General features: G+C 47.8%; 45 protein-coding genes and 2 pseudogenes (2 of these 47 running past the window's edge). 14 read left to right on the top strand and 33 right to left on the bottom strand.

Features of this window, described 5'->3' with window-relative positions:
* From MHB80_RS01960 to MHB80_RS01935, 6 genes are all read right to left on the bottom strand, one after another.
* Nucleotides 1-732, bottom strand: partial view of a phosphotransferase gene (locus tag MHB80_RS01960; protein WP_341280589.1) — the 5' portion only. 342 nt of this gene lie to the left of the window's left edge; the window shows 732 of its 1,074 coding nt (coding positions 1-732); its start codon is at nucleotides 730-732; the stop codon falls past the left edge of the window.
* Between the two features lie 92 nt (nucleotides 733-824).
* On the bottom strand, nucleotides 825-1,712 hold the full coding sequence (locus MHB80_RS01955) for a helix-turn-helix domain-containing protein (protein WP_341280588.1): 888 nt from the start codon (nucleotides 1,710-1,712) through the stop codon (nucleotides 825-827).
* Between the two features lie 67 nt (nucleotides 1,713-1,779).
* Nucleotides 1,780-2,535, bottom strand: a complete 756-nt coding sequence (locus MHB80_RS01950; protein ID WP_341280587.1) for a class I SAM-dependent methyltransferase — start codon at nucleotides 2,533-2,535, stop codon at nucleotides 1,780-1,782.
* Between the two features lie 883 nt (nucleotides 2,536-3,418).
* Nucleotides 3,419-4,843, bottom strand: coding sequence for an L-arabinose isomerase (araA, locus tag MHB80_RS01945; protein ID WP_341280586.1), 1,425 nt, complete (start codon nucleotides 4,841-4,843; stop codon nucleotides 3,419-3,421).
* Nucleotides 4,844-4,885: 42 nt separating this feature from the next.
* Nucleotides 4,886-5,581 (bottom strand): L-ribulose-5-phosphate 4-epimerase, encoded by a 696-nt coding sequence (locus MHB80_RS01940; protein ID WP_341280585.1) that lies wholly within the window; start codon nucleotides 5,579-5,581, stop codon nucleotides 4,886-4,888.
* A 2-nt stretch (nucleotides 5,582-5,583) separates the two neighbouring features.
* Nucleotides 5,584-7,200 (bottom strand): FGGY-family carbohydrate kinase, encoded by a 1,617-nt coding sequence (locus MHB80_RS01935; RefSeq protein ID WP_341280584.1) that lies wholly within the window; start codon nucleotides 7,198-7,200, stop codon nucleotides 5,584-5,586.
* Nucleotides 7,201-7,603: 403 nt separating this feature from the next.
* Here MHB80_RS01935 and MHB80_RS01930 point away from each other — a divergent pair, with 403 nt between their 5' ends.
* From MHB80_RS01930 to MHB80_RS01915, 4 genes are all read left to right on the top strand, one after another.
* Nucleotides 7,604-8,695 (top strand): GntR family transcriptional regulator, encoded by a 1,092-nt coding sequence (locus MHB80_RS01930; RefSeq protein WP_341280583.1) that lies wholly within the window; start codon nucleotides 7,604-7,606, stop codon nucleotides 8,693-8,695.
* A 170-nt stretch (nucleotides 8,696-8,865) separates the two neighbouring features.
* Complete coding sequence (locus MHB80_RS01925; RefSeq protein ID WP_341280582.1) at nucleotides 8,866-9,804, top strand: alpha/beta hydrolase; 939 nt, start codon at nucleotides 8,866-8,868, stop codon at nucleotides 9,802-9,804.
* Nucleotides 9,805-10,009: 205 nt separating this feature from the next.
* The gene (locus MHB80_RS01920) at nucleotides 10,010-12,091 is read left to right on the top strand and encodes a serine hydrolase domain-containing protein (RefSeq protein WP_341280581.1); all 2,082 of its coding nucleotides are present in this window, start codon (nucleotides 10,010-10,012) and stop codon (nucleotides 12,089-12,091) included.
* Nucleotides 12,092-12,307: 216 nt separating this feature from the next.
* Nucleotides 12,308-13,405, top strand: coding sequence for an endospore germination permease (locus MHB80_RS01915; protein WP_341280580.1), 1,098 nt, complete (start codon nucleotides 12,308-12,310; stop codon nucleotides 13,403-13,405).
* Nucleotides 13,406-13,424: 19 nt separating this feature from the next.
* Here MHB80_RS01915 and MHB80_RS01910 read toward each other — a convergent pair whose 3' ends face one another.
* A complete protein-coding gene (locus MHB80_RS01910) occupies nucleotides 13,425-14,609 on the bottom strand; it encodes a Ger(x)C family spore germination protein (RefSeq protein WP_341280579.1) in 1,185 nt (394 codons plus the stop codon).
* Nucleotides 14,610-14,624: 15 nt separating this feature from the next.
* Nucleotides 14,625-16,154 (bottom strand): annotated as a pseudogene (locus tag MHB80_RS01905) (spore germination protein).
* A gap of 308 nt (nucleotides 16,155-16,462) precedes the next feature.
* On the opposite strand from MHB80_RS01905, the gene MHB80_RS01900 reads away from it, so the two are divergent.
* Complete coding sequence (locus MHB80_RS01900) at nucleotides 16,463-16,636, top strand: hypothetical protein (protein WP_341280578.1); 174 nt, start codon at nucleotides 16,463-16,465, stop codon at nucleotides 16,634-16,636.
* 143 nt (nucleotides 16,637-16,779) lie between these two features.
* Here MHB80_RS01900 and MHB80_RS01895 read toward each other — a convergent pair.
* The 8 genes and pseudogenes from MHB80_RS01895 to MHB80_RS01860 form a co-directional block, all read right to left on the bottom strand.
* A pseudogene (locus tag MHB80_RS01895) lies at nucleotides 16,780-17,282 on the bottom strand (serine hydrolase domain-containing protein).
* Between the two features lie 75 nt (nucleotides 17,283-17,357).
* Nucleotides 17,358-20,300: a family 78 glycoside hydrolase catalytic domain gene (locus tag MHB80_RS01890; protein ID WP_341280577.1), complete on the bottom strand. Its 2,943-nt coding sequence runs from the start codon at nucleotides 20,298-20,300 to the stop codon at nucleotides 17,358-17,360.
* 40 nt (nucleotides 20,301-20,340) lie between these two features.
* Entirely contained in the window at nucleotides 20,341-21,168 is an 828-nt protein-coding gene (locus MHB80_RS01885; protein WP_341280576.1) for a carbohydrate ABC transporter permease, read from the bottom strand.
* The gene (locus MHB80_RS01880) at nucleotides 21,165-22,031 is read right to left on the bottom strand and encodes a sugar ABC transporter permease (RefSeq protein WP_341280575.1); all 867 of its coding nucleotides are present in this window, start codon (nucleotides 22,029-22,031) and stop codon (nucleotides 21,165-21,167) included. Before MHB80_RS01880 ends, MHB80_RS01885 begins: the two co-directional genes overlap by 4 nt.
* Before the next feature lie 103 nt (nucleotides 22,032-22,134).
* On the bottom strand, nucleotides 22,135-23,484 hold the full coding sequence (locus tag MHB80_RS01875; protein ID WP_341280574.1) for an extracellular solute-binding protein: 1,350 nt from the start codon (nucleotides 23,482-23,484) through the stop codon (nucleotides 22,135-22,137).
* Nucleotides 23,485-23,575: 91 nt separating this feature from the next.
* Entirely contained in the window at nucleotides 23,576-25,345 is a 1,770-nt protein-coding gene (locus tag MHB80_RS01870) for a sensor histidine kinase (RefSeq protein WP_341280573.1), read from the bottom strand.
* Nucleotides 25,338-26,843 (bottom strand): response regulator, encoded by a 1,506-nt coding sequence (locus MHB80_RS01865; RefSeq protein ID WP_341280572.1) that lies wholly within the window; start codon nucleotides 26,841-26,843, stop codon nucleotides 25,338-25,340. The genes MHB80_RS01870 and MHB80_RS01865 overlap by 8 nt, the downstream gene beginning before the upstream one ends.
* A gap of 257 nt (nucleotides 26,844-27,100) precedes the next feature.
* Nucleotides 27,101-27,418: a thioredoxin family protein gene (locus MHB80_RS01860; protein ID WP_056032253.1), complete on the bottom strand. Its 318-nt coding sequence runs from the start codon at nucleotides 27,416-27,418 to the stop codon at nucleotides 27,101-27,103.
* 153 nt (nucleotides 27,419-27,571) lie between these two features.
* Here MHB80_RS01860 and MHB80_RS01855 point away from each other — a divergent pair, with 153 nt between their 5' ends.
* Entirely contained in the window at nucleotides 27,572-28,210 is a 639-nt protein-coding gene (locus tag MHB80_RS01855) for a hypothetical protein (protein WP_341280571.1), read from the top strand.
* 15 nt (nucleotides 28,211-28,225) lie between these two features.
* Here MHB80_RS01855 and MHB80_RS01850 read toward each other — a convergent pair whose 3' ends face one another.
* Both MHB80_RS01850 and MHB80_RS01845 read right to left on the bottom strand, forming a co-directional pair.
* On the bottom strand, nucleotides 28,226-29,218 hold the full coding sequence (locus tag MHB80_RS01850) for an alpha/beta hydrolase (protein WP_341280570.1): 993 nt from the start codon (nucleotides 29,216-29,218) through the stop codon (nucleotides 28,226-28,228).
* Between the two features lie 239 nt (nucleotides 29,219-29,457).
* A complete protein-coding gene (locus MHB80_RS01845; RefSeq protein ID WP_341280569.1) occupies nucleotides 29,458-30,825 on the bottom strand; it encodes a HAMP domain-containing sensor histidine kinase in 1,368 nt (455 codons plus the stop codon).
* A 248-nt stretch (nucleotides 30,826-31,073) separates the two neighbouring features.
* On the opposite strand from MHB80_RS01845, the gene MHB80_RS01840 reads away from it, so the two are divergent.
* From MHB80_RS01840 to MHB80_RS01825, 4 genes are all read left to right on the top strand, one after another.
* Nucleotides 31,074-31,424: a type II toxin-antitoxin system PemK/MazF family toxin gene (locus MHB80_RS01840; protein WP_341282831.1), complete on the top strand. Its 351-nt coding sequence runs from the start codon at nucleotides 31,074-31,076 to the stop codon at nucleotides 31,422-31,424.
* Between the two features lie 495 nt (nucleotides 31,425-31,919).
* Nucleotides 31,920-33,152 carry a hypothetical protein gene (locus MHB80_RS01835; protein ID WP_341280568.1) on the top strand — a complete coding sequence of 411 codons (1,233 nt, stop codon included), beginning with the start codon at nucleotides 31,920-31,922 and terminating at the stop codon, nucleotides 33,150-33,152.
* Nucleotides 33,149-36,175, top strand: coding sequence for a DEAD/DEAH box helicase (locus MHB80_RS01830; protein ID WP_341280567.1), 3,027 nt, complete (start codon nucleotides 33,149-33,151; stop codon nucleotides 36,173-36,175). The genes MHB80_RS01835 and MHB80_RS01830 overlap by 4 nt, the downstream gene beginning before the upstream one ends.
* A 121-nt stretch (nucleotides 36,176-36,296) precedes the next feature.
* Nucleotides 36,297-37,184, top strand: coding sequence for a hypothetical protein (locus MHB80_RS01825; RefSeq protein WP_341282830.1), 888 nt, complete (start codon nucleotides 36,297-36,299; stop codon nucleotides 37,182-37,184).
* Nucleotides 37,185-37,280: 96 nt separating this feature from the next.
* Here MHB80_RS01825 and MHB80_RS01820 read toward each other — a convergent pair whose 3' ends face one another.
* Entirely contained in the window at nucleotides 37,281-37,493 is a 213-nt protein-coding gene (locus tag MHB80_RS01820; RefSeq protein ID WP_341280566.1) for a TM2 domain-containing protein, read from the bottom strand.
* 208 nt (nucleotides 37,494-37,701) lie between these two features.
* On the opposite strand from MHB80_RS01820, the gene MHB80_RS01815 reads away from it, so the two are divergent.
* Nucleotides 37,702-38,313, top strand: a complete 612-nt coding sequence (locus MHB80_RS01815) for a TetR/AcrR family transcriptional regulator (protein WP_341280565.1) — start codon at nucleotides 37,702-37,704, stop codon at nucleotides 38,311-38,313.
* 40 nt (nucleotides 38,314-38,353) lie between these two features.
* Nucleotides 38,354-39,571, top strand: coding sequence for an MFS transporter (locus tag MHB80_RS01810; RefSeq protein ID WP_341280564.1), 1,218 nt, complete (start codon nucleotides 38,354-38,356; stop codon nucleotides 39,569-39,571).
* A 228-nt stretch (nucleotides 39,572-39,799) separates the two neighbouring features.
* On the opposite strand, the gene MHB80_RS01805 is transcribed toward MHB80_RS01810, so the two are convergent.
* Nucleotides 39,800-40,654, bottom strand: a complete 855-nt coding sequence (locus MHB80_RS01805; protein ID WP_341280563.1) for an AraC family ligand binding domain-containing protein — start codon at nucleotides 40,652-40,654, stop codon at nucleotides 39,800-39,802.
* A gap of 165 nt (nucleotides 40,655-40,819) precedes the next feature.
* Here MHB80_RS01805 and MHB80_RS01800 point away from each other — a divergent pair, with 165 nt between their 5' ends.
* Entirely contained in the window at nucleotides 40,820-42,118 is a 1,299-nt protein-coding gene (locus MHB80_RS01800) for an alpha-glucosidase/alpha-galactosidase (protein ID WP_341280562.1), read from the top strand.
* Between the two features lie 84 nt (nucleotides 42,119-42,202).
* Here MHB80_RS01800 and MHB80_RS01795 read toward each other — a convergent pair whose 3' ends face one another.
* From MHB80_RS01795 to MHB80_RS01775, 5 genes are all read right to left on the bottom strand, one after another.
* Nucleotides 42,203-43,060, bottom strand: a complete 858-nt coding sequence (locus MHB80_RS01795; RefSeq protein ID WP_341280561.1) for a class II fructose-bisphosphate aldolase — start codon at nucleotides 43,058-43,060, stop codon at nucleotides 42,203-42,205.
* Between the two features lie 235 nt (nucleotides 43,061-43,295).
* A complete protein-coding gene (locus MHB80_RS01790) occupies nucleotides 43,296-43,772 on the bottom strand; it encodes an HPP family protein (RefSeq protein WP_341280560.1) in 477 nt (158 codons plus the stop codon).
* 191 nt (nucleotides 43,773-43,963) lie between these two features.
* On the bottom strand, nucleotides 43,964-45,103 hold the full coding sequence (locus MHB80_RS01785) for a toxic anion resistance protein (RefSeq protein ID WP_341280559.1): 1,140 nt from the start codon (nucleotides 45,101-45,103) through the stop codon (nucleotides 43,964-43,966).
* A 39-nt stretch (nucleotides 45,104-45,142) separates the two neighbouring features.
* Nucleotides 45,143-46,831 (bottom strand): VWA domain-containing protein, encoded by a 1,689-nt coding sequence (locus MHB80_RS01780; protein ID WP_341280558.1) that lies wholly within the window; start codon nucleotides 46,829-46,831, stop codon nucleotides 45,143-45,145.
* A 13-nt stretch (nucleotides 46,832-46,844) separates the two neighbouring features.
* Nucleotides 46,845-47,591, bottom strand: coding sequence for a hypothetical protein (locus tag MHB80_RS01775; protein WP_341280557.1), 747 nt, complete (start codon nucleotides 47,589-47,591; stop codon nucleotides 46,845-46,847).
* A 427-nt stretch (nucleotides 47,592-48,018) separates the two neighbouring features.
* Here MHB80_RS01775 and MHB80_RS01770 point away from each other — a divergent pair, with 427 nt between their 5' ends.
* Entirely contained in the window at nucleotides 48,019-48,921 is a 903-nt protein-coding gene (locus tag MHB80_RS01770) for a class I SAM-dependent methyltransferase (RefSeq protein ID WP_341280556.1), read from the top strand.
* 39 nt (nucleotides 48,922-48,960) lie between these two features.
* On the opposite strand, the gene MHB80_RS01765 is transcribed toward MHB80_RS01770, so the two are convergent.
* The 8 genes from MHB80_RS01765 to MHB80_RS01730 all read right to left on the bottom strand — a co-directional run.
* Nucleotides 48,961-50,112, bottom strand: a complete 1,152-nt coding sequence (locus tag MHB80_RS01765) for a response regulator (protein ID WP_341280555.1) — start codon at nucleotides 50,110-50,112, stop codon at nucleotides 48,961-48,963.
* Nucleotides 50,093-51,922 carry a histidine kinase N-terminal 7TM domain-containing protein gene (locus MHB80_RS01760; RefSeq protein ID WP_341280554.1) on the bottom strand — a complete coding sequence of 610 codons (1,830 nt, stop codon included), beginning with the start codon at nucleotides 51,920-51,922 and terminating at the stop codon, nucleotides 50,093-50,095. The genes MHB80_RS01765 and MHB80_RS01760 overlap by 20 nt, the downstream gene beginning before the upstream one ends.
* A gap of 264 nt (nucleotides 51,923-52,186) precedes the next feature.
* On the bottom strand, nucleotides 52,187-52,510 hold the full coding sequence (locus MHB80_RS01755; protein WP_341280553.1) for a helix-turn-helix transcriptional regulator: 324 nt from the start codon (nucleotides 52,508-52,510) through the stop codon (nucleotides 52,187-52,189).
* Nucleotides 52,511-52,649: 139 nt separating this feature from the next.
* The gene (locus MHB80_RS01750; RefSeq protein WP_341280552.1) at nucleotides 52,650-55,082 is read right to left on the bottom strand and encodes a DEAD/DEAH box helicase family protein; all 2,433 of its coding nucleotides are present in this window, start codon (nucleotides 55,080-55,082) and stop codon (nucleotides 52,650-52,652) included.
* Nucleotides 55,083-55,108: 26 nt separating this feature from the next.
* Entirely contained in the window at nucleotides 55,109-55,453 is a 345-nt protein-coding gene (locus tag MHB80_RS01745; RefSeq protein ID WP_341282829.1) for a helix-turn-helix transcriptional regulator, read from the bottom strand.
* A gap of 119 nt (nucleotides 55,454-55,572) precedes the next feature.
* Nucleotides 55,573-55,986 (bottom strand): hypothetical protein, encoded by a 414-nt coding sequence (locus MHB80_RS01740; RefSeq protein ID WP_341280551.1) that lies wholly within the window; start codon nucleotides 55,984-55,986, stop codon nucleotides 55,573-55,575.
* Between the two features lie 82 nt (nucleotides 55,987-56,068).
* Complete coding sequence (locus MHB80_RS01735) at nucleotides 56,069-56,869, bottom strand: phosphoadenosine phosphosulfate reductase family protein (protein WP_341280550.1); 801 nt, start codon at nucleotides 56,867-56,869, stop codon at nucleotides 56,069-56,071.
* Between the two features lie 35 nt (nucleotides 56,870-56,904).
* Nucleotides 56,905-57,671 carry the end of a hypothetical protein gene (locus MHB80_RS01730; RefSeq protein ID WP_341280549.1) on the bottom strand. It continues 2,572 nt past the right edge of the window, so only the last 767 of its 3,339 coding nucleotides appear in the window; its start codon lies off the right edge, out of view — the gene reads right to left on this strand; the stop codon is at nucleotides 56,905-56,907.

Genomic DNA, 57,671 nt, shown 5'->3' with positions numbered 1-57,671 from the left:
ATCTGCCAGGTCATACATATACCAACAATAGCAAGAATTATCGAAATCATATACGGTTATTTGCCCGTTATCAAAATCTATTGAATAATTCCCATCGTTGTAATCAAAATGGATCATACCGAAAGTATCCTGGTTCCTATCCAATTCTTTTAATGTCATAAGGAGCTCAACTAGTCTTTCCTTTAGCAGAGATAGGGAGCCGGGTATCCATTTTTCAATATATTCAACATTGTATTTGTCAAAAAAACTATACCGCTGATGGGTAGGCACATACCCTTTCGATATTTGGTGCAGTTTCCCCAAGACCTTACCGCAATTATAATAATATTCGGTAATTGGAGCCCCTTCTCGGTACCGATAATTATTTTCTACAAGCATTTTCCCCTTAGCCTTTTCAAACAGGCAAACAAAAAAGGTATGGTTATTGTGGCTGATCTCCTCCAGCAGATTCCCCTTCCGGGAGCTGATTACATTCGAGACACTGCCTCCATGCTCAAATAAATACCGAATATATTCCGTTTCCCCTAGGATATCTTCCCGGCTCCTATCGGGTAAGAAAGCGATTCTGAGTATTTTTGATGGGCTCCCTTCTTTCTCACAGTTATATACGACATTCCGCCCTCCGTCATGTGCTGGAATCAGCCTAATTTCATAGCCTTCTAATCCGAACAACTCTGTTACTGTTGGAATCAAATAGGTATTTCCGATTGAAACAGTCTCGTTATAATTCATTTTATCTCCTTTCACACAAACCTCTATTTTTTGTTGCTATATAATAAAATCTACCATAATAGTTGCAAGCTCAATGGACTTTTTTGATCATTTTAAGTGTTCCTCACTCTGATGGGCGTAAACCATTCCATTTGACAAAACTGCCCATCGTAAGCACCCGTGTCAATTTTCTCTAAGAAAAATTCGCTGTCCAGAAGCTCATATTTCCCATTGTGCTCCTGTGCAAGCCTATCGATGGCTTTATATAGCGCCTCTGCGCGTAGTTCATCAATCTCCTCATAATGATGGTTCCCGATATATCGAAAGCCGACGCACAAGGAGGCAGGTACGGTGTCGCCTGTAAAGCCGTCCGGAATATCGCTCAGATTCTTTACGCGCATAGACGGTATATAATATGTCCAACTAAGCGATGGGTCAGGTGTTCTCGTTAGACCGTAATAAATATCGGATTCAACAGGATTAGGCACTTTATGCCGCTTGCTCCACCAAAACTGCTTGGCAGCTTCGGGTGCCTTTGTCGGGGCTTCGGCGATTTCGATTCGATACTTTTGCCCGATTAAATGGAAGGCTGGAATCATGACCATTTCCGGCCCGTACACCAAATTTCCGCCAACATTGTTTTTTGGAAACAGATGAAGAGGAGGTGTTACGTGGATGTTCTTGCCGGAATGCCTGCATTCGCCGGGCGTAAGCCCATACTCTCGTTTAAACGCGCGTATGAAGGTTTGCTCATGTTCATAACCGCATTCAATTGCAATGTCGAGAACCCGTTTCTCGGTTAGCATCAAATTCTCCAAGCTGACGGCGAGCTTTCGAGAGCGGATATAGCTTTGTAGCGGCACGCCGAAAGCGAACTTGAAGAGCCGACGCAAATGAACAACGGAGATCGGGAGATCAGCCAAATAGTCTGTCTCCCTAGTACCAGAAACATCTTTTTCTATTCGTGCTAAAAGTTCAGATAGAACCTTGTATGGCTCCATAATTCATGCCACACTCCTAGAATATTTTTGTTCCTTACAATAAGCATGATAGCTCCCTAAGTGAATATTAAATCTCTCCCCAATATAACTCTGTCTCATATATAAAAGTTACTTTCCCGTTTTTCTCATATCGATTAAATAGCTTTTTTAATTCTTCCTTCATACGTCCGTAGTTAGGATGTTCAGGCATAGGAGTATAGGAGGAAGACATTATTCTTCCACTTAAACCCTCAAAATCAAATAATTGTTGCATTTTAAAAACGGACTTCTCCATCGTATTTTCTTTAAAAAATAATTGCAATTCATCTTCCGAAATGTTTTTGTGATTCACTTCAGAGTAATCAATCCCATAGTTAAGCAATAAATGTTCTATCCCTTCTAAAAAAGGGGTTCCTTTTGTTTGACGTGTATTCCAAACTAAAATAACCTTACCACGGTCTTTTAGAATTCGTGTAAATTCCATTTTTGCAACCGTACGATCGAACCAGTGGAACGCTTGTGCACAAACGATAAAGTCTACGGAATTTTCACATAAATATGTTGATTCTGCTGAACCTGCCACAGCACGAAAGTTGGATTCATGTCCAAGTATTTGTATACAAGCTTTTCGCATTTCCTGATTTGGTTCTACTGCGATAACATGAGTACCTCTTTCAACTAGTAATTCAGATAACTTTCCTGTCCCTGCCCCAATATCAGCCACGGTCGAATTCTCATCAAGTTTGACAATATTATATAAATAATCTATTGCGTCACTAGGATAGGTTGGACGATATTTAACATAATCTTTCACTCGATTCGAAAATGATTGCTTTATGTCCATCACTATGCTCCTCCTGTAGTTGGATAACATTAACTAAATCTGAGTCTATTCTTATAAGACGACAAAAGTTCACCTGTTGTTTCATACTCCTGCTTAAACAAAACTTCCAGTTCGTTTAATCCATATTGCACCAAAATCACAGCTGTCCTATTACCGAAAATGAACAGTTGGATACCCAGCCCCCAACTTCAGTTGCCCAAGCAGTAAATATAATGAACTAGAGCGTGTATGCAAACGCAAGCGAGCTGGATTCCGATAAAAACCAGCGTTAAAACGTCTTCCCTCTACTGCCGGGAATGGTACAACCTATAAATATAAAAAAGTGAACCTACGTACCAGAAGCCTGCTTCATGCTCTTCGTTTCTGAGGCTTGCTCCCTGCACAAAGACATATAGACAGACTTGGTGGACACAGAAGCCGCTATTTTAATCGAATCATGGGCTACGGCAGCGGCTGCGGACTCAGGGGCCGCTAATGCGCTCCTCATCGTCATTTTGAGAGGATTATGAAGGCAATAGCGAATCTCCTGTCTGCTTACGGCTCGAAAGGGAATCAAAAGCCAGAATAACGGAAACTCAGTCCGCCAAAAAAAGGAATCCGCTTCCAAATCCGCGTATTTTCAGCCACAGTATTCTCTACAACTGGAGTCTAAGCCACAGTGCTCACTGCCACAGTGCTCACTGCAACTGTGCTCTCAGCATCAATTATATGCTGCGGTTCCTTAAGCCTTAAATGGTCCGAGGAGATTTGCCTCGAATAATCACTAAACAAGGAGCAGCAGAAGGGCTCCCGTTTGCATACACATCCTAGAGCAAAAGAAAAAGGCCGGAGGATCACCCCCGGCCTTAAGGAAAAAGCTTATTTGCTTGAATGAATAGCGATGTTACTTGATAATAACGTACTCCAGGTTCACCAATTTAGCATAAGTCACGATTTGGTCTGTCGTCAGGTTCAAGGAAACGACCGTATGATGGCCGCCGCCATTCTCAATCCAAGCTTTGACGCCATCCTGGAAGTTCGGCTTCACCTTCCACAGCACACGAGCTACAGGGAGCTTAGGAGCTGGAACTGTTGGCTCGAATGCGGAAACCTCGTTAATCAACAGCTTGTAATGTGTGCCGAAATCAGCCATGGAAACAACGACACCTTCACCAGCTTTGCCATCGAAAATGAGACGCGCTGGATCTTCGCGATCGCCAATACCCAATGGGGAAACGATGATGGTTGGCTTGTTGCTGGCCAAAGTCGGGTCTACCTCAAGCATATGAGATTGCAGGATAGCTTCTTGGCCAGCTGCCATCTCGTATGTGTAATCCTCCATAAAGCCTGTATTTTGGTTGTGGCTCATCACTTTCAGCAAGCGATCAAGCGCGGCCGTCTTCCAGTCGCCCTCGCCGGCAAAGCCGTAGCCTTGTGCCATCAGTCGTTGGACAGCCAGACCCGGAAGCTGCTTCATGCCATGCAAATCCTCGAAGTTCGTAGTGAAGGCATTGTAGCCCTTCTCTTCAAAGAAGCGTTTCATGGCGATTTCATAGCTCGCTTGCACTCTTACGCTAGCTTCCCAAGACTCTTTGCTGCTCGTGCCATAATCAAATGTATATAGCTCCGCATACAGTCCCATCAGATCGTCGATTTCTTGCTCCGTAACGGCATTCACGTATTGTACGAGGTCGCCGATGCCGTAATAATCCACCGTCCAGCCGAACTGAATTTGGGCTTCTACTTTATCTCCATCCGTTACGGCTACGTTGCGCATATTGTCGCCAAAACGAGCCACCTTGATGTTAAAGCTTTCGTTATAGGCAACAGCTACATCCATCCAGTCGGCAATTTGCTGATGCACCTCAGGACGTTCCCAGTAGCCTACGACGATTTTATTTTGCTTCTTCAGACGGGCATTGATAAAGCCGTATTCGCGGTCTCCATGAGCAGCCTGATTGAGGTTCATGAAGTCCATATCGATTGTGGACCAAGGAATGCTTTCGTTGTATTGCGTTGCCAGGTGAAGCAGCGGCTTTTGCAGCAATTTCGTTCCGCGAATCCACATTTTTGCAGGCGAGAACGTATGCATCCACGTAATGACGCCCGCCACTTCATCGCGATAGTTAACTTCTTTCATCATGCTTGTGATTTTATCGGCGCTGATAGCCAGGTCCTGCAATACAAGCGGGTAAGGCAGCACACCACTTGCATTCAATGCATCCGTCATTCTCTGTGCGTCTGCTTTTACTTCGGCCAATGCTTCTTCCCCATACAGGTTTTGAGAACCTACGACAAACCAAAACTGTTTAGCTAATGTTACTGTCATTACAATCATCCTCTTTTCTAAATTTAATAGTGGATAAAATGATTACTTCTGCCCGTAGTAGGCGTCTTTCCCATGCTTACGCAAATAGTGCTTGTCCAAAATGCCTTGCGGCAGCTCTTTCGCGAAATGATTCAATTGCCGCGCATACAAATTCATTTTGCAAACTTCCTCCAGCACGACGCTGTTCACAACTGCCGATTTCGCATCCTTGCCCCAAGTAAACGGTGCATGACCATGGAGCAGGACGGCCGGAATGGCCATGACATCCAGCCCACGCTGCTCAAACGTTTCGATGATGACACGTCCCGTTTCAGCCTCGTAGCCCCGGTCAATCTCCCCTTGATTCAGGAAACGTGCACAAGGAACAGCTCCATAAAAGGTGTCCGCATGCGTCGTTCCCATTACCGGCACATCAAGTCCTGCTTGTGCCCAGATCGTTGCCCAAGTGGAGTGAGTGTGTACGATACCTCCGATCTCTGGGTAATGCTTATACAGGACGGCATGAGTTGCGGTATCGGAGGAAGGTCTTAGATTTCCCTCAACTACATTGCCATCGAGATCGACAACGACCATATCGCTCGCTTTCATCTTGTCATAACTGACTCCGCTCGGTTTGATGACGAACAGACCGCTTTCCCGATCCATTGCGCTCACATTGCCCCATGTAAATTTTACGAGTCCATGCTTCGGCAATTCTAGATTCGCCTCATATACCTCTTCTTTCAGCTGTTCTAACATCGTTAGTTCCTCCCGTTCTCCAGCAGATGGTCTACAGCAGCCTGCTCAATAGCCAGCCCACTGTTGTAGCGCTCCATAAATACTTCAAAACCCAACACATCAGATGGGTCCGGAGCAATCTCCTGCCCTTCAACATCTTTAAAGACCTTCTGCTCGAGGAAGTCGTCCAGGCTCTCCTGCTGATCCTTGTTGATCAAATAAGAAGCTAGAAGCGCCATTCCCCAAGCTCCGCCTTCACCGGCTGTAGACATGACCGAAATTGGAACGTTCAGCGCCGCTGCTACCATCTTTTGTCCGACGACAGGGGTTTTGAATAGACCGCCGTGAGCCAAAATGCTGTCAATGGCGACTTGCTCGTTTTCGGTCAAAATATCCATGCCCAGCCTAAGTGCTCCGAAAGCAGTGAACAGATGGGTACGCATGAAATTAGCCAAATTGAAGTTGCTCTCAGGCGAGCGAACGAATAGCGGACGACCTTTTTCAATTCCGGTAATATTTTCGCCTGAGTAATAACCGTAGCTGAGCAAACCGCCGCCATCCGGGTCGGCCTCCAAAGCCTTATTAAACATCACGCTGAACAATTTTTCGTTATCCGCTTCGTAGCCCATGGCCACAGAGAACTCACGGAACAATCCCATCCATGCGTTGATATCGCTGGAGCAGTTGTTGGCATGCACCATGCCGACCGGACTTCCGTCTGGCGTCGTAACCATATCGATTTCCGGATACACCTTGGACAATTCCTTCTCGAGTACAATCATCGCAAAAACGGAGGTTCCTACGGAGATGTTCCCCGTACGTTTTCTCACGCTATTGGTGGCAACCATGCCTGTCCCGGCATCACCTTCTGGAGGACAAAGCGCAATGCCTGGCTGCAGCTCCTGCGAGGGGTCCAAAATGCGGGCTCCCGCCTCGGTTAATTCACCAGCTTGCTCGCCTGAGCGGTGGACTTTAGGAAGAAGCTCCTCCAGTTTCCACGGATAGCCGCCCGCTGCGATCAGTTCATCGAATTGCTTGACCATCAAGGGATGGTAAGCATGGGTCGATTCGTCAATAGGGAAAATACCGGAAGCATCCCCGATGCCAATCACTTTATTGCCAGTTAGCAGCCAATGAATGTAACCGGCCAAAGTTGTCACAAAATCAATGCGAGGCACATGTTCCTCTTTGTTTAATATCGCTTGATACAAATGGGCGATGCTCCAGCGCTCTGGGATATTGAATTGGAATTTGTCCGTCAGCTCTCTTGCTGCCTGGCCGGTTGTTGCATTGCGCCAAGTCCGAAACGGCACAAGCAGCTCACCCGAGCTGTCGAACGCCATATAACCATGCATCATCGCGGAAAAACCGATCGAACCCACGGTCTTGAGGGTGACTTCGTATTTGCGCTGCACTTCTTGCTTCATTTCGCGATAGGCCGTTTGGAGGCCTGTAATGATATCCTCTTGGCTGTATGTCCAATATCCGTCTTTTAATTGATTTTCCCATTCATAGCTTCCTGACGCGATGGTCTCAAAACGATGATCGATCAATACCGCTTTGATCCGCGTAGATCCAAATTCGATACCTAGCGAGGTTTCTCCCTTAGCTATCGCTTCTTTCAACTCTACATGACTCATGATCACGCAAGTCCCCTCTCTGTTCAGTGAGTGTGAAATCTCAAATAACGGGTCTATATAGATTTGTATAATAGCTGCTTCAGATTAAACGATTCACTCCATGAGAGAAGCGTAACCATTCAATCAAAAGAAGGCGCTTTCCATTGCTGACAGCCTTAGTATATTTTTTGTACGTACATTTGTCAACACCAACTAATAGTTATACTAACAACGGTGCCATCACCTCTTAATCCCTAGAGTTGGCGCCCTCTTATTAGACGTTTCCCCATGTGAAAAATCTCCGTACAAGCATGGAATTACACCATTTATTTCGCGAAAAATGATACTGCATGTTCATTCGCTGCGAATCATGTTAGAATGTGTACGTACAACTTTCTGAACAACGATGAAAGAAGTGGATTGTGTGAAGCCAAAGTATCAGATCATCATTGATGATATAAAAAGCAATATCCTGTCGGGCACTTACAAAGCAGGAGAGCAAATTTCTACCGAGTCTGCTTTGCAGAGCAGCTATAATGTTAGCCGTCAGACGGTTCGAAAGGCTATTTTGGAGCTGTCCAACGAAGGGTTTCTAAGAAGCGAGAAGGGCTCTGGGACGTATGTCAGCAGTCAATACCGCTCCAGATCGGGCGGAAATGCCGCAAAAAAAACGATTGGCGTCATTACGACCTATATCTCGGATTACATCTTCCCCTCTATTATCCGTGGCATAGAAGGTCGATTAAATGAAGATAACTATTCGTTGCTGTTAGCCAGTACAAATAATGATATTATGCAGGAAAAGAAGGCGCTCGAGATGATGCTGTCCTATGGCGTGGACGGTCTTATTATTGAGCCAACCAAAAGCAATTTATACAACCCCAATATCGCTTACTATCTGTCCTTCAAGGAGCAAGAGGTTCCGTTCACCATGATTAACGCCTACTATGAAGAGCTGGAGGTCCCTTTCTTCTGTTTGGATGACGTGCAGTCCAGCTATCTCGCAACCCGGGAGCTGATTGCTAAAGGACATTCCCAAATTGGCATTATTGCGAAAATGGATGATCTACAAGGGAAATATCGCATGAAGGGATATATCAAGGCGCTTGGGGAAGCCAAATTACGGTTTCACCCCGAGCAGGTGCTTTCCTTCGATACGGCGACGAAGCCGGACCTCTCCACGGGCTTGGAGGAGTTCCTAAGCGACAATAGGGATGTTCTGACTGCGCTTGTTTGTTACAATGACGAGGTAGGTCTGGAAGTCGTACATGCCTGTAGAAAACTGGAAATATCTATTCCAGATGAACTATCCATCATTGGTCAAGACAATTCGTATATGGCCAAAAACGCAAATATCAAGCTAACGACTCTGACGCACCCCCAAGAACAAATGGGAAGAGACGCAGCGGACTGGGTCATTAAAAATATACAAGGAAAAAAAGACTTGCCCGTGAGCACCTACTACCAACCCGTGTTAGTTGAAGGCGAAACCGTAAAAGAGATTGAAGTGGAGTAATAAGGCAGCGGACTTTATTTTGAACCACAATTGCTTTTGCAGCATTTTTTCACTCGTTCATCTTCCGTTCACATTGCCGTCATCGCTAGGACATGTTCATCATATAAGCTTACATTAGCAGTCGGTTAAGGCAGCCTACTATCCAGATAACGACAGGAGAAGATACGATTATGAAAAAATGGCTTAGGGTTTTACTTAAAATATTAGCAGCAATTGTTATAGCAATCGTCGTTTTTATCGCCATTGTGTTTATAGTGAATAAGGTCAGCAGCAAATCTGAACTAGGAAAAATACAAGCCTATGGTCAGCTCGTACCCGTAGACGGGAAAAAGATGAATGTGCTGATTCAAGGGGACGGTAAAGAAACCATCGTGCTCTTGCCGGGTTATGGTACAGCAGCACCAGCGCTCGATTTCAAACCGCTAATTGACGAGCTTTCGCCTTATTACAAAGTAGTTGCGGTTGAACCTTTTGGTTATGGATTAAGTGATGGTACGGATAAAGAGCGTACGACAGAAAATATAGTAAATGAACTCCATGAAGCGCTGCAAGCCCTTAATATCGACCGCTACATTCTTATGGGCCACTCCATTGCAGGCATTTACGGAATCGAATATGCCAACAAATATACAAGTGAAGTGAGCGCATTTGCCGGCATTGATAGCAGTGTTCCAACACAACCCGGCATGGACGCTGCACTCCCTGTAACAACGTTTAAGCTTCTCAAACAATCTGGCTTTCTTCGATTGGTCATGAAAGTAAGCCCCGACCCCTATGAAGGACTGCCCTATGATGAGGCAACAAAAGAACAGCTGACCCTACTTTCTCTCAAGAACAGCAATAGTCCCACAATGCTAAGTGAAATGAAAAATATTTCTTCTAACTTTAAAGCAGCTGAGCATTTAACCTTCCCTAAAGAGCTTCCTATTATTTTCTTTATCCAAGCTCACAATGAAGGCATTCCAACCTGGGTACCGCTGCATGAAGAGCAAGTCAAAGATTCTGTGCATGGAAAAGTGATGACCTTTGAAGGCGGACATTATTTGCACCATACCAAATCCAAAGAGATTGCTGAAAACTTTAAGGCTTTTATGGAAGAAACAAGGTAAACCGGCCGAAAGCCGTCCCCTGACGGCTTAATCTCCATGCCATGGCAATGTATGCAAGCTTTCTTGCATATGACGCCATGGCATTTTTTTCACCACTTATTCATACTCCGTTCATATTGACGTCACGGGGAGGACATCCCCGTCATATAAGCTTTCCTTAGCGGCCCTTTAAGGCGGCTAAATATACCAATTAAGATAGGGGAAGATGCGAGTGAAACGAACTTCTATTGTCGCTGTCACCCTCGCGCTGACGATGCTGTCTCCAATGACTGCAATGGCTGCTGCGAATAGCAATAATCATGCTTTTGAGGCGACTAAGAAAATAGCTGCTGAGAAGGCCAAGCTGCTGACCGAAACTTACGGCATTACAAGCGTGCAATATGCGCTCATTGATGATGGAGAAATTACGATTTCAGGGCATGCAGGCAAAAATGATAGCGAGGATGCGATTCCACTTTCCTCAAATACGATATACGGCATCGGTTCTGCGAGCAAAATGTTTCTCACGGCGGCTGTTATGAAGCTTGTAGACGAGGGCAAGGTAGATTTGGATTTGCCCGTTGTGAGCTATATCCCTGACTTTAAAATGGCGGACAGTCGCTACACGCAGATTACTCCGCGCATGCTGCTGAATCATTCCTCCGGCTTCCTCGGAACTACGGGCAGCAATGCAACCTTATATGGGGATAATGATACTTATGCACATGATACTTTCCTTGAGCAATTGGCGATGCAAAGCTTAAAGGCAGATCCGGGAGCCTTTTCGGTCTATTGCAACGATGGTTTTACATTAGCTGAGATTCTAGTAGAGAGAGTTAGCGGCATGGGCTTTACAGCATTTATTCACAAATATATGACAGAGCCTCTAGACATGAACCATACGAAAACACCGCAGGATCACATCGATCAAGCGGCGCTGGCTGGAATCTATTCCCCTATATATGAGGGACAGCTTCCACAGGAGAATTATAATATGATTGCAACGGGAGGCATTTACTCCACAGCCGAAGACCTCGCTGCCTTTTCACAAATTTTCACGGGACAGGTCGAGGGCGTTCTTTCTGCTAAATCGGTAGAGGCTATGGCACAAGAGGAGTATAGAAGCGGCATGTGGCCGGAGGAAGCCGATCCCTCCTACCTCGCATACGGGTTAGGCTGGGATAGTGTCCGCTTGTTCCCCTTCAACGAGTACGGCATTAAGGCACTCTCGAAAGGTGGAGACACGATTTCGTATCATTCATCCTTAGTGGTGCTGCCTGAATACAATATGTCTGCCGCCGTTATTTCTTCAGGTGGCTCAAGCGCATTAGACCAATTAATCGCGAATGAACTGCTGCTTAGCGTCCTTCAGGAGAAGGGCGTGATTAAAGAGCGGAAATCGGAGAAATCTTATGGCGTGCCTATTAAGGCAGATATGCCGCAGGAAGTATCCCAGTATGCGGGTATTTATGGTGGCGGTTCGGGTAAGATTATGAAGGTAGAAATAAATCCCGGGGGCGAATTGTCTGTAGCCTCGGTTACGGCTCCGAACAATCCTGCCCAAACCTATACGTATACGGCTGATGGTTCGTTTGTAAACGATAAAGGTACAGAAAAGCTGAAATTCGTTGTTGAGAAAAATGGGCGTACCTATTTGTGGTCCCGCTTTTATCTATCAGTGCCAGGGCTCGGTCAAACGGCCATCTCCGAGTATAACGCTGAAAAGCTCGAAGAAAATCCATTATCCAAAGACGTAGCTGACGCATGGGCGCAGCGTGAAGGCCAAAAATATTATTTGGTGAGCGGGAAATATACATCCACAGTTTACCTCAATTCGACGCCTATCATACCTTTTCAGACTATTAAAGAGGTTCCAGGGTATGTGTTGGATAATAAAATTATTGGAGCAAACAAAGCCGTTAACCAGCTGCAACTCCCTGTCATGGATGGCCGTGACACGATGGAAATTAATTTCTTTCAGAAGAACGGAGTCGAATATTTTACGGCAGCAGGCAACGTCTACGCGAATGAGGAGCTTGTAAAACCACTCTATTCGGGTAAACAATCCCGGGTAACGATCCAAGCGGACGGCGAAGCCAAGTGGTATTCCGTTTCAGCGAAGGACAAAGGAAAGGTTATGACGGTTAAATTGCCTTCAAATGGCTCCTTTGCTGTATATAATCAAGCAGGTATTTGCATTAATCATACCGTGATCAGCGATAATAATCAGGTCATTTTGCCGGAGAACGGCAGCATTGTATTTGCAGGCGAGGCCGGCTCTACGTTTGATATTTCATTGAAAAAGTAAAATACGAGCTTGCCAAGCGGCTGTCTCTAAGGTCATGACTGACTTTAAGGACAGTCTTTTTTTAGCATATATACTTAAGCCCTAAGCTTTACTATTGACGGAGGCTTCGAAGCAGCAAAAAAGGTTTCACAAGATTAAATACTCTGGTAGATGATCACAATGATAAAGGGGAATTAAATTTATTCTTTTATGTGATAAGGAGCAGGGTGAACTAATTTGAGTAAAATTTCCAGCTATCAGTTATTTACGATCACTGTTTTATTTCAATTGGGGACAACGATTATATTCGGCTTTGCTGCTTCTACAGGCAGAGATGCATGGATTGTAACCTTAATTTCGGGAATCATTGGATTAGGTATTATCAGTATTTATATCGGTCTGATGAAGATGAATTCGGGCCTTTCCTTAGTAGAATGGTATCCTAAGCAATTCGGAAAATGGATCGGGACCCCGATTTCTTTGATGTATCCCTGTATATTTCTATTCGATGCAGGACGTATCGTTGGGGACCTGAGAGATTTAATTCCCACCACGCTTTTGCCCAATACACCCCCCTATATTATTACGATTGTTTTTATCTTTGTAGTTGTGTATGGCCTATATCTCGGCATTCAGAATATTGCAAGACTGGGGGAAGTATTAGTTCCGATTATCTTTATTCTATTTGTTATCGAGATTATTTTATTGATATTTTCTCAAATTCTTGATTTTAAGTATTTGAAGCCTATGTTGTGGGATGGGTGGCTACCTGTTATGAAAGCAGTGTTCCCCGAAGGAATAAGCCAAACCTACGGAGAAACGATCGCTCTGGCCATGTTGTGGCCGCTTGCTCATCGACAGGAGCGCATTTGGAAAGTGACCATTTATTCGACTTCGGTTGTTACCTTATTTTTTATCATTTCTGATTTGATGGCTATAGCTACTTTTGACGATGTTTTGTTCAAGCGAAATATTTATCCGCTATATTCTCTGACAGGGCTGGTCAATATAAGTGGGTTTATCACCAACATTAATGCTTTTGTGGTCGTTTATTTCATCAGTACAGCTTATATTAAATTGTTCATCAAGGTTTTTGCCGCTTTAACAGCTATACAAATTTTATTGCGCATGGAGAGCTACCGACCGCTTATTTGGCCTTCAGCCGTTATTGTCATGGTGTTGGGATTTATAGTGTCCACCAACATCACGGAACACATTTATATTCTTGCTATCGAAAGAACAACTCCGTTTGTTTGGGTTCCACTATTCTTAGTGTTTCCAAGCATCCTATTTATAGTGTCTTATATTCGAACACGAACAAACAAATCACAATGAATGTTTGTGAACTTAAGCATCAATCGAGTAATTCTTTTTGTTTCAATTGCACAGCCCCTCCTGTCAAACCAAACCGTTTAATTTGCAATTTGACCTTAACATCTACATCCAGACGTGGAAACTCTGTTATCCAGTCTTTCTGCAATCGTTTCCATTTCTTTGGATGATCACGGAATATCGTATCCCCAAAATTGAAAATATCCGTTTTAAACTTCGTTTGAGTTTTTTTGATTAGCTTATTTATTCGAGCCTCCTGCTCTTTTTCCAACGCTTGTTCGATAATGGAGATGTTGTCTGTTTTTAATAAATTAAATAATGTATTATTCTCACGAATGACCATAGATCCACTTAATTGAAGATGAATTGAAATTTTCTCTCCAAAAGTAGTGGTGATTTTAGTTTTCATTTTATTGATATCGGCAGTGATATAACCCTTCCCTTTGTCGATAAAGCTGGTGATGGATTGTTTTTGTGGTCTTCTTAATATCCAACGTGTATCTCCCGCCTCATCATTGTTAAGAAACCCTACAAGCTTTAAATTATTGTTTAACACTGCTGCGCCGGCATAACGAAATGTATTTCTTTTATTGTTCTCTCCTTTCTTATTTGATCTTTCGACCAAGGCTTCCATTGCAGGAATGATGGTTCCACCCATGGATTCACTGTTAACAGCCTTAAGGAGATTCATTAACGTGAGGTCAGGAACCTCGCTTTTAATCTGGTGCAGTTTATAATATTCTCTCTGGGTCTGGCTATCGTATGGCGTTGTGCTTCTCAGCAGGCTTTGTGCTGTTCCATTCTTTACAATAAGAATTTCTGTTCTTAAAGGTGTCTCTGGATTTCGGGTGGAGAGATCCATAATATTTTTAATCCCTTTTTTAGCCATCTTTTCCCCGAATATGATGCTCCGACGCTGCCCCCTACTCGTCTGTCTTGTAATTTTGGACTGCATGTTATCAAAGGCTTTGCTAATCGTATCCCCATTTGAAGATTCGGTAAAGAAGCTTTGCGTTTGTGGGTTGGCTCCCGTTTGCGCTGCTGTACTCAAGGCAAATTGACTGCTCAGAACATATACTCCATTTTCATCTAAATCTACGCCATTCCCCAACATTAAAGCCAGATCATTAAGCTCCTTATTGTCCCAACAGCCTGGCAGAAGAAGCAGCGATAAGCCTAAAAGCATAGTTTGTACTATTTTTCTCATATCGCAAATCCACCTTTAGTTTTCTGCTTTTGGCTTTTGGCCTATTGCTGTACGTCGTGACTTGGCGCCCTTTCCAGGTCGGAAAATCATTGCCCAGCGAGGCGCTCTCCACAATAAATCGGTAAAGCTTTTTTTTTGGAATGGAGCCAGTGGTGTAAAATAAGGTGTACCGTAGGAATCCAAGCTGACCAAATGAAGTAATATAGCAATCGTTCCCATAGCTATTCCATATAAGCCTAATGTACCGGCTAAAACCAATAATACAAACCGCAGCAGTCGCAGGGCATGACCCATGTTATACCGCGGTATAGTAAAAGAGGCAATGCCCGTACCTGCTACGACAATAACAATAGGGGCGGATACCACCCCTGCTTGTACAGCTGCCTGACCAATAACTAAAGCTCACACGATACTCACGGCGGAGCCTATTTGTTTTGGCAGTCTAATACCAGCCTCTCGCAAGCCCTCAAATACAACTTCCATAATGAACGTTTCCACCACAGTAGGAAACGGTGCGTTTTCTCTGGCTGTAGCAAACGTCAACAACAGACTGGTTGGAAGCATCTGAAAATGAAAATTAACAATGGCTACATATAGCGATGGGAGGAATAGCGAGCTGCTTAAAAACACAATTCTGATTAAACGTATAGCAGTGGAATAGACTGATCGGTTATAGTAATCTTCTGCACTTTGCAGCCCTGCCCAAAAGGTAAATGGAACAATTAATACAAATGGTGTTCCATCTGTAAAAATAGCTACTTTCCCTTCAAGTAAACTCGCGGCTACAACATCTGGTCTTTCTGTATTTTGTACAGTTGGAAAAGGAGAGAAGGGGTACATGTCGATAAATTCTTCAATGTAGGCCGATTCCAAAATGGAATCAACTTTGATGCCTTTAACTTTGTTGCGCAATTCTTGGACAATATGCTCATCAGCTATCCCTTCCAAATAAGAAATTGCGATCTTGGTCTGAGAAATTTGCCCTATGTTAACATACTCCATTTTCAATTGACTATTTTTTATTTTTCTCCGCAGCATACTCGTATTTACTTGAATGGCCTCGACAAATCCTTCTCTGGGTCCTCGCACAACTGGCTCTGATGAAGGCTCATCTATGCTGCGATGCTTTGGGCCAGGAATATCAACGCTTAACGCGAAATTAACGTGATCCAGCAAAATAACCACTTTTGGATTAAGAATGTCTTGGACAACATCTTCTATATAGTAAAGGCGCTTGATCTCAGCAGTATTGATTTCCGGTTTTGTGCTCATTTGTTCCGAGGGCGCTGCATCTCCTGCTTCCACGGACAAACCATGAAGGAGAATCGACTGCACGATCAATTGATCCATCATGCTAATATCGCCCAGTCCTTCTATGTATATCATTAACGCTTTGTTCGTTCCCTCTAAATGAACAGGACGAAAGATAACGTCTGAACAATAGTTGAACTTCTCTTTCAGTCTTTCTTCATTCTCATTGAGTCTGTCGCTGACGCTCTCGAATGGAATAGGTGGAGAAGTGAGGTCCTTCGATTCCGTTGACACTGCAGATCACCTTCTTAATTTTTAGATGAACTATTATTCGGCGGAGTTGATAATGGTCACTAATAATTATTCACAGATACCTCTCCGATTATGTGAACAAATACCATCAAATAAAACTACTTATATTTTTTTCATTATTTTGGTCATGGCCCTAGCCGATGTTCCCGTAAACGATTGGCTTCCATTGATTATGGGAGACGGCTATGACGCCTCTCCAACAACAAATCCGTTTGTTTTAGACATGAGAAGAACTTGGGATAAAATTCAAGCTGCCTTCTCATACTATATTTGAAAAAATGGAGGTGATTATGATGCCAAAAAATAGCGCTGATCCCAAATTGGACCGCTCAAATAATCGTGCAGATAAGAAAAACAATCAACAAAATGACGATCATTTAACGGAAGAAGCTCAGACGTTGACAAGCAATAAAGCTAACGATTACGTTCCGAGTTTAAATGGTATTTCAAAAAATGAAATTTAACTAGCAATGTAGCTGCTTGAACGTCGCAGCATGGCGAATTTTCCCCATAATCAGCAAAAAGGAGTAAAGCAACCTTAATGAGGCTGCTTTACTCCTTTTAATTTCCGGAAAACCGACTAATCCAGCTAGCTTTCTTTGAATGACTATTTTTTGATGCTGTCATAAACCGCTTCACAAAGGTCAACCGTAAACTGGCCCGACATGCCTTCCAGTGCAGTATTGCTAAACGCCACGACGCTGAGCCGCTGCTTGGGATCAACGAACCACGAATGACCGTAGGTGCCGTCCATGCGCCATGTGCCCGGTGATTCCGGTGTATTTGCCGCAATGGGATCCTTGAGCAACGTGATGCCTAAACCAAAACCTCGCCCTGGCCAATAAGCCATTGGCAAATCCCCTATCTGATTGGTAGTCAACTCACGAACCAGAGTCTCCGGCAGCAGAGGCGCTCCTCCTTTACGCAAAGTTTCCAGCAGTCGAATAAAGTCCTCGGCTCTGGACTATCATCGGTATATGCAATAGCCAGTCTACCTGGATCCACTGCAATAAAATCGGTGTCGGTCATGCCAATCGGCTTTGTCACTAGGGAATGCACAGCCTCGCTGAGCGTTGATTCCGTTACCTTTGCAATGACTGCTCCCAGCACATCTGTCGCGATGGAATATTTCCACTCGGTGCCTGGTGTATAGAGCAGCGGAACAACACCATGGCCCTCCAACAACTACAGCGCCGCAAGCTCCTCAAGCACCTGGTCAATCGTCTCTTTGGAGATACGGAACATGCCATTTTCGCTGACTTGCTGAAGAGAGAACGGCTTAGCAATGTTTGCCTGTGCGCCGCTGAACAGATTTGGCATATGCCGGCTCACAATGGCAATCGCCCGCTCATCCATCCATATTTCGCTCATCTTCGTCTTGGCGCTGTACTGTGAGCGGAATAAGCCTTCACTTTCATAGGCAAACTGGTACGTACCCGAGCCGGCACGGATAATCAAGCCAGCTGCGGTTTCCTCCGCCGATGCGATGCCCGCTATATTTTCAAGCGAGGTCCCGCCTTCTGTCGTGCCAGCGAGCGTCGCTCCCCGCAAAATAATATCTGCGGTCGTATTCGCCGGAATGACAACCTGAAGCTCAATACGGCTGCCATCCACACGCCAGCCCGACTCGATCCGTCCGTAAACAGAGTCGTAAGAGGCTTTCGCATAGGTCAGCATGGTCGATCCGAACAACGGCTCAATTCGAATATGCTTGAAGGCAGGCTGCGAAGGGTCCATGTCCAGCCCCGCCACCTTGCGGTACATCCAATCGCCGATGGCGCCATAGGAATAATGGTTGAACGAGTTCATGTCGTCGCTCCAGAACGAGCCGTCTGGCTTAATGCTGTCCCAATGCTCCCAAATCGTCGTCGCGCCTTTCGATACCGAATACAGCCAGCCCGGATAGCTCTCTTGCAGCAGCAAGCGAACCGCCGTCGTATGATAGCCGCTGTTCGACAGGGCAAAGCATAAATACGGCGTGCCCACAAAGCCGGTCGTCAGGTGATAGTCATTTTCGACGATCAGGTTGTTTAAGTCCTCCGCTACCCGATCCTTCACACTCTCATCCACCAAGTCGAACATAAGCGCCAATATATGCGCGGTTTGCGTCGGTGAAGCGATACGCCCCCTCTTGGTCATAAACTCGTCGCGGAACGCAGCGATTACGTGGCTGTGCAGCTCGCCATAGCGCTGGGCGTCCTCGTCATGGCCAAGCACCCTCGCTGCATCACGAACAATGCGCGTGGAGTAGGCATAGTAGGCCGTAGCAACCAATGCCGTTGGAGTCGCGCCAATATAGCTGTTCTCCTTCGCATCGAGCGCAAGCCAATCCCCGAAATGAAAGCCGGTATTCCATAAATATTCCTCGCTGCCCTGTGCCCGGATGTACTCGACCCATCGCTTCATGCTTTCATACTGCTCGGAGAGCAGCCGCTCATCACCATAATATTGGTAAACCGTCCATGGGCAAATGACCGCAGCGTCTCCCCAGGCCGCTGAATTGGCTCCGCCAACAATGTCAGGAATAACGAAAGGAATGCCGCCATCCTCATGCTGCTCCGCCTTCAGGTCATGCAGCCATTTTGCAAAAAACGGTGCTCCTTGGAAGTTGAACAACGCCGTGCTAATAAATACTTGCGCGTCTCCCGTCCAGCCCAGCCGTTCATCGCGCTGCGGACAATCCGTCGGCACATCGAGGAAGTTGCCGCGCTGTCCCCAGCGGATATTTTGCTGGAGCTTGTTGATTCGCTCGTCAGAGCATTCGAACTCACCCGATGAAGGCATGTCGGAGTGAATAACCTCGCCTTGGAAAGCATCTGCCGGCAGCGGAACACCTGCCTCCTGACCTGGAAAGCCCTGAACAAGCACATAACGGAAGCCCATAAAGGTAAAATGGGGCGCATAGCTTTCCATGCCGTCGCCTTTCGCGATATAGGTCAGCGTCTGCCTCGCAGGACGCAGATTGCCGAAATAAATATTTCCATCCTTGTCCAGCACCTCTGCATGGCGCAGAACGATTTGCGTTCCTTCCGGCGCTTCGACGGTAAATCTCATGCGCCCGACGATATTTTGACCCAAATCCAGCACATGATCGCCTGCCGGTGTAATAAACGACGAGATCGGCTTGATGACTTCGGTAACGTTAGTCGGCCAGTTTTCTTGTGCTACAAGCTGACTGTATGGCAGATCCAGCACTTGCACAGCCGACCAGCTGCCAGCTGCCAGCTTCGCATCACTTTGAGCTTCCGCTCTATCTGCTCCTCCTGCTCCATCGGCTTCGCTCCAGCCCTGGATTTCCAAGCGCGCATCATACGTCTCACCATGATAAATATTTGAATACTGAATCGCACCAAGCGCCGCTTGCCATGAGCTGTCCGTCGCTATGATCTCTTCCGTGCCATCTACATAACGGATATGGAGCTCCAGCAGCGCGGCTCGGTTGTCGCCGTACATGAAATTTTTGTCTTCAAAGCCTAATCCGCCGCGATACCACCCATCGCCCAGCATAAAGCCAATACCGTTCGCGCCCTCTTTAAGCCCCGCTGTCACATCATACGTCTGATATTGCACACGGGTGTGATAGCTGGTCCAGCCGGGAGCGAGCAAATCATCCGATACTTTGCCGCCATTCAAGTACAGCTCATACACGCCAAGCGCAGTCGCATATACCCGGGCGGACAGGATGCCCACTGGTTTTACATCGAAGGTCTGGCGCAGCAAATAGGCTGGGGCCGCGTCTGCCGCAATAGCAGACGTATCCGGCGTAATCCATTTTGCCTGCCAGTCCGCCCCGCCAGCAAGGGCAAGCTCGAAGGTGCCCTCCTCGCTCCAAGGCGACTCTTCTCCTGCTGTATCCCATACTCTAACCCGGAAGCGATAAGCGGCGCGGGCTGCAAGCGCAGGGCCGCCATAACGAATATGAAGCGATTGCTCGCTTTCGACCCGGCCCGTATCCCAAAGGCTTATCTCGAAGCCGCCCGGTGCCTCCGCCACTTGCAGCTGATAAGCGGCTTGGCGGACTCCTCTGCGCCCTGCTGCTTCCAGCATCCAGCTGAAGCGCGGCTTTGTGATGTCCGTGCCCAGCAGGGCACCTCTATATTCACAGCTTGCGGAATGAACATTTAACATGTAGCTATCCCCTTTTTACTATAGATTAATTAATTTTACGTTAGCCTTTAACCGAACCAGCCGTCATGCCGGATACAATACGCTTGTTAAAAATAATAAAGAGCAGCAGCGGCGGAATCGTAATCAGCAAAATGTTCGTGAACAGCAAATTGTATTGCGTCACATACTGGCTCTGGAAGTTATAGAGCGTCAGCTGCACCGTCACATTGTCCGAGCCCGGTAGAAAATACAGCGGGTTCGTGAAATCATTGAAGATGGTAACCGAGGACAATACGACTACCGTTGCCGTCACAGGCTGGAGCAGCGGCAAAACAATGCCGAAGAACAGTCGAAGGCCGCCAGCGCCGTCAATAACGGCAGCCTCATCCACTTCACGCGGAATGCCGCTCATGAAGCCTTTATAAAGCAGAACCGCGAACGGAAAGCCCAGCGCGACCTCGATTAAAATAAGGCCGATCAACGTTTTGAACAGGCCAAGCCCATCCATGACCCAGATCGTCGGGACAATTGCTGGTGGAATGATAAGCCCGGCAAGAATCAGGAAGTTGAACAAGGGAGATAGCTTTCCTGTCCGGCGCTGCAGCACATAGCCCGCCATGGCGCACAGTACGATCAAAATAGCGATTGAGGCCACCGTCAGCACCGTACTATTGATGAAGGCGCGAACCAGCATGAAATCCCGGGCCATAACGACGGTTTTGATATTTTCCCAATACTGACTATTCGAAGCCCACGACATCGTGAGCAGCGAAGACTCCTTCGCGTCCTTGCCCGAATTGACCAATATGAAGTAGAACGGAATCCAGAACACGACAATCGTAAACAAGACGGCACCGATTTCAAAGCCCCATTGTCTGATCTTTCTCACAGGTCTACCTCCTTGCGGTTCAAATACGTATAGAGCGGGAAGGCAAGCGCTGTCACAACGAGGAACAAAATCACATTGCCCGCAGTAGCGAGGCCATAGAAGCCGCCTTGATACTGCTTGTAAATGATCGACGCGATCAAGTCGGTCGTGAAGCCTGGGCCGCCCTTGGTCATCGCCCACACCAGATCGAAGGAGCGCAGGCCGCCGATGAAGGCTAAAATAATAACCGAGTTCGTAGCTGGACGGCTCAGCGGCACAATAATGTTCCAGAACTTATGCCAGTTGTTGCCGCCGTCGATTTGCAAGGCTTCATAATATTCCGCGGGAATAGACAAAATACCGGCAATGTAAATGACAGTGGCAAAGCCTAAGCCTTTCCACACATCGACCATAGCGACCGACAGCAGAGCGATTCTCGTATCGCCGAGCCAATCTGGCCCCTCAATGCCAATCGCGGCAAGCGCTGTATTAATGACACCTTGTGTCGGGTGCATCATCATGCTGAAGGCAATACCAACAGCAATCGTACTCACCAAGGTTGGGAAAAATATGACAGACCGCAAATAGCTTTTGGTCCGAATTTTCGAGGTTAGCAATACGCCTAGCAGCAGTCCCAGCGCAACCTTGAGCGTACAGGTAACGACCGCGTAGATCAGTGTATTTTTAAAGCCAATGCTTAAGGACTGCTCCTGAAAAAACGTAATAAAATTTTCAAATCCGATATACTCCCAATCCGACAGCGTCCATCTCGTCATACTGAAGAAGAAGGACATAATCGTCGGCAGGATGAAAATAATAAAATAAATGATGGCTGCAGGCAGCAGGAACCAATAGGAGTAGGTTCGTTTAAAAATACTGTTCATCGTTATCACTCCTACACTGTCAAGCGTATATTTTGAAGTAAAGCGGCCCTGCAAGCAGGGCCGAACTTCTCTATCTATTTTTTACTACTATTCAAGCAATAGATTACCAGCCCGCCAGTCCAAGCTGCTTCGCTTGCTTCTCAACATCTTTATCGTAAGCAGCCGCGCCTTCCGCTGCCTTCTTAATGCCTGCGCCAACCTCAACGGTAATTTGCTCCAGGCTCGGTCCTTTAACTGGGGAAACGAACTCAAGCGCAGGCGCCGTTTTTCCCGATTCGAAATACGGCAGCATGTCTTTCACCAGCGTTGGCACATCGTCTGGAATCTTCGCATCCTTGATCAGATAAGGGCCGGTTGGCTTCGAGACCGTAGCCGCAACCTCTGTCCCTTCTACAGAAGCCATGAATGCTAGAAACTGCTTTGCTGCCTCCACATTTTTTGTTTCCTTATAAACGTAGCCTGCTCCCGGCATCCAGACGCTCAATCCGTTTTTCGAGGCATCGTCGCCAGGCTGGGCAAAAAATCCGATATTTTCAATCTCATCCGGGAAGTTCTGCACAAGCGATGGCGATGCGAACGACAGCATTGGATATTGCGCTCCCTTGCCATCAGCAAGCATTTTGAGGCCAGCATCATAAGTTGTCGCCAGCATATCCTTGTTCATAAAGCCTTTATCATAAAGCTCCTGCAGCTTCTCGAAGCTTCTCAGCGCAGCGGGTGTGCCTGCAAAAGTAGCCTTATGGGCGGTAAAATCCTCTGCGAACGTTGGTACCTGTGCCTGTACATTGTAATAATCAGCCAGCACAACGAGCTGCGAGGTCCATGAGTCCTTGTAGGAACCAATGACAGGGGAAATACCTGCCGCTTTAATTTTCTCGCTATTCGCGATCAGCTCAGCCCAAGTCGTCGGCACCTTCAGCCCAAGGTCGGAATAGATCTTCTTATTATAGAACCAACCGCCAGCAATCGTGGAAGAGGTCGGCACCCCATACACTTTTCCATCCACGGCAACCGTCTGCTTGAAGGAATCCACGACGTCCGACATGAACGCTTCATTCGTCAGGTCCAGTATATTTTTCTCTGGAGACAATGCCTGCATTAAAGATCCCGAGTTATAAAAGAAAACGTCCGTCATATCGCCTGTCGCCAGGCGGGTCTTCACAATATTATCGCCTTCGCCGCCGCCCGGCCTTGTTTCCATCTCCACTGTAATGTTCGGATATTTCTTCTGGAAAGCGTCGACGTAAGCATTCGCCAAGTTGACCGTATCCTGCGTATTATCAACCAGCAGCGAGAGCGTTACCTTCTTCTCTGTATTGCCGCCTTCGCCACCAGCCGCCGCATTCGTACCCGTATTGCTGCCGGAATTGCTTCCGCCGCATGCCGCAAGCGTTCCGGTAAGCACAAGTGCAGTTGCCGTCATTGCGAGCGATTTAAGCTTCATATTCTTCATGTTTCGTTCCCCCTCGTTCGTTGTCGCTGATGCTGATAAGTAGCTTTCTATATCCTTATTGTAGAGAGGAAACGCCCTTTATGAAAGCGCTTCATTTTTCAGGTGAGTGTCGGTTTTTTTTAGGTAGGTTCGATGGGTTGAAGCGCAAGGTCACACGGGTGCCCTCTCCTTCGCGGCTCCAAACGGACAGCGAGCTGCCTTGCCCATAAGACAGCAGCAGCCGCTCCTTGACGTTGCGCATGCCGTAGCCCTGCTCTGTCTGGGCGATATCCGCCATACCCACGCCATCATCCTCAACCGTGAAAATCAAATACGGCCCGTCGGTTCCACCGGTCAAGCGAATGGTTCCTTCTCCGACCTTCGGCTCCAGACCATGGTAAATGGCGTTTTCGACCAGCGGCTGCAGCAGCAGCTTCATCATCTCCAGCCCCTTGATTGACTCCTCCACCTCCTCGATATAGTGGAAGCGGTTATTGAACCGAATGTTCTGGATGTTCAAATAATGCTCGATATGCTTCAATTCGTTGTATACGAGAATGGTCTCCTTGCCCTTGTTCAAGCTGAGCTTGAAGCTTTCAGAAAGCGACACTGCCATTTGGGCAACCTCTTTATTATTTTGCAAAATCGCCATCCAATAAATCGAATCCAGCGTGTTGTACAAAAAATGCGGCTTAATCTGCGATTGCAGCGCCCTTAGCTCCGCTTCCCGCTCCTTCAGCTCCGAGTTGATGAGCCGTGCATTCAGCTCCTCATTTTCGTGGGCAATCCTCTTGAACGTCTCACCGATGACGCCGACCTCATCCTGGGCAAATTCCGCCGGAAAATCGCGCTTGCCGAGCGTCCAGTCATTCATCATTTTTTTCAGCCGCAGCAGCGGTCTTGTGATGGTCCCCGATATAAAATAGGAAATGATCAGCGCTGTCACCGCGAAAGCCGCAGCAATAAGCGTCGTCGCCAGGCCAATGTATTGGGTGTGCTTCAGCAGCTCCTTCGATTCAACGAGATGGACAAGCGTCCAGCTTGTCGTCTGATTATAATAAGGATTGACCAGAAAGCCTTCATCCTTCAAGTGGCCGAGCGTCTCCGCAATTGTCCCGCCAGCAAGCGGAACGGTGTCATTATGACTGTATACTGCTTTTGTCGGGCCAGCCCCCTCGCTGAGCACCATGAACGAGCCATTCTCCTTGCTGCCACCGAACACTTTATCAAAAATCGTCTTAGAAACGTTGACCACGAGAATGCCGATTGGCTCGCCGCTCGGGTCCTCTGCATCGCGAAACAGCTTCACACTGGAAAAGGACTTATTCGATTCGTCAAAAATATCAATCGGATAATATACAACCCTTCCCTTGCTCTCATACGCTCCCCTGTACCAATCCGAGCCTGTAATCTTGGCTATTTTATCGCTTCCTTCATACACGCCCGCATCGTCGGAGCGGCCAAAGCAGTAGGTGTGAAACTTCAGATCCAGCAGACAGACCGAGGTCACATAACGCGTATCCGCAAAGCTGCTGCTGATTAAGCGCTGGAGCCGCGAGGAGGTTCTGCCGTTCACCGTATCGGGCTGTATGCCCGGGTTTTCCCCGCTGCTGCGCAGGCTCTGCCGAATGGCATCGTTTACAACAATGGACAGATGAAAATTGTTAATATTCCGAAATAATAGGTCGGCCACCTCGCTGGACGTCCGCAAATGATCCAAATTCGTTTTTTCATTCATATCCGTCAGCGTGTCCTTCGTAATATTGAAGGAAATATAGCCAAGCAGCATAATCGAAGGCACAATGAGCAAAATCATCGCCGCCAGAAACCGGCTTCGGATTTTTTTGAACCGCAGCCATTTCACTAGTCGTTTTTTAGCCATGGCCGTCTTCCTTACGCTCGATAGCATGGGCTTCCCGATAATGCTTAGGCGTCATGCCTACGAGCTTCTTGAACGTTTCCGTAAAATGCCTGTAGTTGAGATAGCCGACCTTCTCACTGACCTCGCCGACCAGCAGCCCTTCTCGCAGCATCACCTTCGCATGCTCCATGCGTTCATGGGTCAAATGCTTAATGTAGGAGATGCCCATCTCTTCTTTGAAAAGCAGGCTGAAATACGTCGCATTCAGGCCAACATGCTCCGCCAGCTCCTGCAAGGAAATGTCCTGCCCAAAGCGAGCCTCCATATAGGCAAGCGCCTTTTCGACCGCCGCATGCTTCGTAGAACGCCTTGCTTCCGTAATCGCCGTCAGCATCGCCTCTACCTTGCCCCGCAGCCAGCGGAACATTTCCTCGCGCGTATGCATAACGCCTAGCTCCTGATGCGCGACCTTGCCGAGGGAGCGAGTATCGCGCCCCGTTTCCTTCAGCACCTCATGGCCTACATAAACGAGCTGCAAAATTTCGCGCTCCGCCTGCTCCGGGTCCAGCTTCTGCTGCCCAACCGACGCCTCGAATTCGTCCAAGGCAGCCAGCAGCCCCTTTTTATCCCCCGTGCGCAAGGAGAAAATGACCGACTCCTCATGCTTCGTCAAGTTGCCAGCCAGCTCATCGCTGCCTTCCATTTGCTCAATGCGAACCAAGCCGCTTTCCTCCAAAAATCGACCGTAGCGGAGCGCTCGCCGTGCTTCCTTGCAGCTTTTTGGGGCTTCTGCAAGCGTTGTATAGGTTCCTCCAGCTGCGAACAGCTCGCAATCTTCACCCTGCAGCATAAGCTGCTCCCATAGCTCATCTGCAGGCAGCTTGAAATGAAGCACCGCTGACAGCCGGTCTGCTCCATTCGTCACCTCAACGATGCGATAGGACGAGCTTTCCACCAGCTCCACACATTCCGAGGAAAAAGCCAGCACCGTAATACCCGCAATAGCTTCCCAATCTGGGCCATAGCTTTGCTTCCATTTGCCTAGCGCACTGTCGCCTGCTAACAGCAAATTCAACGTCGCTTTCTCCAGCAGCTCCTGCTGAGACGCTTCCCATTTGGATTTCATGGAGCTGAACGCTTGCTGTTTGTCGATCCGCTCTATCGCTTTGCGCATCACTTCATCTATTTTCTCTACCGTAACCGGCTTCTCCAAATAATCGACAACCCCAAGCCCAATTGCCCGCATCACATATTCAAATTCATTAAAGCCGCTGAACACGATAAACATCGTATCCCCCGCTTCTTCAGCCACCGTCTCAATGAGCCGCAGTCCGTCCATCCCCGGCATCCGAATATCCGTCAGCACAATGTCTGGGCGCAGCTCGCGGAACATCTCCAGTGCCGATAGGCCATCTCCAGCTGTTCCTACCAGCTCGACGCCATAACGCTGCCAGTCGATCATCTGGCTCAGCCCTTGGCGGACAATATATTCGTCATCAAATACAACCGCTTTCAGCATCTTCCCCATCCTCCCTGCAAAGCACCTTCTAAATCATTCTAGTATACCCGCCTTATTCTCCTTCATCGTAATGGAGAGCCGCTTATTTTCCTACCGTTGTTTATTTCAGGTGATGTCTGTTTTTTTCAGGTGAAAGACAAGGTGAAACGGCCGAAAGCCATCCTTTGGCGGCGCAGCACGTTTCATTCCGAGAAATATATTTAAAAAAAGGCACATCGCAGCATGCTCCGATGTACCCTTTTCATAAATATAAATAGTTACTCATCCTCTTTCAGCAGCTTGTAAAGATAATCGACAGAACGCATCGCGTATTCGAACCGCTGCGGCTCGCCGTCCTTCACCAGCACCAGGCAGGGAACGCTCGTAATTTTCCAAGCCTCGCGCAGCTTGGGCGCGTAATTAATGTTGATTTTATACATCGTCGTTGGCACTTCCGCTGCCTGAACGATGTCCAGCATCCGCTCGGCAACCTTGCAGGTTCCGCAGAAAGGGCTGGAGAACAGCAAAGCATCCTTCCCATTGCCGATTCTTGCCAGACGCAGCCACTCATCCTCTTCGATTTCATAGATTGCCATACGTTCGTCCTTCTTTCCTTGCTCTGGCTGTATATGTGCCTAACGGCACCCGGCCAGCTTCGTTGCCTTCTATTTTAACATAAGACATAGACGAGCAGCCGCCAACATACGTTTTTATAACAACCGTTTTTGGAAAGGATGCGATGAGGCTTGATGGACCTGCTGCTGTTGCTCGGAATGGCGTTTTTTTGGACAATCACCTATCTGCTAATTATTTATCAAGGCTTTAAGGACCGCACCTGCGGCATGCCTTTGGCTGCACTCTGCGCCAACCTGACGTGGGAGCTACTGTTTGGCTTTCTCATTCCCTTCAATCCGCTTCAGCAAATCATTACAATCGTCTGGTTCGCGCTTGACATCATCATTTTGCTGCAATTTTTGTATTACACCCGCAATAACTATTCACCGAAAAAAATAGCGGTCATCGTCAGCGCTCTGCTCGTTACCGCGTTTCTGCTGCATTACGGCGTCTCGGTCGAATTTCATGACCCGGAGGGCAAATATACCGCCTTTGGCATCAATCTGATGATGTCGATCCTGTTTATTCAAATGCTGTTCCAGAAGGACCTGCTAGGGCAGTCCCGTTTTATTGCTTGGGCGAAAATGCTCGGCACCCTATGCGCCTCCGTGCTCAGCTACAAGCTCTATCCTGATTCGCTGCTGCTGATGATCATGTACGTCCTCATTTTCCTTTTTGATGTTGGTTATATTTTACTCGTGCAAAGCCGCTCGGTGAAAATCGTACAGCGCCCCGGCGCAAAACAGGGCAATACGCAGCAGATTGTTACCTAGCACAGTAGAAATCATCTACTTGTCTTGTTTTATTTGTTCCTTGAACATCCTGAGGTTTTCAACGATTTCTGCCGAATGAGTACGATATAAATAGTGATCCGCTTCAAATAACACTATTTTTCCATGAACAGAATTCTTAATTTGCTTCTCATGCTCTGGTATCCATCTATCCGTTACGGGATGATTCGCTTGGATAAAGAAAATAACGGGAAGAGCTTTTGGGAAGGTTAATTGTTCTGCTGCTTCAAAATTAGCATACATATTTCCGGCCTCATTTAATTGATTGGCATTATAAATGTTTTTGCGAATGAGTATTTTTAATTGTTCTTTTGTTTGATCATCATAGGGTAATTCAGCATAAGGGTCATCGCCTAATTTCAATTGCAATCTGGCGAAGCCTGATTCTCTGAGCAGGCTAAGCGTCTTTAATATGGAGGGCCCTATCTTCTGCTCTTTCAGCGCCGGGACACTGCTGTCGAGCCCGACAAATGCGCTCACTTCGCTTGGATATTTGTTCACATAGTCTAAGCTGTATAATCCTGAAATGGAGTGGCCCATTAAAATATAACGATTGATTTGAAGACTCTGCAGCACTTCATGAATTTCACTTACAATATTGTCTATGCTTCGTTCCTTGTCGGTTAGATCACTTAATCCATAACCAAATGGCTCAACTACGACGACTTTGTAATAGGGTGACAGTTGTTCAATTAGCGGCTTAAAATCAAGTGCTGGCGACGCTGTCCCATAACCCGGAAGGAGCACAATGGTTTCTTCTCCTTCTCCATGAGTCGATACATTCATATATTTTCCATCTACAGTTACAGACTGGCCATAAGGTAATAATTTCGCTTGCTCTGATTTGCTGCTGAACAGATCAACGAAAAAAACGACGGCTATAAAAACAACAATGGCTATAACTACGATTGCTAATCCTTTAAGTAAATGGCGAAGCCATTTTTTCATTCTGCTGGCTGGCTTTTTATCTGCTGCTGTATCCTGCTCCATGTTGCTTACCTCTCGTCTTTCCACTTGCATCTTCTCCTATCGTCATCTTTTTATTGGGCTGCCTTTAAGATTCGTTAAGGAGAGCTTACACGAAGAAGATGTACTCTACATGCCAGCAGGATGAACGGAGTATGAACGAGCACAAAAAAGCCTGCGTCATTATAGGCAAGGAAGCTTGCACCGGATGACGCAGGCATGGGAGAAGTGAGGTGACCGCTTTAGGATAACGGATAAGCCCCTTATTCAGTCAGCGTTGTGATGGGCAAGGTGATGATGAAGGTGGTTCCCTGACCCGGTTCGCTTTCCACTCGGATATCGCCTTGATGAAGCGAAATGATCTGTTTAACGATGGCCAGCCCCATACCGCTGCCTTCATATTTTCGACTGTGAGAACGATCAGCTTTAAAGAAACGCTCGAATATTTGCTTCTGATCCTCTAGCGAAATACCAATACCGTTGTCTGATATTCGGACGGTAAATTGTTTGCTGTCTTGTTTGATGCTGACTTTAATTATGCCGCTATCCTTGGAAAATTTGATGCTATTGCCAATGATATTGGTCCATACCTGATTTAGCTGATCATGATCAGCCGTTAGCATAGCTGGCTTCAAATTAAGCTCAAAATGGATGCTGCGCGCCGACCATTGCGGCTGGATCGCGACGATAACTCGCCTTATCTGTTCATCAAGACTGAGCGTTGCCAGCTGCAGCTGCTGTGACTGTGATTCGAGCAAGCTTAGCTTGAGCAGATTATCGCTCATCTTGGACATTCGCTTCGCTTCATTGATAATAATATCGAGATAACGGCTGCGCTCATTAGCTTCAACGCCTTCTTGCTTGAGCGCTATAGCATACCCGGATATCGAGGTGAGCGGCGATTGCACCTCATGCGACACGTTCGTTACGAATTCCCTGCGCATCTGCTCCAGCCGCTGCAGATCATGCATCATTTCTTCGAAGCTGCGAGCCAACGCACCTAATTCACCCGTCTGCTTAATATTCAGCTTGACGTTGAAGTCTCCAGCTGCTATCCGCTTGGTCGCTTTTGTCAGCTTGTTAATCGGCCTTATGATGAAAAAGGAGGCAATTAGAACAAATAAGCTTCCTGTAATTAACGAATACGCTGCAATATTTAGTCCCCATTTTATGACAAATGCGGTGGATGGAGGGGAGAGCGTCTCCACAAACATCGCTTTCATTCCCATATCTGTGTTCAATGGAAATCCAATGTAGGTAACCGTAACACCATCCTTATTGCTTTGAACTCCTTCTCCATCTAATACATTTTGTACTTGCTCCACAGGTATAACAGCAGGCTTGTGTCCGCCCAGCGCTCCGAAGGACTGGAATCTGTCCGTCGCCTCATAAATTCGGATATGAAAGGAATTAAGCTGCTTCAGTTTACTTACTAATTCGTCCGCTTCACGTGACGGAATGGTCTCGTAGATCGAGGTGATGTCCTGTCCAAAATTACGCAAAAGAATTTGCGAGTTTTCGTTTAATTGATCTTCAAATAACCAAGTTGCTGCCAAAAAAGCAATGATCGTGCTCCCAATCACGGACACTAAAAATATCAGGACTACACGTGTATATAAGGATTTAATCATTTTGGCACCTCAAGTCGATAGCCAAGCCCACGAACCGTTTCGAGTTGAAAAATAGTAAGCATCCGATCCCTCTTTCCCTGTTTCGCATCCTACTTCAGTAGTAATCATTATACTACTACAGCAAGGAGATTTAATAATTGGATTTAGGCGCCTTTCCGACTGAAGCAACTCCTTGCTAAAATCCAGCCCGCTTTGCCACGGCATGAGGAATTCGATGTTGGCATTGAAGGAGACGAGCTCATTTGACGATACCTATCCCCGATCGAGGCGATTTAGTATGGCTGGATTTTGATCCCCAAGCTGGTCATGAGAAAGCCGAGTATGAGAAGGCTGGGAGAAGACCCGCTCTTGTATTGTCTGAAGCTGATTTTAACGAAAGGACAGGCTTTGCCGTCGTCTGTCCCATTACAAGCCAAATCAAAGAATATCCGTTTGAAGTCGCGTTGCCTGGCGGTCTTGCCTTCTCTGGAGTTGTCCTGACCGATCAAATGAAAAGTCTCGACGTGCAGAAACGGAAAATTAAAATTATGGGCAGCGTCCCTGTAGATTCTCCCTTCATGAAAGCTGTGCTGCGCAACACGCGCTCTATACTGGCCTAAAACATATATAACCATCAATCGCCGCGCCCCTAACCATTAGGAGCACGGCGATTTCGTTTGAATAAGCGATTTGCCAACTCTATTTTTATTCGCGTATAGTTAGGGTTAGAAACATGGTGAGCGAACAAGAGCAGTATACTCGTGCACTCGGTCAGCTCCGCTCAATGATTCTCCATTTTGAAGGACTGACCTTCCGCTATTTCAGCGATTTACATGCTTATAGCTGCTGCGCGGACAGAGAAGCCGTTATGCCGCCTCCTATCGCTTTAAAAAGGAGGAATAGGGCTGATTAGCGGTTTCTGAGTCCACCAACATGGCCAAAAACCGTTTTTGCAGGGAATAACGGCTTCTGTGTCCGCCAAAATTCCTATGAATCCAAATACATAAAAATGGTTAACCATAATTGCCTATACCTCGCACTTTTTGAAGAATGGAAGCGGAATGAAGCTAACCAACAAGCCCGCCTTCAAGAAATGACTCAGGAGATTGATTCGAATGATGCCTATAGATAAACAGAACGAGCGAAAAAAAAACGACGCACTCCAGCAGCTTCCCACGCTGCCGATTTCGGAGTGGCGAAAATGGCTGCTGCAATGCTTGGAGCCGCTGGCCGCACAAACGAGAAACAGCGACTATGCCGGCCGCGCAGCTGAGCTTATTCAGCAATCGCGGCCAGCTTTTTCCCCTGCGATGAAATGCCTGTTCGAGCTGCACAGCTTCCTGTTTATTATGGAGCAGCTGCATACGGGCACGTTCGTCGGCTACCATACGCGAGTCGCGATGGAGGATGTGCAGGGCAGCATCAGCAAGCTGTTCGAGCAGTCGCCGGCGCTCGCTGATGCCGAGCCAGCGTTTTGGGACCGCCTGGCGGAAACCGTGGCGGATTTGCGTGGAAGACTGCTCGCGGAGGAGCGGTATGCGGATTATTTTTCACCTGTGTATTATGCGCTTTGGAGAAAATGGCTCTATCCGCGCCTGCCGGGCAGCCCGCTGCTTGCAGAGGAGCTTGCACATTTGGAGGCGCTGAAGCCCCAGCAGAAAATCGCCCAGACCCGCTATCAATGGATGTTCGCCAAATGCTGGCTGTGCTTTCTGCTAGGCCGCGACGAGGAGGCGCAAGTGCTGTTAACCGCGCTGGGCCGCAAATCCAAGCTGCGCATTCATGATTATTATGCCCTGCTGGATGAGCTGGAGCAGCGCAAGGAGTGGCATCGCCTGCTCCACTGGCTGAAGCAAACGGCGAGCTTGCTGGCGGATCATCATGGCGTGCATTTGAATGCTTTTTTTGCCTATTGGGATGCGGTGCTAGCGGAAATGCCTCAGGAGGAGGAAGCGATGTGGGAGCAGTTGCTGCTCCTGCTGCCCGCCTCGCGCTCCATCTATGCAGACAAGCTTCATCATTATGAAAAATGGCAGGAGTGGATCGACTACCAGCTCAGCGAGGGCATCGACCCGCTGTATTATCGCGTCGCCATGTTCGCTCCAATCGAGAAGCATGCGCCTGAGCTGCTGCTTCCCTTCTATCATCAAGCCGCCGAGCGTTATGTGCTGCTGAAAAACAGGGACGGCTATAAGTCGGCGGTCAAGCTGCTGAAACGATTAGCGAAGCTGTATAAAAAACGCAAGGACGAGGCGGGCTGGGAAACGTTCATCACCGCTTTCGCTGGGCGCTACAGCCGCTTGCGGGCTTTACAGGAAGAGCTGCGAAAGGGGAAATTGCTGTCATGAGCACAGAGCTGACGAAGAGCCCTTTATGGACGACGATAACGGTACATTTGGCTTTAACCGATTTTGGCGATGCGCTGCTGTATGCGGTGGACGACCGCCAGGATCTGCTTTCCGGCGTTCGCCTCAAGCAAAGCCTATTCGCTTGGCATGCGGCCACCACCTATGGGACAGACCTTGAAATTCGGCAAATGGAGCAGGTAGAGCTGGTCGTGCTTCCTGCTGAGCATGTGCTCCCCTTCTTTGCCGAGCAGCACCTGCTGGCGCATATTCATTGGGAATGGGACGAGCAGTCGACTGCGCTCATCCGGCTCGCGCCATTGCTCCGCGAGCACACGGAGGCTAAGCGCTACTTGCCGAGCCACTCCGCATGGCGGGCCGGGCAGCTGCAATGGGTGTGGGACGGCTCTGCTTCGGCGGAGCTGGCAAGCGAGCTTGCGCTTGCTGAGGAGAAAGTGAAGGACGGTCGCCTGTCGAACGGCTTTCTGGGCATGCTGGAGGCCGCCTTCTCAGCGGCGGTGTTCCAGCGCTATTATAACAGTGAAGCAGCTTCCGCCGATTTGCGCGCGGAATATCCGCTGCTGTTCGTGAAGGAGAAGGCGATCTTCGCTGGCCTTGATCCGTCCGGCTGGCTGATGGCCGTCGGCTGGAAGGCAGACCATGCGCCGTTCCGCCCTATGCTGCAGCTGCTTGAGCCGGGCGAGGAAACCGATGAGGCATGGCAGCTGCGGCTCGTCCTGCAGGACAAGCTGGACCCGTCGGTGCTGCGGCCCGTGAGGCTGTCGCAGCATGGCGATGTCGCCGGCGAGGTTCCGGCGGCTTGGGTTCATGCTGTGCAGGGTCGATCCGCCGGATGGCTGGATCATCTGCGCGCCAGTCTGCCTGACGAGCATTTGGCAGGCGAGAAATACGATGTGCTGAGAGTGCCGCTCAGCAGCGATACGGTTTGGCGTTTCCTGACGGTGGGCAGCAACCGTCTGCTCGAGGCGGGCTGGCAGGTGCTGCTCCCCGCCTGGTGGGAAAGCGCCCGCCGCAAAAAGCCTAAGCTGCGCGCCAAGGTCAAGGAAGAGGAAAACCCGGCGAAGGGCCGCTCCTTCTTCGGACTCGACGCCATTATCGAATTTGATTGGCGCGTATCCGTCGGCGATCTCACCCTTACGGAAGCGGAGTTCGCGGAGCTGCTCGCCCGTCAGGAGCGGCTGCTGCAATTCCGCGGGCAGTGGGTGACGCTCGATCCCGGCCTTCTGGAGCAAATCAGCAAAATGATGAAGGGCATGAACAGCGCCCAAGGGCTCTCCTTCCAGGATGTGCTTCAGCTGCATCTGCTTTCGCGGAAGGACTACTTCGCCCGCAAGGAAGAAGATGCAGAGGCATCGGCGGATGAGGCCGAGGATGAGAACGAGCAGCTGCGGCTAGAAGTCGAGCTGAATAGCTATATGCAGGAGATGATGGATCAGCTCGTGCAGCAAAAAGAGGCGCCACCTCTCCCCGTTCCTGCGGGCTTGCAAGCGACACTGCGCGCTTATCAGCAGGAGGGCTACTCGTGGCTTGCTTTTATGCGCCAGCTTGGGCTTGGCGCTTGTCTCGCCGATGATATGGGCCTCGGCAAGACGGTGCAGCTCATCGCCTACCTGATGCAGATGAAGGAAACGGGCGGCGCTGGCCGTGCAGCCGCACTCATCATTTGCCCGACCTCGGTGCTCGGCAACTGGCAGAAGGAAATTAGCCGCTTCGCACCATCACTAAACGTCATGCTGCATTACAGCAGCAAACGGCTGACGGGCGACGCTTTCTACGAAGCCGCCAGCGCGGCGGATGTTATACTCACATCGTTCGCGACCTCCATGCTCGATCAAGAGCTGCTGCAGGGCCGCACATGGGAAGCGATTTGCCTCGATGAGGCGCAAAATATTAAAAATGCGCAGACGAAGCAGGCCGCCGCCATTCGCAGTCTGCCTGCCAAGCATCGCATTGCGCTGACCGGAACGCCGATTGAAAATCGGCTGAGCGAGCTGTGGTCGATCTACGATTTTATGAATCCCGGCTTTCTCGGAAGTGCGCAGGGCTTTCAGAAGCGCTTCGCTACGCCAATCGAGCAGGAGCAGGACCCGGAGCGCATTGTCGATTTGCAGCGGCTGGTCAAGCCGTTTATGCTGCGCCGCAAAAAGAAAGATCCGGCGATTCAGCTCGATCTGCCAGATAAGAACGAGATGAAAACGTATGTTCATCTCACCGCCGAGCAAGGCGCACTTTATACGCAAACCGTCAACGAGCTGATGGCTAAGGTGCAGCGGGTGGAGGGCAACAAGCGCCGAGGCGCGATTTTGTCCGTGCTGACGCAGCTCAAGCAGATTTGCAATCATCCCGCTCTGCTGGAGGATGGAATGCCGCTAGAGGTAATGGAAGCGGAAATCGCCAGCGGCACGACCGGCACCGAGGCTGCAATGGAGTCGCTAATCAGCCGATCATCCAAGCTGGAGCGGCTGATGGCGATGGTGAAGGAGCTGCGAGCCGAAGGCGAGCGCTGCCTTATTTTTACGCAATATATCGGCATGGGCCAGCTGCTGCAAGGCGTTCTGGAGCGGGAGCTTCAAGAACGGGTTCTTTACTTGAACGGCAGCACAACCAAACTAACTCGCGACCGAATGATCGAGCGTTTTCAGTCCAGTACGCTGCCTGCGGATGAGCAGCCGAACGTCTTTATTTTGTCGATTAAAGCGGGCGGGGTCGGCCTTAATCTGACGGCGGCGAATCACGTGTTCCATTTCGATCGCTGGTGGAATCCCGCCGTGGAAAATCAGGCGACCGACCGCGCCTACCGCATGGGGCAAACCCGCGACGTTCAGGTGCACAAGTTCATTGCGCTCGGCACGCTGGAGGAACGTATCGACGAAATGCTGGAATCAAAGCAGAAGCTGAGCGAAAATGTCATATCCAGCAGCTCCGAGACGTGGATTACGGAGCTCGACAACGCTGCGCTCCAGCAGCTCGTTACGCTGAAACAGGACTGGGCTGGTGAAGCTTAGGCGGCTTCACGCCGCCAGCACCATGGACGGACAGTAGCCAAGATGCTGGATGGGCCGCTTTTATGCTAAACTGGTTGTACCTAAAACAATTTAGCCGGAATGACGGAAAGGCGGGAATATGATGGAGTATGCGTTTGTAATTGAACCGCAAAATTACCAGCCCTTTGAGAATGATGAGGAACAGGTAGAGAAATGCCAGGAGTGGGGCTTGCTCTCAGGGAAAGCCAGCAAAACAAAAACCTTTTATTATAAAGGCCACGGTCTGAATATCGTTTGCAGCATCATCGGTTTCGTCGATAAAATGACCGCCGTCATACAGCTGGGCAACGATCAGCTGCACTGCATCCACCCTTCGTATTTGAAAGAAATGCAAGCGGCAAGTTATGGCGCGAAGCATGCGGCTGGTATTGAGGCTGACGAGACTAGCGAGGAAACTGCAAATAATGAAACAGAAGCTGTTAAAGCCCAAAATGCAGAAAACGGCACTAACGTTAGCAGCGATTCCACAGCTACTGGCGAGAGTGATATCGGCCCTGCCAAGACGGTCGAGGAAATGCTTGCGGAAGCAGGCTTTGCTATCGATTCGGTCGAAAGTGCAGCAGCGATTCCAGAAGCAGTAGAGGAAACGGCCCATTCCAGCGATAGTGACAAGGCTGAGCAAACGGAAGAAAAGCCGAAAAGCAAAGCCAAAAAAGAAAAAGCGCCGAAGCTTGAGCTGCCGGAGGATAAGGTGAAAATGATCGCGACCGTTAAGGAGTTTACGACGGTGCCGAACCATTTTTCCGATAATGATGATGAGGTTGTCATTTATGAGGCCTTGTCTATCATGGAACAAGGGACACTTGTGGGTGAAGCCTGGTCCAGCCACAGCGCCACGCTCAAAAAGCAGGAGCTGGAAATTGGCGATGTCATCACCTTCGAGGCTAAAATCGTTGCCAAAAAGCTGACCAAGCATCCCGTCGCTTACAAAATCAACAACCCGGCGAAAATTAAAAAAGAAGAGGCTTGATTCTAATTTCCACAGCAACACAGCCTACTTAAATATGCGGACGCAAAAACAGAGCTCCTATGAGCTCTGTTTCCCTTTTTACCTATAAAATGATTATTATGCTTTAATTTGACGGCCTTCCGAATCTTTGAATGCGCCGCAAACAATCATAATAAAATCAATGAGCGTCCAAAGTCCAAAACCACCCACTGTCAAAATCATCAAAATGCCTGTACCCACTTTTCCCGTATAAAAACGGTGAACTCCGAAAGACCCCAAAAAGAAACATAATAATAATGCTGCAACAAAAGATTTATCACTCTTTACCACTTGTAAATCCCTCCATTATATATTCTACTCTTCCATTATCGGCATTTGGTCAGAAATTCTTTACATATAACATGAAAATGTTAATAAAATATTTGGTATTTCCTCAACTATAAAACCTTCCTCATCTCTCGTTTGCATTTTCCCTTTATATTTTGGTATTATTATAGAACGAACGTTCAGTATAATTAAGAGAAAGGGGCAGCGCCTCATGAATAAGAAACAGCTGCAAAGCGAGCAAACGAAGAAGAAAGTCGCAAGCGCCGCACGGGCGCTTTTTGCCCAGAAGGGCTATAAAGGAACTTCGATTGAAGATATTGTAGAGGCGACCGAAAGCAGCAAGGGCAATATTTATTACCATTTTAAAAGCAAGGAGGGCTTGTTTCTCTATCTATTAGAGGAATGGGATTTGGAATGGGAGCAAAAGTGGAACGAGCAGCAGGCGCGCTATGAGACGTCCACCGAAAAGCTGTACGCCATCGTCGAGCAAGGTGTGATAGATGATTTCAGCCACCCGCTTACGAAAGCGGCTGATGAATTTTTCAATCATGAGGAGAAAACCACTGAGGTGGAGAAGCGAATGACGGTCATGATCGACCGGCATTTGGAATTCAACAAGCGCCTGATTCAGGAAGGCATTGACCGAGGCGAATTAGAGCCGATGCAGGTTGAGCATTTGGCGATCATATTGGAAGGCTTGTTTTTCGGCTTGAATCAATTGTCCAGACGCTCCTATGCGATGGATGAGGTTTTGACCATTTACAGAACCGCTGTAAAGGTCGTCCTTCACGGCATCGCAAGCTCCAAGCGCCAGCAAACTTAAATATTAATACTACCTAGATCAGGGTGAAAGGATTTTAACCATGTCACTATTACTACGGAATAGAGGAGCTATACTCCTTCTAATGGGCAATATTTTGCTCGTATTTACAGGCATCGGGCTCGTGATTCCCGTTATGCCTGCCTATATGCGAGAGCTGGATTTGAACGGAAGCATACTCGGCTTCATGGTAGCGGCCTTTTCCTTAGCCCAATTATTATTTTCACCGCTTGCAGGCAGGCTCTCCGATTCTATCGGCCGAAAAAAAATGATTGTGGCTGGCGTAACGCTGTTCGCCCTCTCGGAATGGATGTTTGGCGCGGTCAGCGAGCCATGGCTGCTGTTTGTTTCTCGCATACTTGGCGGAATCGGGGCCGCATTCAGCATGCCTTCGATTATGGCTTATGTCGCTGACGTTACTAGCAACGAAGAACGCGCCAAAGGTATGGGCTACATCAATGCCGCGATTACGACCGGGTTTATTATCGGCCCCGGCATCGGAGGTTATTTGGCCGAATTTGGCGTACGCGTACCGTTTTATGTAGCGGGCATCGCCGGCGGTGTGGCCGCCATTGTTACAATGCTGGTTCTGCCAGAATCCAAGCCGAATTCCGCTCCAACGCCTGCCGCTTCAGCTCTCTCTAAGACCTCGGCTTCGGCTGGCGAACCCAGCTTTATGTCCCAGCTGCTGACATCTTACAAACAGCCCTACTTTTTCAGCTTAATCATCGTGCTTGTCGCCTCGTTCGGGCTTGCGAACTATGAGACGGTATTCGGCTTGTACGTTGACCATCGCTTCGGGTTTACAGCAACCGACATCGCGTTTATTATTACGTTCGGCTCCATCGCGGGCGCGGTTGTACAGGTAACGATTTTCGGCTGGATTTTGAATCGGTTTGGCGAGCAGAACGTCATTACGTGGTCTTTGTTTATTGCGGGTCTATTCGTTCTGTTGATGCTGTTGACCAACAACTACTGGATGGTTTTCGCGGTCACCTTCTTCCTGTTCCTGTCCGTCGATATTTTGCGCCCGGCCATCGGCACCCAAATTTCAAAAATGGCCAATGACCAGCAAGGCTACCTCGCTGGCTTGAACTCCGCTTTTACGAGCTTAGGCAACATTCTCGGACCGATCACTGCGGGCGTACTGTTTGATATGAATATCAATTTCCCATACGCCTCCGCTGGTATCGTGCTTCTGCTTTGCTTCCTTCTGTCCATGCGAGCAGGGAAAAAGAAACGGGCACCGCTTCGCGGCTAACGCCGCTCATCGCATGTATGCAGCAGCGGTTCCGCTCAGCAGCGGCCTGTCATCAAAGCAAAGCAAAAGCAAGCTGCCGCTTGCTGTGAAGCATGGCGCTCGCTCGCATATTATGGGCGGGTTTTGGCTTAATTGCCAAAACCCGCCCTTTTTCATTAAGGAATATGTGCCTTTAGTGGACAGGCATCGTCGTATACATAAACGAATATTGCCCAATTTAACCCTCGCTTACAGCCTCCCCTGCTCCTCCAGCAGCTCTCGCGTTCGGCGCGGCGATTGGCCGATGACCTTTTTGAACATTTTGGAGAAAAGGAAGGGATCGGTGTAACCAACCGAGCGTGAAATATCGCTCACTGACAGCTGCTTGCTGCTCAGCAGCTCCACCGCCCGATTCATTCGAAATTGCAGTAGAAAGGCTTGCAGCGACAGGTCAAACTGCTGCTTGAACAAGCTGGACAAATAAGTCCGATCCAAGCCAACAGCCTGAGCGATTTGCTCAACCGTTGTTTTCTGGCTGTAGTTATTTTCGATATAGGTAATTGCTTCGTTGATGTAGGTTTCCTTGGAGTTGGCACGAAGCGGCTGCTCCTCTGCTAATGCAGGCTCTGCACATTCAATTAATTCTCCAATTAGACGGTACAAAATGCTCTGGTACAAAATGTCCCGAATGCCCGTTTCATGGGCATCCATAAGCTGCTGATGGCTAGTATCGAACCAGTTGGCGCCCTTGGCACGAAATATCGGCTGCGTCACACTAAGCCCCGCCCGCTGCACAAAAGCTCTGGCATGAAGCCCGTCAAAACCTATCCACGTATACACCCAAGGGTCAGACTCATCCGCTGTATAATGGACAATCGCACCTGGCATTATGAGAAAGCCCTGTCCTTGCGACAGCTGGTAGGTTTCTCCTCCAGTACTAAATTCGCCCGAGCCGCTGATCACATAATGGATAATATACAAGTCGCGCAAGCCCGGACCCCAGCTATGCAGGGGTTCACATTCTTCCTTGCCGAAAAAACGCAAAAACAGCTCCATCTGCCGCTGCGGCGTCTCCTGATTATGTCTGACTTCGGTCAGAGGCATAGGGCATCCCCCCTCATTATGACAGGTAATAGTATAATAGATCGGATGAAACCATGCAATGAAAAGGCATTATGACAGGTTTTTCAGGAATTACTCCATGTTCGCACGCTCTCTCCGGGACTATAGTTAAGGAGTCGAGGCTATTCATAAACGGAGGCGAATTCATTGGCGAAAATAACGTTCCTTGGTGCGGGCAGCACTGTTTTTGTGAAAAATGTATTGGGTGATGTCATGCTTACAGAAGCACTGCAAGGCTTCGAGCTAGCTTTGTTTGATATTGATGGCGGAAGGCTGCGTGAATCTGAGCTGCTGCTGCTGAATATGAAGGAGTCGCTCGGAAGCAGCTGCGTCATTAAAGCATATACCGACCGCAAGGAGGCGCTTCGCGGCGCTAAATATGTCGTCAATGCCATTCAGGTTGGCGGTTACGATCCTTGTACGATAACCGATTTCGAAATTCCGAAAAAATACGGCTTGCGCCAAACCATTGCCGATACGGTCGGCATCGGCGGCATTTTCCGCAACCTCCGTACCATTCCGGTCGTCCTTGATTTTGCAGCAGATATTCAGGAGGTTTGTCCAGACGCTCTGTTCCTCAACTACACCAACCCAATGGCCGTGCTGACGAATGTGCTCATTTCGCAAGGCGGCTTGCAGGCTGTAGGACTCTGTCACAGCGTACAAATTTGTGTACCGCACCTATTCGAGCATCTGGGCATCGATACGGCAGGTGTCAAAACAAAGATCGCTGGCATTAACCATATGGCGTGGCTGCTGGAAGCAACAAAGGACGGTGTAGATTTATACCCGGAAATTAAACGGCGCGCGGCGGAAAAGCAAGCGGAGAAGCACCATGATATGGTGCGCTACGAGCTCATGCTGAAGTTCGGCTATTATGTTACCGAATCTTCCGAGCATAATGCTGAATACCATCCATACTTCATTAAAAAGAGCTATCCGGAGCTCATTGAACGCTACAATATTCCTCTAGATGAGTACCCGCGCCGCTGTATTGAGCAAATTAAAGGCTGGGAGGAAAGACGGGATTCGATGCTCGGCAATAAGAAGATTGAGCATACGCGCAGCCATGAATATGCCTCGCATATTATGGAAGCGATCGAGACCAACCATTCTTATAAAATCGCCGGGAACGTTATGAATACGGGCCTTATTACAAACTTGCCGAAGGAAGCCTGCGTCGAGGTGCCTTGCTTGGTTGACCGCTCTGGCATAACGCCAACCTACGTCGGTGACCTTCCGCCGCAGCTGGCTGCGTTAAACCGCACAAATATCAATACCCAGCTGCTCACGATTGAAGCTGCCAAAACATTGAAGCGCGAGCATATTTATCACGCCGCTCTGCTGGACCCGCATACGTCAGCGGAATTGTCGATGGATGACATTGTCTCGCTTTGCGACGAATTGATTGAAGCGCATGGCAGCTGGCTCCCAGCATACCGTTAATAGAAGAGCGCAGCATAAAGCAAAAAAGGGCTAGTCCAACTGCACGCAGCAGCCGGACCGGCCCTTTTTCATTTATATATAGGCTTACGCTTTGTTGGAAGATCCGAACTCGCGCATTTTACCCATAACTGTTTTTTTGATTGCATCGCGGCCTGGAGCCAAGAATTTACGTGGATCAAATACTTCCGAATCCGCAGTCAGAATTTCGCGAGCAATTTTAGTGAAGGCGATTTGGTTTTCAGTGTTAACGTTGATTTTAGCTGTTCCAAGGGAAATGGATTTTTTGATTTGATCCGTAGGGATACCTGTACCACCATGCAATACCAATGGCAGCTTGATCGTTTGGCAAATCTCTTCCATTTCTTTGAAGCCCAGGTTTGGTTCGCCTTTGTAAGGACCATGAACGGAACCAAGTGCTGGAGCCAGGCAATCGATACCTGTAAGCTCAACCAGTTGTTTACACTCTTGTGGATCAGCGTAGATAACGCCATCAGCAATAACATCATCCTCTTGTCCGCCAACTGTTCCCAGCTCAGCTTCAACGGAAATGCCGCGCTCGTGCGCATATGCAACAACTTGCTTCGTTGTTTTTACGTTTTCTTCAAATGGGGAATGCGAAGCATCGATCATAACGGAAGTGAAGCCTGCATCGATTGCTTCTTTACATTTTTCGAAGCTGGAACCGTGGTCCAAGTGAATCGCAACTGGAACTGTGATTTTCATTTCTTCGATTAGGGATTTAACGATTGCAGTAACAACCGTGAAACCGCCCATGTAACGAGCTGCGCCTTCAGATACGCCCAAAATAACTGGGGATTGCTCTTCTTGAGCTGCGCCCAAAATTGCTTGCGTCCACTCCAAGTTGTTGATGTTGAATTGACCAACCGCGTAACCTTCTTTTAAACCTTTGTTCAACATATCTTTCATCGAAACCAATGCCATGATAAATCCTCCTTCAGTGTAGTTGCAATTTAATGAATAGAACTTTCAATCATGCCCATTGATCTACTGCTTAAAATAACGCTCATAAACGACAGATCTATAGGCATGAGCGGAATTTTCATTTCCTTGTTCACATTCTTCATCTAATACTACATGTTATCATATATTTTATTATAAAACTACCTGCGCTGCGAGTGAATACTTTTCAAACAATTGATAAGAATTTATAAATGCGTTAATCCGTTTCTACAGGAACGCCATTTCTTTTAATCTGCGAAAATAAAGGGCTTAGCCGTTTCTCTGCCCATTCGGCAAGGAATAAAATCAACATCAAACCCAGCAGTGCCGTACATACAGATACCGGAATAAGCCAAAGATGCGTTGAATGGGAGAAAAACGGAATGAGCGACACCGCTACAATTGGCGGAGCATTCCACTTAAATTTCGTAATCATCCAAATCGTGATCAACACATTGACAAACAAGGAAATCGCGCTTGGATAGATGGAGAAGAGCAGCGTGCCGACGATTGACGAAATAAACGCGCCTAAAGTAATTTTGCTGAGCTCCGTATAACGGAATGAGCGCGAGACGAACAGGAAGCTGAAAGCCCCCAAAGTAGGGAAAAATAAAGTGTCCAGAAATGAAAAATGTAAGGAAAGCCAATAAATAAGCATGACGTAGACGCCAATTGCGATAATTTTCAAGTTCATTTTAATCCTGTGAACCTCCAGTCAAAATGGCCAGCAGATTTGCCGAGTGTTCTGCATGGAATACTGGCAGTATTGTAGTGCCTGCTCCATTTTATAAAGCTTCTCAGGAAGTGTCAATGCTGTGAAGCGTCTTCCAAACGACAAAAAAGCAGAGGCGCTTCACGCTTGCTGCCCCTGCTATTTATTCTCTACTATAGTCCCAGCTTCTGCCCCTTCTCCAGCCGCTGAATTTGCACCTCGCCGGTATCCGCCAGCTCTCTGAACTGCTGGATCGTTTGGCGCATTTTAGGCAGCGCCTCCTGCTTGTAGGTGCTGATGGAGTCCATCGCCGAAAGCACATCGGCGAAAGCCGTCTTGAGCGTATCGACGGAGATGTTTGCTTCCATCGACTGCTTTTGAATCGCGGCGCCTTGATTTTTCAGCATTTTGGAGGTGCCGCTGATCAGGCTGTCGGTCGTCTGATTCAGCAGCTCGATTTTTTGCAGGACGATTCGTTGATTGTAGAGCGCACTTGCTACAGTAACGGAGATTTTCAGCGCCGAAACGGTGACGTTCCTCGCTCTGTCCACCCCGCGGATCAGCTCCTTGTTGTTGCGCATCACAACCTCAATCGCCATAATGCCCTGCTGGTTCACGACGAGCATTTGCTGCAAATCCATGACGCGCTGGCGGAGCGGGAACAGCACCTCTTCCGTTATGAAGCGGATTTTATCCTCCGACTCCTGACGCGCCTCGGCGGCTGCTATCTGGGCTTCAATGCCTTCATCCATCAGCATGCCGAGCTGAATTTCCTTTTGCAGCTTTTTCGTCAGCTCGCGAAGCGCGTGCTGTTCCAGTTCCAGCGTGGTGTTGTCATTTTTAAGTATCGTACTGCCTTTGTCCAGCGATAAAATGATGCCCGAAATGACCGTATCCGCCTTCTGGTATTTGGCAAAATAACGACGTAACGGATTAAAAAACATGCCTAGTACGCCGCTTTTGGCAAAATCGACGACGCTCGGGTCCAAATCCTTGAGCTGGATGTGCAGCTCCGTCAAATCTTTCGCCACTTGGCCGCCTTCATCGCCCGTTTGAGACAAATTGCCGACCGCCACCTGCAGCAGCGAATTTTTCTCCGAGGAAGACCTCATCGACTGAATGCCAAACTGGTCAATCGATTGCAAAATCGCTTTCCGCTTTTCGAGCGAATCCAGATCCAGCTCCAAAATCGACGATACATTGCTCGTCGCCAGCTCCCGCAGCTGAGTGACCTCCTCAGGCTCAGGCTTCACCTGCTCTTCAATGACCGATTTCAGCTTCTCCTCACTGACCACTTCCATCGTAAATGACATTGCAACCCCTCCTCTTCAGCCTATAACCGCCATATAAAATTACATTTGAACGTTCAGCAGGTTTCCAATTTTATAAACGACATCGTCGGTATCGGCGTTGATGCTTGCCGCCTCGTTAATGCTCGAAATGCTTTGCAGCGCCTTGATATTTGCATTGTAGCCAATCGTATAAATCGGCACCTTGTACGTTTCTATGAGACCTTTAATATCCTTGAGCGAATGCCCTTCATTCGTCTCCCCATCGCTTAGCACAAAAATGATCGGCTTCACATCCGGATTGACGGCGAGCTCATCCTGCAGCATTTTCAGGGCGACTACGATGCCGTCAAAGGTGGCCGTCCCTCCGCTTGCCTGCAAGCTGTTAATCGCGCCCACAAACATCGATTGCTGGTTAGTGTCATATTTCCCAATTGGCAAGTTAATCGCAACGTCGCTGGAGTACGAGACGAATCCGATGCTGTTGCTCCTGCCCAAAAACTTCTGCCCCTTGAGCAGCGATTCCTTCAATCGATTAAGCGGCTCCCCGCCCATGCTGCCCGAAATATCGGCTACAAAAACAGCGGCAATCGGCTTGCTGCCATCCTTCTTTTCCTTCCAAAGCTTCTGCGCGGCGGCAAGCGTCTTTCCGTTCACAGCTTCCATCTCGGACTTGTAGTCCTCAAGGCCATTAAAGCCTTTTTCCACAGCAGCCTTCTGGTATTTATCCTGCGTAACAAAGTCGGCGAACTTCTGGATAATTTCCTGCTTATCCTTCGGCAGCTTGCCGAGCGCATAAAGCGGGCTGTCATGCCTCACGCCGAACGGCGTAAACACGTAGCCGCTCTGGAAATCCGCCGCGTTCACATAGGTTTGATACTCCAGTACAAAAGCATCCAGCATCCCCGTCTTGGCAGCCTCACGCATTTGCAGCGTAGTGGAGGCAAGGAATGGCACATTGGCCTGGAATTTCTCAAAGCCCTGCACCGCCTTCTCGCCCAGCATCTCTTGGCTGTCAAACGTCGCGAGGGACGTCACTAAAAAGTTGAGGCCCGTTGAGCTGGCAAAAGGGTCGGTATAGCCCATCGCTACCTGATTGCTTGCAATCGCATCGGTGAGCGTCTTCACATTGAGGGAGCCATATTCGGCAATCAATTCATCATATTTCGCTTGAGTGGAGACGATTCCCGCTACATTGCCCACAAGTCGTTTGGATACGAGCTTCGTTTGAACGCCACTCGCTGCGACCATCTCGCCCCACAGCTCGTTGGATGGCGTGAACGCATCGGGCACATATTTGCCTGAACGGATATAATCCGCTGCGGTGCCTGAGGCAATATTGCGGATTTTGACCGAAGCCGTCTTCCCGTTCACTTTAATATTCGCTTGATTAAAAGCGGTGGCTACCTCGTTCAGCCAGCCATCCATATCCGTTCCCGATTTCTCGGTAGAGGAAAAAATTTCAATGAATTGATCGGTCGTATTTTCAACCGATACGGGGAACTTCGAAATATCCGGCAAGGAGTCGCCGACATCGGCAGGATCAAGATCGATCTTTCCTTTAACCGGCTCCGCAGTCGTAACTGAAATGCCTTGATACAGCTTATTTAGCTGCTTGCCCGCATCCTCCGACGAAATCTGCGTATCTGTCTTACCTATGTTCGAGGTCAAGCTAATCCCAAAATAAACGAGAGCAAAAACGACAATCGCAATAAGTGCCAAGACAACAAAAGCTTTTCCTTTACTCGCCATATGCATCACCTTCTCATTGTTGATATAATTTGGTTTGCTTAATTAAAACATCGAGCTCCTTCATGCAGGGCATTTCCTCAACCGTCCGATAATCTGTACTCCCCAGCAGTGAAATTTCGAGAGCCAAGCGGTCCAGCTTCAGCAAAATCTCTTCATTCGCCCCCAGATAACCGGACACGTAGTCCAGGTATTGCTGGTAAAGCTCTATTTTTTCCTGCATCAGCTTATTCGAGAACTTCCTCGCGCTCCGCTGCCGTTCCAAGGAGGCAAACTCAGCAGCATCGAACACGCCAAGCTTATTCAGCATTCCTTTAATATTCAAGTAAAAAAGCTTCTCGACCTCAACAATGACGGAGTCGAACTTCTTGTAGCTGATTTCCGTCTGCTCAAATCTTTGGCCGAGAATATCGGATAAGATCGCTCTCTTCTTCGCTATTCGCTCCAGTTGGTCGAGGGCCAATGCAATATCCTTGTGTAGCACTTTAACGTTTTTGTAATAGGAAAGCGCCGCCATGAAATCCTCGCGTGTGGCAATCGAACGAATCTGCGGCACCGAAGCGGGCTTGAGCAGCAGCGTATAGCTTCCATAAGTCAGAACCAGAAAGCTGCTGACCAATAAGGTTACGCCTGAAGCGGTTGCAAGAACACTTTCACCCCCTATGACCACCCCGACAAGCCCCGGTGACAAAATAACAATATTGAGAGCGACAACTCCGCCTATGAGTCCGAGCAGCTTCAACAATTTCGAATTATTCCCCATAAATAATTCCTCCACGAATGCGGTAACTTGTCTCCATTTGTAAAAACAACAACATCATTTGCCTGTATATTTAATTTTAACAGAGAATAACCGAACAAGCTCCTAAATGTTGCTAATATCTCTTTAGATTCTATTTATACTCTAATTACTTCCACGTTATTTGTCCGGTTCCATTTTATTTTCGGGCTTGTCTCGGAACACTGTGCGGTGCTCGAGCCCAAGGTGAAACGGCTGTCGCCGTCCTCTGGCGGCGCAGCGCGTTTCATTCCGAGAAATAGAGAGAAAGGCTGGGAAACTCCTATCCTTTCTCTCTATTTCAAAAAAGAGCAATTGCTTTTCACTCCATTAAAGGTTATTGTAGATATACAGAGTCTTTAAAGTCTACGAAACAAAAACCATTTTATAATCAGGAAAGGAATGACGGGATATGAGTAGGAATTTGTTTAATGCAGCTGTGTGGGAGAAAGCTTGGACGGAGGACCCGAACGCGACGGGCAATAAAATGAAGAAGGCCGGCATTGGCCGCACGTCCTTTGACCATAAAGCAAAAACCTTTAATGCAGAGGTGTTCAGTGAAGGGGGAAGACACCGAAGCGAGCGCATTATTCGCTGGATAGAAGGGCAAGGTGTTGACTTCCAAGGGCTGTCCGTACTCGATATCGGCGCTGCCTCGGGCGGGTTCACGGTTCCTTTCGCCGACCGGGGAGCACGGGTGACGGCTGTAGAGCCTAACGTTCCGCTAAGCGAGCTGTTCGCGGAAAATACAGCAAGGTTTGATCAGGGGCAGGTCCTGCTGGTCCATGATGTGTTTGAGGAGCTGGATCTTGCCGCAAGGGGCTGGAGCGACGCCTTCGATCTCGTATTTGTGTCCATGTGTCCGGTCATTGTCGATTGGGCAAGCGTGGAGCGGGTACTCAGCACAGCTCGCAAGTATTGCTACATTAGTGTAGGTGCGGGGCCTAGAGAGCATAGTCTGCTGCAAGCTGTTCTTCCTTTGCTGACAGGCCAGGAGGTTCATGCAGAAAGCTCGGATATGGCCTACTTAACGCACCTGCTCTATTTGAAGGGTTATTCATTCCAATCCATTATCACGAAAGAAACAAAAACGACCGAGTCGTCTTACGAAGAAGCAATAGAGGAAGTCATGCAAGCGCTGAAAACCCATAAATTAATTCCTAATGAGTCTGCCCGCCAAATCGTTACCGATTATGTGCACCGTACTTATCCCGATGGGAAAGTGGTCATTCATCAGAGTGGACGTTATGGCAAGGTGCTGATTCAGTTGCAGGAGCTGAATATGTATACACGACCAGAAACCGTTAAAGCTTAAATCAGCTTAGGTCAGCGTAGGTCGAGATCATAATTTAAATTATTTAGCGTGATCAGATAATTCACTGACAAGAGAATCGTATAAGAGGAGCAGTGCTTTGGATGGACGAATGCCGAGCTCTTTTTTGATCAGCCTCACATAGTCGATGTATTGGGCCGTAAGCCCCTTCTTGTTTCCGTCCTGCGCATGCTTGCGGAGCAGCAGGCTCAGAACGGATTCATCAAGGGGATTTTGTGCATATAGCTTCAGCAGCAGCTTCGATGCTGCTGCCGTATTGGAGAGAACGAAGAGCGTCTCCACTACATTTTTGACGAACGAGGTGTAAATTTCCGCCAGCCGATCCGTCTCGTGTATAGCCCAGACGTAGGCTTTGCTGCCGAACAAATCCCCCGTGTAGAGCCTTTCCGCGTTCAGCGCGTCCTCCATATTAACAGCGTCAACCCTTTTACATTTGCGTGTTTGACGCTCAAACTCCTCAAAATCAATCATCGCATCGGCCAGCTCCAGCGCGTAGCCGTCATTTTCCGAGCGAATGGCATCCCGAAGCGCTAACGGCTCTAATGATTTGCGAAGCTGATAGACGGTCGTATTCAAATACTTTTCCGCATTCATACTCGTCATACCGGCGAAAATATCTGCAACGAGCCTGGCACGCGAAATCCTGCGACCACGGTTCAGAAGCAGGTAGGCAAACAGCTCGGCGCTTTTGCTGGAAATCCATTTCACGCGTCCCTGTTCATTTTGCACGGAAAAGTCACCTAAAGCTGTGATTCTGACACGGTTGGGGTTTTGAATTAGAGCGCTGCCCGTCGGGGAATCGCCTATCCTTTTCCTGCCTTCCAGTGCACGATGAATCGTCCGCTCCAGCCGTTCCTGCGTTACGGGCTTCACCAAATAATCGAGCACCGACAGCTCAAATGCATCCACGGCATAATCTTTATGCGAGGTAACGAACACAATTTGTGTTTTGCAGCCCTCCTCGTCCAGCTTGGAAGCAAACGCAAGCCCGCTGTCACCCGGCATGGAGATGTCTACAAACGCCAGCTCGACATCGGTATTTCCAGCGAGAAAATCGCCCGCCGCATGCGTATTCACAAATGCCCCTACAACCTGCAGTTCTGTGTATTTCGCCAGCATTTTCCGCATAATTAAATGCATGACGGGTTCATCATCAATTAAGATGACCTTCATAAGCTTTCACCACCGTTTCCTCGCTGTCACTTTCGACCCTGCTGCTGACGTCCCCTGGCAATGTAAACTGGAATGTCGTTCCTTGCCCCGCCGAGCTCTCAAATCGGAGATTGCCGCCATGCATGCGGAGAAATTCCCGGGTCAATACGAGACCAAATCTCATTTCGCTTCCGTCCTCCCCACTTGCAAATCCAGGCTCCTTGAAAAAGAGTTCATCATGACGCAGCAGCCGCGCCGTCTCCTCATCAATCCCGCTCCCGTTGTCGCTAATGGATACCGTTACCTCATTATGCTCAATGGAAGCGCTGAGCTCGATCTTTCCGTCGATATCCGTATATTTAATCGCATTGGAAAGCAAATTTCGAAAAATCAGATCCAGCATTTCTTTATCGGCATTCACCGTCAGCCTCTCGTCAATCTGCTCGGAAATTTGAATGTTTTTCATCCCTGCCCTGGCTCCTGCCAGCGATAAAGCTTGGCGGATAACCTGCTGCAGGTTCCAGGCCTGCGGCCGGAATGCAACCTCGCCATTTTGACTGCGATACCAGTCCAGCAAATTATCGACGAGTTGGAAGGTGGCGCGTATTTGCCGTCTAATCTCTTGAAATACCTCGGCGCTGGCAATATCGGTATCCGTAGGCTCCTCGCCCAGCAGCTCGGTTAAGCTCACTAGTAGGGCGATGGGATCACGAATATCGTGAGCCATAACGGTGAACAGCTTATCCTTAAAGGCGTTCAGTTGGGACAGTTGCTGCGATTTTTCACGAAGTCGCTCCTCATTCTCCTTTAGCTCCGTAATATCGCTGAACATCAGCATTTTGCCAATCGGGGTCGTCCCCGTGTCGTAAATATACGTTAAGCTGCAAATGTAATACATGTGCCGATCACCCAGCAAACGCTGGAATGCAAACCGTTCATCCTGAAAACCCACGGTAGATATTCGCTGGAGCAATTCGGGACTAGTCGCTAGTATGTCCTTGCCGAAGGCAGGGAAGCTTTTCGTTTGAACAAGCTCGGGAAACACCTCTTCGGCTGCGCGGTTGTGGTTCACGATTTGATTTTCATAATCCAGCAGCACCACCCCGTCACGAACGGTATCAAACATTTTGGCATAAGCAAGCGGTGTTAACCGAAGCAGTCCGAATCGAAAAATACCCCAAGCATACACGACGCCCGATACAGCGAACCCAAGCGGTGTAAAGTCAATGATCGTATTAAACATATAACCTATATTAAAAAGCATCGGCGCAGCCGCTCCAAGAATAAGCAGGACAATCTGCTTCCGCACAATAGGCAAAGCTCGTATATACATCGGAATAAACAGCAGAATGCCTAGCAGCAAAATCGTATAATTATAAACGCCATGCACCGCATACCAAGGGCCTTTTAATGTATTGTACAACGGAACGGTATCGTCCGGATTCGGAAAATAGCCCGCGTACACAAGATGATGCCATTCATTAGTAAGATGCAGAAGAAATGTGATCGACGGGATGAGAAAAAGCAGCAGCGCAAGCCATTTTCGGTAAGGAGCTGCAAGTCCGGTAAACTGGATCACCATCAGCAGCCAGAAGGCGGAGACGAAGGGAATGCCTAAATATTCGAACTGAAGCGACAGCTTTACGCCGTCCAAGGTAACGCTCAATATTTCGAAGGCATAGCCAAGCGCATAGCAGGATGCTGCTGCCATCATGTAAACCATCGTTCTCGCCACCTGCAAATGGCGTTTCCGATAGGACAGGAACAACACAAACAGCATCAGCGCCGTCGCAAAGCATAGCAATACTGACATCCACAATCTCGTATCCACGACGGCACCTACCTTTCATTCGCTCTTTCGAGCATCTCGTCTATCATTCGACAAAATGGCTGAAAATCCTTGTAAAGCCCCGACCGGGATTGGTCGGGGCTTGGAAGGAAGATTATTGTCTATCCGTATAATGCTCTCAAAGCTCTCTTAAATCAGACAGTGCATCTCAGAAAGAATTTTTTTTATAACCAATCGCTCCGATCTGGCGAGCGATAAAATTTGCAAAATATATCAATTCTGCTTAAACATAACGACATTTAATTTTCAATACTCTACAATCGACTTGATAATTTGAGTAATCAATTTCATTTTTTCGGGTGAGCACCCTTCGAGCATCTCTATAATTTCGTTGCGCAAATGATCATCCGCCGTTGTATTTGTTCCGCTTAGAATATATTCAATCGATGTATCCAGAGCTGCACAGATTTTGTCCAAATTGTCGAGATTAACAGCCGTTTTGCCTCGCTCAATTTTGCTTATATAAGCATTTGACACATCCAGGCATTCTGCAAGCCTTTCCTGCGTGACACCTTTGTCTTCTCGCGCCTTGCGTATTCTGCCGCCAATGACTTGATAATCAACATCCAATATTCATCACCCAACCCGAGTATATCAGCTTGCCTTCCTCATAACATGCACCACACTGCAAGTTTAACCTATAAGTTAAAGGGACTAGGCGATTAATATATACGTCAGAGCGAGATGTAAATGAATCACTAGGAGGGTATTAGGCCTTACGCTCAAAGTATGTTTGCAGTCGATACAGACAAATTTCCCGCGTCCATTCGTACACAATAGAAGAATCAGTTACCGCCTCTCGATTCAAGATTATCGTACCGTTCGCGTATGTAACTAGCTCCTTCGAGCTTCCGCTCCACTTTTTCATTGGCATTTTTTCAATCAGGGCAGCCATTTTATTCTCGTTGTATTCAGCAGCCAGTCCACCTGTTTCTTTACCTGAAAAATCGATTTTTCTACGATATTCTTTTCCCATGATATAGCTATAAAAAAGAGGCGCCGCCTCTAGTGAAGTAATAGGATCACTCCAATGTTTCCCCCCACGTTCAAGCATCGTAAACAGTAACACCATTTTATAGCTCTTGGTCATACGTGTACTTTCTATTTCTTTCAGCCAGCTCTCTGCCTGCATATAGGCTTGGCTTTCTTCATCAGACAGCTCACCCGCCCAGAGCAAAAATCCCGGATAGGATTTAAATTCCTTCTGATACTCATTACTTGGAGCAAGACCATGCAAATGCAGCTCTAGATAACTTGGACGCCTGCCCAGCTCCCTCTTCAACTCCCCGTAAGCCGACAGCAGCTTCTCTTTACGTGGATGCTTCCTTACTAATAGGGATTCAAGCCAATTAATTATACCGATTTCGAGATCAATGACACACTCGGCTGGAAGCTGCAAGCTTGCTGTCTCAGCCACTGATTGGCGCTCGTTAGTAGGGCTTCCAAAATCTTGCCGTATAAGAGACAACTTTTGCTCAGCATTCCGATAGTTACCAATTAGATCAATGATTACACAATGGGATTTCCCCTCTGCAAGGCGAAGGCCTCGTCCTACCTGCTGCGTAAAAACGGTCAGAGATTCCGTCGGCCGGACAAATAGTAATGTGTCGACGCTAGGAATATCCACACCCTCATTAAACAGGTCTACTGTAAAAATAATTTCCAATTCACCTTCGGTCAAAGCAGCTATTGCTTCTGCTCGGGTCATTTCAGTCGTTCGTGAATGCAGACTAAGTGCTCGGAATCCCTGTCCTTTAAAATAATTAGAGAGAAAATTCGCTTGGCTAATTGAAGAACAAAAACCAAGTGTACGTGTCTGTCTATACCGTTCCCAGCCTCTTAGTATGATAGCTGCGCGATCCTCCTGAAGCTGCGCATGGAGCAGTTCTTTCTCGTCATAACGCGCACCAAGCCAAGTAATTTGGTTATAATCCGTTTCATCGTATATACCGTAATAATGGAATGGACTCAACCATCCGCGCGATATCGCTTCGACAAAATGCAACTGATAGGCAACGTTACCATCGCATAATGCATATATATCTTGTCCATCCATCCGCTGTGGTGTCGCTGTTATACCAAGCAGAAACTTAGGTTTAAAATAGTCCAAAACAGCCGTATAAGATTTTGCCGCAGCATGGTGTACCTCATCCACCACGATCAAATCAAATGCGTCCGTTACAAATCGCTCACGATGTTTTTTTATGCCTAATGTATAAATAGAAGCAAAAATAAGCTCTGAATCGCCATCCTTTTCAGCGCCATTAAAAAGACCACTACTTCGATTAGGCAATACAAGCTGGAATGAGCGCCGAGCTTGCTGTAAAATTTCCTCGCGATGCGCGATAAATAATATACGTTTGAAGGATTTAGCAAAAAAAGCTGCCAAATAAGTCTTTCCGAGTCCCGTAGCCATGACGACCATCGCCTTGTCATAGCCTTCTTCCTTTGTCGCTTGGAGAGCCTCTAATGCAGCTACTTGAGCAAGCCTGGGCTGAATAACTGCGCTTACTGCCAAATCCTTTAAACCAGAAACCGTTTTTGTCGCTGGCTTTACCGGCATCATAAGCTCCGACTCTTCCTCCTCGGAAATGAACCGCTCCAGCTCCGGAAATTTGCGGTGATGATGATTGTAATGGAGCTCATACTCATTGACTGCTTCCGCATGCAAAGTACATGTCTGTTCGTGATAGAAACTATGCATAAATTGATCTAGGGCTTGGCTAAACGTAAAAGGCTCCGCCTCAGCGTTTACTGCCAAATTCCATTCATAGCCTACCTGAAAAGCAGATAAAGAGAAATTCGAGGACCCCACAATCATTTGCCCCTGACTCTGCCCATAGTCGAACAGATAGGCCTTAGGATGAAAAGAAGTACCATAGCTTCTCCATAGGCGCGCTTCGATTCGCTCATCTATTGCAAGCAGCCTTCTGAGCGCCTTAGGCTGTGTCACGAATAAATAATCGCCGGACAATACTTTAATATCTGCACCGCGGTCCATCGCACTTTTTAAATATGGCTGAAGCAGCCGCACACCTGAGTCCATGACAAAAGACGTCAGGATATAAATTCCTGTCGCCTTTTGAATACTCGGTATAAGCTCATCCGCCAAATTTTCAGTAATTAATTTAATATCCAGCACTGTGCAGCCTCATTTCAATAACGGCCTTAATCAAGCCGTCCCTTATAATCGATAAGCGGCTTGATCACCTGTGCGATCAATTTAATTTTGTCAGGTGAGCAGCCCTCAAGCATCTCCATAATTTCGTTATGCATATAGTCGTCTGCTGCTGTACTCGTTCCCGTCAGTATGTATTCAGCGGGGGTTTCGAGCGTTTCGCAAATTTTGCTCAAATTATCCAAATTAATCGGTGTTTTTCCCCGTTCGATTTTGCTTATATAAGCGTTGGATACCTCCATCGCTTTAGCCAACATATCCTGCGTTATTCCTTTTACTTCCCGTGCCTTACGTATGCGATTACCAATAACCTGAAAGTCGTATCCCAATGCCATCACCCAAACTGACTATACCAAGCTCCACAGTTTCTTTACATGCATAAAAAATAAACTTGAACCTATAGGTTCAAGTTTAGAGTAGAATGGTGTCACATTCTGGTACTTTATGCTCATTGTCACTGCCAATTGCCTACGCCGTAATAAACTTTCCCTTGTTCGCAGATGGCTATTGGAGCAAAGTGAATCGGCTCTGTTCTCCCTTTATCAACAAATGTGGATACGCGGTAAGGATTATAATAAGCTTCTTTCACATATGCAATAGGAAATTCCGCATGCTGCAGCTCGTGCATGAACTCACCTTGCACATACGCATGAATGTTCTTCATCCGCTCTCGCAGCACCCGTGCTCGCCCCGACTGAGAAACTAGAAAGCGGGCATTGCTTAATACAATCCGGTCCGTATAGCCAATGACCTTTCGGGAGGAGCGACTACGTATCGAAAAACATTTTTTATGAAAATGGTAAGCAATCAATAGGCTCTGCCCCTCCTGCAAATCTGGGCATTCCTGCCTTGCATTTTCTCTCCGCATACACGTCATCCATTCTATCGGTATTACTACTTAGTATGCGGAGTTTATGCTATTTTAGACCAATAGATTTAAAATTTTGTTGCTAAACCGTACAAACACATGGAACCGTATCATCCTCTACGCTTAAATATCGCTCCAGGCCTTCTTTCTCCAGTAACTCACGATACTCACGAAGGGTGTAAGGACCCCCATTACGCTTTAGAATAGAGACATTTTTATCAAAATGCTGACGAAATTGTTCTTCCATTTCTTCCTGCTCCCGATAGGTTTCCGGCCACGTATGATACAATTGCGCATAATGCTGGAAGCCGCCTCTTACGCATCTACCGCCGCAGTTTGCATGAGAGAAGCCTAATTCGTACATAATAGGCAGCTTTATGCCCCATTCTTCCTCAATAATTCGTTTAGCATCGATTTCCTCGCGAAATGTCGAGATGAGTGGAAAACGCGTTTCTACGGACTCTAACGGAACATGTTCATAAAAATCCTTGAGATTCTCTGCTCGATGCTGCTCATGGCGTCCAATTCCAAAGTACAGAATTGGCTCAAGCCCGTGTTCATCCCTTAGCTCCTCAAGAAATATGACCGTTTGCTTAACCTTGAGCTCCTCCGAGCATTTTGCCAATCGGGAGTTGCCCATAAATTTGTAATCATAAAATACCTGCTCGGGTGTTCTGCCATCGGTACGATAGGTAATTTCCACACCTAAGTAATCAGCTACCTCATGCATAAAACGATAGTTATCTTCATGCTCCCATAATGTGTTGGTAAAAAAGAGAATGCAATTTTCTCTCCCATGGGTTTGCACCATATGATATGCAACATAAGCAGACGATGCTCCCCCGCTGTACATGGCTACATGGACCGGCTTGCGCTTCATCATAACCGTTCCTCCTTCCTTAAACCCCCATACAAGCCCTATTCTATTTCTTGAAGCAACTGGAGCAGCAGTTGTCTTATTTCCTGAGCTGTACTATCTTTTCCCCCGTATTTCAACATGTTCTTTACGTTGGCATAAAGCGTCTGAGACTTTTTGGACAATTCGATCTGCGGCTCCAAAACTTGCTCCGATGTAGCCGCAACCTCATTTTTTACAAGGAGCAGCTGCCATTCATATTTCATTTGACTCAAAAATAAATCTTGGGTTGCATCCGACCATTCTGTACGGGAAACACCAACGAGATGCTCAGAGAGCTGATCGATCATTGTAGGTCCACCCTCTGTTTTCACTAAGGTGGAGAGCTTGCTATTTTTACTAATCGCCTGATCACGAAGTTTAATGAGGTCAGCAAACAATTGTGAAAGAGAATCGAGGTTGGTCAGACTTAATACATGCTGTACCAGCTCACTCTCATTGGTTGTTATAAATGTCTCAAGCTCTCTCTTGGCATCAGCCAATTCATGTCCATAAGCCGCTAATTGCCTCATATGCATATAAGGATCAATTTCTGCAGATCGAATATGATCACGGATTTTTCGGGTTTTATTCGATACACGAGCAGTAATCTGAGCATATTTAGGAAGACTCCGAAGCCATAACAGCAGGGTGTCAGCAGTATGTACGAAGCTTACACAATTCTCAGCAGGAAGTCCGAAATGACCGCCCAGCTCCTGAAGCTGTTGCTGTTCTTCAGCCGTCCAGCTAAAGTAGCGATACTCATAAGCTTCAGCAAGCTCGACCAGCT

The sequence above is a fragment of the Paenibacillus sp. FSL H8-0537 genome (assembly GCF_038051995.1).
In the GTDB taxonomy this organism is placed as follows: Bacteria; Bacillota; Bacilli; order Paenibacillales; family Paenibacillaceae; genus Pristimantibacillus.
The sequence above is the reverse complement of the archived record's forward strand: the minus strand, read 5'-3'. Positions and strand labels throughout refer to the sequence as shown.

What these genes read in the sequence shown, in the direction of transcription:
- MHB80_RS01955 (WP_341280588.1), bottom strand. Translation starts at nt 1,712, where the DNA reads ATGGAGCCATACAAGGTTCTATCTGAACTTTTAGCACGAATAGAAAAA.
- MHB80_RS01950 (WP_341280587.1), bottom strand. Translation starts at nt 2,535, where the DNA reads ATGGACATAAAGCAATCATTTTCGAATCGAGTGAAAGATTATGTTAAA.
- araA (WP_341280586.1), bottom strand. Translation starts at nt 4,843, where the DNA reads ATGACAGTAACATTAGCTAAACAGTTTTGGTTTGTCGTAGGTTCTCAA.
- MHB80_RS01940 (WP_341280585.1), bottom strand. Translation starts at nt 5,581, where the DNA reads ATGTTAGAACAGCTGAAAGAAGAGGTATATGAGGCGAATCTAGAATTG.
- MHB80_RS01935 (WP_341280584.1), bottom strand. Translation starts at nt 7,200, where the DNA reads ATGAGTCATGTAGAGTTGAAAGAAGCGATAGCTAAGGGAGAAACCTCG.
- MHB80_RS01925 (WP_341280582.1), top strand. Translation starts at nt 8,866, where the DNA reads ATGAAAAAATGGCTTAGGGTTTTACTTAAAATATTAGCAGCAATTGTT.
- MHB80_RS01920 (WP_341280581.1), top strand. Translation starts at nt 10,010, where the DNA reads ATGCGAGTGAAACGAACTTCTATTGTCGCTGTCACCCTCGCGCTGACG.
- MHB80_RS01910 (WP_341280579.1), bottom strand. Translation starts at nt 14,609, where the DNA reads ATGAGAAAAATAGTACAAACTATGCTTTTAGGCTTATCGCTGCTTCTT.
- MHB80_RS01900 (WP_341280578.1), top strand. Translation starts at nt 16,463, where the DNA reads ATGATGCCAAAAAATAGCGCTGATCCCAAATTGGACCGCTCAAATAAT.
- MHB80_RS01890 (WP_341280577.1), bottom strand. Translation starts at nt 20,300, where the DNA reads ATGTTAAATGTTCATTCCGCAAGCTGTGAATATAGAGGTGCCCTGCTG.
- MHB80_RS01880 (WP_341280575.1), bottom strand. Translation starts at nt 22,031, where the DNA reads ATGAACAGTATTTTTAAACGAACCTACTCCTATTGGTTCCTGCTGCCT.
- MHB80_RS01875 (WP_341280574.1), bottom strand. Translation starts at nt 23,484, where the DNA reads ATGAAGAATATGAAGCTTAAATCGCTCGCAATGACGGCAACTGCACTT.
- MHB80_RS01870 (WP_341280573.1), bottom strand. Translation starts at nt 25,345, where the DNA reads ATGGCTAAAAAACGACTAGTGAAATGGCTGCGGTTCAAAAAAATCCGA.
- MHB80_RS01865 (WP_341280572.1), bottom strand. Translation starts at nt 26,843, where the DNA reads ATGCTGAAAGCGGTTGTATTTGATGACGAATATATTGTCCGCCAAGGG.
- MHB80_RS01860 (WP_056032253.1), bottom strand. Translation starts at nt 27,418, where the DNA reads ATGGCAATCTATGAAATCGAAGAGGATGAGTGGCTGCGTCTGGCAAGA.
- MHB80_RS01855 (WP_341280571.1), top strand. Translation starts at nt 27,572, where the DNA reads ATGGACCTGCTGCTGTTGCTCGGAATGGCGTTTTTTTGGACAATCACC.
- MHB80_RS01850 (WP_341280570.1), bottom strand. Translation starts at nt 29,218, where the DNA reads ATGGAGCAGGATACAGCAGCAGATAAAAAGCCAGCCAGCAGAATGAAA.
- MHB80_RS01845 (WP_341280569.1), bottom strand. Translation starts at nt 30,825, where the DNA reads ATGATTAAATCCTTATATACACGTGTAGTCCTGATATTTTTAGTGTCC.
- MHB80_RS01835 (WP_341280568.1), top strand. Translation starts at nt 31,920, where the DNA reads ATGATGCCTATAGATAAACAGAACGAGCGAAAAAAAAACGACGCACTC.
- MHB80_RS01830 (WP_341280567.1), top strand. Translation starts at nt 33,149, where the DNA reads ATGAGCACAGAGCTGACGAAGAGCCCTTTATGGACGACGATAACGGTA.
- MHB80_RS01825 (WP_341282830.1), top strand. Translation starts at nt 36,297, where the DNA reads ATGGAGTATGCGTTTGTAATTGAACCGCAAAATTACCAGCCCTTTGAG.
- MHB80_RS01815 (WP_341280565.1), top strand. Translation starts at nt 37,702, where the DNA reads ATGAATAAGAAACAGCTGCAAAGCGAGCAAACGAAGAAGAAAGTCGCA.
- MHB80_RS01810 (WP_341280564.1), top strand. Translation starts at nt 38,354, where the DNA reads ATGTCACTATTACTACGGAATAGAGGAGCTATACTCCTTCTAATGGGC.
- MHB80_RS01805 (WP_341280563.1), bottom strand. Translation starts at nt 40,654, where the DNA reads ATGCCTCTGACCGAAGTCAGACATAATCAGGAGACGCCGCAGCGGCAG.
- MHB80_RS01795 (WP_341280561.1), bottom strand. Translation starts at nt 43,060, where the DNA reads ATGGCATTGGTTTCGATGAAAGATATGTTGAACAAAGGTTTAAAAGAA.
- MHB80_RS01790 (WP_341280560.1), bottom strand. Translation starts at nt 43,772, where the DNA reads ATGAACTTGAAAATTATCGCAATTGGCGTCTACGTCATGCTTATTTAT.
- MHB80_RS01785 (WP_341280559.1), bottom strand. Translation starts at nt 45,103, where the DNA reads ATGTCATTTACGATGGAAGTGGTCAGTGAGGAGAAGCTGAAATCGGTC.
- MHB80_RS01780 (WP_341280558.1), bottom strand. Translation starts at nt 46,831, where the DNA reads ATGGCGAGTAAAGGAAAAGCTTTTGTTGTCTTGGCACTTATTGCGATT.
- MHB80_RS01775 (WP_341280557.1), bottom strand. Translation starts at nt 47,591, where the DNA reads ATGGGGAATAATTCGAAATTGTTGAAGCTGCTCGGACTCATAGGCGGA.
- MHB80_RS01770 (WP_341280556.1), top strand. Translation starts at nt 48,019, where the DNA reads ATGAGTAGGAATTTGTTTAATGCAGCTGTGTGGGAGAAAGCTTGGACG.
- MHB80_RS01765 (WP_341280555.1), bottom strand. Translation starts at nt 50,112, where the DNA reads ATGAAGGTCATCTTAATTGATGATGAACCCGTCATGCATTTAATTATG.
- MHB80_RS01745 (WP_341282829.1), bottom strand. Translation starts at nt 55,453, where the DNA reads ATGGCATTGGGATACGACTTTCAGGTTATTGGTAATCGCATACGTAAG.
- MHB80_RS01740 (WP_341280551.1), bottom strand. Translation starts at nt 55,986, where the DNA reads ATGCGGAGAGAAAATGCAAGGCAGGAATGCCCAGATTTGCAGGAGGGG.
- MHB80_RS01735 (WP_341280550.1), bottom strand. Translation starts at nt 56,869, where the DNA reads ATGATGAAGCGCAAGCCGGTCCATGTAGCCATGTACAGCGGGGGAGCA.